Below are 53,791 nucleotides of genomic sequence, written 5' to 3'. Positions count from 1 at the left end.
GCATCGAGTACCTGGCCACCCACCTGCGCGAGGCGCGCGAGGGCCACCGCTACTCCATCACCGCGGCCGGCGGCGACATGGTCGGCGCGTCCCCGCTCCTGTCCGGCCTCTTCCACGACGAGCCGACCATCGAGGCGCTGAACAAGCTGGACCTCGACGTGACGAGCGTCGGCAACCACGAGTTCGACGAGGGGGCCGAGGAACTGGCCCGCCTCCAGAACGGCGGCTGCCACCCCACCGAGGGCTGCTACACGGACGAGGCGTTCGAGGGCGCCGACTTCCCGTACCTGGCGGCGAACGTCCTCGACGAGAAGACGAAGAAGCCCATCCTCGCGCCCTACTGGGTGTGGAAGCACAAGGGCGTCAAGGTCGGCTTCATCGGCGTGACCCTGGAGGGCACCCCGGACATCGTCTCGGCGGAGGGCGTCAAGGGCCTGACCTTCAAGGACGAGGTCGAGACGATCGACAAGTACGCCAAGGTGCTCCAGCGCCAGGGCGTGAAGTCCATCGTCGCCCTGGTCCACGAGGGCGGCTTCCCGGCGTCTTCCTCGTACAACTACGACTGCGACTCCCCGGGCACGGGCGACGGCATCTCCGGCCCGATCGCCGACATCGCCAAGAACGTCACGCCCCAGGTGGACGCGCTGGTCACCGGCCACACCCACGCGGCGTACGTCTGCACGATCCCCGACCCGGCGGGCAAGCCCCGCATGGTCACCTCGGCCTCGTCCTTCGGCCGCCTCTACACGGACACGACGCTGACCTACGACCGTGCGACGGGTGACATCGCCCGTACGGCCGTGGAGTCGGCGAACCACGTCGTCACGCGGGACGTCCCGAAGGCGCCGGACATGACCCGCCTGATCGACAAGTGGAGCACGCTGGCCGCCCCGATCGGCAACCGCGCCATCGGCTACGTCTCCGGCGACATCGACCGCAACGGCACCGAGTCCCCGCTGGGCGACCTGATCGCCGACGCGCAGTTGGCATACGGCAGGTCCCAGGACCCTGAGACGGACCTGGCCCTGATGAACCCGGGCGGCATCCGCGCGCCCCTGACCTACGCTGCCTCGGGCAGCGAGGGCGACGGCGTCGTCACGTACGCCGAAGGCTTCACGGTCCAGCCCTTCGCCAACACGGTGAACCTGAAGGACTACACGGGCGCCCAGCTCATCCAGATCCTCAAGGAACAGGTGAGCGGCCCGAACGAGGCATCCCCGAAGATCCTCCAGATCTCCTCCGGCCTCACCTACACCCTGGACCTGAGCAAGTCGGGCGCGGACCGGGTGCTGACGGACTCCATCCGTCTGAACGGCTCGCCCATCGACCCGTCGGCCACCTACCGCGTCGCCTCCAACAGCTTCCTCGCGGGCGGCGGCGACGGCTTCCCCACCCTCAACGAGGGCACGAACGAACTCGTCGGCGCGGACGACCTGACGGCCCTGGAGCAGTACCTGACGGCCAACTCGTCACCGACGGCCCCGATCGCCCCGCCGGCGGCCGACCGGATCAGGATCGTGCAGTAGGCGCCACCCGTCTCCGAGAGGAGCCCGGTGTGCGCACGCCGTGCGGGCACCGGGCCCCTCTTCGGCGCTCCGAAACGTGAACACAGTGCCGCGAACTGTCCTCAACCCGCTCATGTGAGCTCACGCTCAACAAAAAACCCGTGACTGTCCTCGTGGCGGAGACGCCGCCACCCGCCTCCATCCGCGCCCCCGGCTGACAGACGACGAGCTGGACACGGCCGGCTCGGTCACCGTCGGGACCCAGGGTGCGGGGTACGGAGGCGCGGACACCTGTCACGCCCTGTACTGCGCGCTGCCGCGCCCCCCGTTCACGGGCATGTCCATCCTCCTCACCGACAGGGAGGACGCCTACCCGCCTGGTCTCGTCACCGTCGGCGTCGACTCCCCCGGCAAGCTCGGCTACCACTGCCCCCCGTCGGCCGCGCCGGTCTCCGGCGGCGGTACCGGCGCCCCCGGCAGCCGTACGGTCGCCGTCGTGCCGCCTCCCTCGCCCGGGGTCAGGCTCACGGTGCCACCGGCCTGCTGCACCGTGCGGGCCACGATGGACAGGCCCAGGCCCGAGCCGGGCAGGGCGCGGGCGGACGGGGAGCGCCAGAAGCGGTCGAAGACGTGGGGGAGTTCGTCGGCGGGGATGCCGGGGCCGTGGTCGCGGACGGTGAGGACGCCGTCGGCGAGGCGGACGTCCACGGTGCCGGACTCGGGGCTGAACTTCACCGCGTTGTCCAGGATGTTGACCACCGCGCGTTCCAGCGAGGCCGGTTCCGCGCGCACGTACCAGGGCCGCACGTCGGCCGTGATGGTCAGTTCCGGGCCGCGCAGGCGGGCGCGGCGCAGGGCGGACTCGACTACGTCGTGCCAGGCGAGGATGCGGGTCCTGCCGGTGTGCTGGCCGGTGTCGGGGCGGGAGAGTTCCTGTAGGTCACCGATCAACGCCGCCAGTTCGGTCATCTGGGCCTTCACCGAGGCGAGCAGGGCCTTGCGGTCGGCCTCGGGGATCGGGCGGCCGGTCTCCTCGCTGCGGGTGAGGAGTTCGACGTTGGTGCGCAGGGAGGTGAGGGGGGTGCGCAGTTCGTGGCCGGCGTCGGCGATGAGCTGCTGCTGCAGGTCCCGGGAGCTGGCCAGGGACGAGGTCATGGAATTGAAGGAGCGGGACAGGCGGGCGATCTCGTCGTCGCTGTCGTCCTCGACGGGGATGCGGACCGTGAGGTCCTCGGTGCGGGCCACGTGCTCCACGGCCCGCGTCAGTTCGTCGACGGGGCGCAGGGCGGTCCGGGCCACCCAGAGACCGGCGGCGCCCGCGCCGAGGACTCCCGCGCCCGCGACGAAGACCAGCACCAGCGCGAGGTTGCTGAGGGAGCTGTTCACCTCGTCCAGCGGTCGGGCGGCGGAGACGGCGACGCCCAGCTCGGGGAGCCCGCTGTAGGTGTATACGCGGTACTGCGTGCCGTCCGGGCCCGTGGCGTCGTGCAGGGCGTCCTTGGTGCTGCCCTCGGCCACGGCACGGTCGGTGTCGGTGAGCGGGACCTTCTCCATGCCGATGATCAGGCAGCTCCCGCCCGTGCCGTCCACGAGCTGTACGGACGAACCGAAGGGGTTCTGTTCGTGGGTGACGGGGTCGTGGGCGCACTCGCCGGTGCGCAGATTCACGTACTGGCTCACCTGCTGCTTGCTCATGCGGTTGGCCTTCAGGGCCTCGTCGAGTGAGCTGACCAGCACACTCTTCACCACGAACCAGCAGGCCACCGCCGCCGCCGCCACCGCGAGGGCCACCGCCGCCGCCACCAGCAGCGACAGCCTGGCCCGGATGGGCAGCGCGCGGACACGGCGGGCCAGGCTCCTCACTCCGCGCCGCCCTGCCGCAGGACGTAGCCGACGCCTCGCACGGTGTGGACGAGGCGCGGCTCGCCGGCCGCCTCTGTCTTGCGGCGCAGGTACATGACGTACACGTCGAGGGAGTTGGAGGAGGGCTCGAAGTCGAAGCCCCAGACGGCCTTGAGGATCTGCTCGCGGGTGAGGACCTGGCGCGGGTGGGCCATGAACATCTCCAGGAGTGTGAACTCCGTGCGGGTCAGTTCGACCGGGCGTCCGGCGCGGACGACCTCCCGCGTCGACAGGTCCATGGTCAGGTCGGCGAAGGTGAGGGTGTCGTCGTCCTCGGCGGTGGCCTCGAGGGCCGCCGCGTAGGAGCTGCGGCGCAGCAGCGCGCGGATGCGGGCGAAGAGTTCGTCGAGTTCGAAGGGCTTGACCAGGTAGTCGTCGGCGCCGGCGTCCAGGCCGGTCACCCGGTCGCCGACCGTGTCGCGGGCCGTGAGCATGAGGATGGGCGTCGTGTCACCCGCACCGCGGATGCGGCGGGCGGCGGTCAGGCCGTCCATGCGGGGCATCTGGATGTCGAGGACGACCAGGTCGGGGCGGTAGGCCGTCGCCTTCTCCAGTGCGTCGGCGCCGTCGACGGCGACCTCGGTGTCGTAACCCTCGAAGGCGAGGCTGCGCTGGAGCGCCTCGCGGACCGCCGGCTCGTCGTCGACGATCAGGATGCGCTGGACTTCACGGTCGCGGTCGCCGTCTGCGGGGCTCATGGGCTCGGATTCCTCGGATGCGGTCTCGGGTGCGGCTGACAACCTCTTCAGCCTCGCATGTCCACAGCGGCCTCGGGCAGCCGCGTGGACGCCCGCTCAGCCGGCGGCACCCGCGCGCAGCTTCGCCAGGTCGGCCTTGACGGTGTTGATCGGGATGGCGAAGCCCAGGCCGACGCTGCCCGCACCGGCGGAGGACTCGGCCGACGAGTACATCGCGGAGTTGATGCCGATGATGTTGCCGTTCATGTCGATCAGCGCGCCGCCGGAGTTGCCCGGGTTCAGGGACGCGTCGGTCTGGATCGCCTTGTACGTCGTCGTGGACGAGCCGGTGTCGCCGTTGAACTCCTGGCCGCCGAACTCGAACGGCCAGCCGCCGCCCCGGCGCTGCTGCTGTTGCTGCTGTCCCTCGTCGGTCGAGACGGTCACGTCGCGGTCCAGAGCGGAGACGATGCCGCTGGTGACCGTGCCGGTCAGGCCCTCGGGGGAGCCGATCGCCACGACCTGCTGGCCGACCTGCACGGCGTCGGAGTCGCCGAGGGGCGCTGCCTTCAGGCCGGAGGCGTTCTCCAGCTTGATCAGCGCGAGGTCCTTGCTGCTGTCCGTGCCGACGACCTCGGCCGTGTACTGCTCGCCGTCGTTGGTCGTCACCTTGACGGACGAGGCGCCGGACACCACGTGGTTGTTGGTGATGATCTCGCCGTCGCTGGTGATGATCACACCGGAACCGGTGGAGGAGCCCGCGGCCGAGGTGGCGCTGATCTCGACGATGCTCGGACTGACCGCCTGGGCGACCCCGGAGACCGTGCCCTTCTGGCTGGACGGCACCACGTCGGTGCTGCCGGTGCTCGCGGCGACGGTGTCGCTGCCGGTCAGCTCCTGGATGCCGAACGCGGTGCCCCCGCCGACGGCCGCCGCGACGATCGCCACGGCGGTGAGGAGGGCGACGGGGCCGCGCCGGGTCCCGCGCTTCTTGTGGGGTTGCTCGGGCTGCCCGTCCGGGAAGGCGGCGGCGGGCGGCTGGGCCGGCGGGGGCGGCCACTCCGGGTCGACGGGAGAGGAGGCGTGCTGGGTTCCCTGGTACGGGTTCTCCTGGGCGTGCTCGTACTCGCCGCTGCGGCGGAGGCTCTCGGTCATGTTCATGAGCTTCCCGCCCCCGTATGAGAGCGGCCTGAGGGCTGCCTGAGAAGCCCGGCAGAACCTCGTATGCCCTATGTAAAGAACCCGGCGCGAGTCCAGGACGCCGGGGCGTGGGCGGCTACTCGCAGCCGCAGGACTGCCGGACCACCAGCCGCGACGGGAAGACCTTCAGCCGCTCGCGCCGGGAGCCCGCCACGCGCAGACCGTCGTCCAGGACCAGGTCCACGGCCGCCCGCGCCATCGCCGAGCGGTCGGAGGCGACCGTCGTCAGCGGCGGGTCGGCCAGGTCCGCCTCCTTGATGTCGTCGAATCCGGCCACCGCCAGCTCGCCCGGCACGTCGATGCGCAGCTCGCGGGCCGCGCGCAGCAGGCCGATCGCCTGGTCGTCGGTGGAGCAGAAGATCGCGGGCGGACGCCGCGGGCCGGAGAGCAGTTCCAGGGCCACGCGGTACGCGTCGTAGCGGTTGTACGGGGCTTCGAAGAGCCGGCCCTCGGTGGAGAGCCCGGCCTCCTTCATCGCCCGCCTCCAGCCCTCGACGTGGTCGGAGACCGGGTCGCCGACGGACGGGGTCTCGGCGGTGCCGCCCATGCAGGCGACGTACTCGTACCCGTGCTCCAGCAGGTGGCGCACGGCGAGCTGGGCGCCGCCGAGGTCGTCGGTGACGACGGCGACGTCGTCGATGGCCTCGGGGCGCTCGTGCAGCAGGACGACCCGGGCGTCCCAGGCCTCGATCTCGGCGGCGGCCAGGTCGTTCAGGGCGTGGCTGACCAGGATCAGACCGGAGACGCGCATCCCGAGGAAGGCGCGCAGGTAGTGGACCTCGCGCTCGCCGACGTAGTCGGAGTTGCCGACGAGGACCATCTTGCCGCGCTCGGAGGCGGCCCACTCGACGGCGTGCGCCATCTCCGCGAAGAAGGGCTGGCGCGCGTCCGGGACGATCAGTCCTATGAGGTCCGTCCGCCGCGACGCCATCGCCTGGGCGACCCGGTCCGGCCGGTAGCCCAGTTCCTTGATGGCGGCGAGGACACGCTCGCGCGTGGCCGGGGCGACCGGCCGGGGTCCGTTGTTGATGACATAGCTGACGACGGCGGTGGAAGTTCCCGCCAGCCGTGCCACATCATCCCGAGTCACCTTGGCCACGCGCGGAGTCTACGCGGATGGATCCGCCCCGGGCAGGGCGTATCACACCTTGGTCGACGGCGCCTGGGCCGCGGTGTCCGCCCGCGCCTCCGTCCGGGCCCCGGCCTTCGCCTTGGCGTCCTCCGCGCGCTCGCCCTTCTCGGGCTTCTCCGGCGTGACTAAGCGGTAGCCGACGTTGCGGACGGTCCCGATCAGCGACTCGTGCTCCGGGCCGAGCTTGGCGCGCAGCCGCCGTACGTGCACGTCGACGGTGCGGGTGCCGCCGAAGTAGTCGTAGCCCCAGACCTCCTGGAGCAGCTGGGCGCGGGTGAAGACCCGGCCCGGGTGCTGGGCGAGGTACTTCAGCAGCTCGAACTCCTTGAAGGTCAGGTCCAGGACCCGCCCCTTGAGCTTCGCGGAGTACGTCGCCTCGTCCACCGAGAGGTCGCCGTTGCGGATCTCCATCGGGGAGTCGTCGCCGACGATCTGCTGACGGCCCATGGCGAGGCGCAGCCGGGCCTCGACCTCCGCCGGGCCCGCGGTGTCCAGCAGTACGTCGTCGATGCCCCAGTCGGCGGTGACGGCGGCGAGGCCGCCCTCGGTGACGACCAGGACCAGCGGGCAGCTGAGGCCCGTGGAGCGCAGCAGCTGGCACAGGCTGCGGACCTGGGGGAGGTCGCGGCGCCCGTCGACGAGGATCACGTCGGCGCCGGGGGTGTCGACGAGGGCGGGGCCCTCGGCGGGGGCGACGCGGACGTTGTGCAGCAGCAGGCCGAGGGCGGGGAGCACCTCCGTCGACGGCTGGAGGGCGTTGGTCAGGAGCAGCAGAGAACTCATCGCGTCCCACCTGCCTGGGTCGTCCTGCGGTCGTGCCCGGTTCGCTCGCCCATAACGTCTGGTTCCTCCTGGGTCCCTGCGAGGACGTTTGCGGCACTGCTTCTTACAGGTGGCGGGACCCGTGCCCGTGGGGCCCGCCGCGTCCGGGAGGTGAACGCCCGGCGCCCGCCCGGCATCGCTCCCGAAAGCACAAAAGGACCCGGGGGCTACGTTGCCCGAGTCCTCTGCCCAGCAGAATAGCCGACATGAGCAACCGTCGGTCAGGTCATGTGGCGCGTTCCACCTTTCGTCCGCATTCCGAGACGCCCGGAAAGACGCCTCGGAGGAGCCCGCGCCGCACGCCGGCCCGCACCTTCCTCCGCACGGCCGACGGCGTGCCGATCGACGCCGTGCACGAGCCCGGCGTGACCCACCGCGACGCACCTGACCTGGTGTTCGTCGTCGCCCACGGGTTCACGGGCGACGCCGACCGGCCGCACGTACGACGCATCGCCGAGGCGTTCGCGCACCACGGCGCCGTGGTCACGTTCTCCTTCAGGGGGCACGGCGCGTCCGGTGGACGGTCCACCGTCGGTGACCGCGAGGTGCTGGACCTGGCGGCCGCGGTCACCTGGGCGCGCGGATTCGGACACGCGCGCGTGGTGACCGTCGGCTTCTCCATGGGCGGCTCGGTGGTACTGCGGCACGCCGCGCTGTACGCCGACGACGGCGAGGCCGGCACGGACGCCGTGGTGTCGGTGAGCGCGCCGGCCCGCTGGTACTACCGGGGTACGGCACCCATGCGCCGGCTGCACTGGCTGGTGATGCGCCCCGCCGGGCGCCTGGTGGGCCGCTACGGCATGCGCACCCGTATCCATCACCGGGACTGGGACCCGGTGCCGCTGTCGCCGGTGGAGGCGGTGCCCCGGATCGCGCCGAGGCCGCTGCTCGTCGTGCACGGCGACCGGGACGGCTACTTTCCCCTCGACCACCCCCGGATGCTGGCCGAGGCGGCCGGTGGCCACGGGGAGCTCTGGCTGGAGCCCGGCATGGGCCACGCCGAGCACGCGTCCGGCGAGGGGCTGCTGCACCGGATCGGCGACTGGGCGGTGGCGCGGGCGGGCTAGCCTGACGTAGTTCACCGCCGGTCGACACCGACGCCGACCGGCACCGGCGACGAAGGATCCAGATGGCAAAGGTCACGGTGCGCTACTGGGCCGCCGCGAAGGCCGCGGCGGGGGTGGCCGAGGAGGCGTACGACGCGGCCACGCTCGCAGAGGCGCTCGGCGCGGTGCGCGAGCGGCACCCCGGCGAACTCACGCGCGTGCTGCTGCGCTGCTCGTTCCTCGTCGACGGCGACCCCGTGGGCACGCGCGAGCACGAGACGGTACGACTGGCCGACGGCGGCACGGTCGAGGTGCTCCCGCCGTTCGCGGGAGGGTGAGCATGACCGACCAGCCGGACCGTCCGTACGGACAGAACCAGCCGTACGAGGGATACGACGCCCAGGCGTGGCCGTCCGGGCAGCAGGCGTACCAGGGCCACCACGGTTACGACGACCCGAACGCCGCGCAGTACACGCAGCAGTGGCAGGGGCAGACCTGGGAGACCCAGGTGCAGCCGCCGGTCTCGGCGGAGGAGACGGCGTACCTGCCGCCCCAGCAGCCGCAGGCCCCGCAGGCGTACCAGGAGCCGGCGAGTGCGCAGTACGGGTCGCACGGCGGCTACGCGCCCCAGCAGCAGCCTCAGCATCGTCAGCAGCCCTATCAGCCACAGGGGTACGCCCAGCAGCCGCAGCCGCAGCCGCAGCCGCAGCCGCAGCCGGAGGGGTACGCCCCGCAGCCCCAGGGGTACGCACAGCAGCTGCAGCCGGAGGGGTACGCCCAGCAGCCGCAGCCGCAGCCGCAGCCGCAGCCGCAGCCGGAGGGGTACGCCCCGCAGCCCCAGGTGTACGCACAGCAGCCACAGCCCCACCAGCATCCGACCGCCCCCGACCCGACCCCCACCGACGAGCCCCACTACGGCCCCGCGACCCTCGCCGGGAACACGCGGATAACGGACGCCCAGCGTGCCCGTGCCGAGGGGCGCTCGCCGATCATCGACCCCGGCATGCAGCCGGCCGGACTCACCGCGCTGCTCGGTCTGTTGCTGGCCGGTGCCGCGGCGCTCGGCACGTACGCCCTGCTCGTCCCGCTCGTCGTCCTCCAGGCGGTCACCGCGGCGGGCTGGTTCCGGCTGAACGGCATGTGGCCCGCCCGCCAGGGCATCGCACTGGGCTTCGCCGCCGCGCTCGCCGCCGACGCGGCGATGCTGGTGTCGGACCGCTCACCGGCGGCGATCCTCGGCACGCTCGGGGTGTGGGTGCTGCTCTCCCTGGTGCTGCAACTGCGCTCGCACGCCGACCCCGACGAGCGGATGTACGGCCTGATGGCGACCGTCGCCGCGGCGGCCCTGGCCGTCGTCGCGGGCGGGTACCTGGCCGCCGACGCGGACGCCGTGACGGTCGGCGCGATCGCGGTGGCCGTCGCCGTCGTGGCGCGGGCCCTGCCGCTGCCGACCGCGGCGTCACTGGTCGTGGCGCTGCTCGCGGCGGCCGGGGCGGGGATCGCGGCCGGCGCGATGACGGGCTTCGGGACGTCGGGGGCGCTGCTCGGCGCGGGCGCCGCGGTGTGCGCGCTGATCGGCCACCGGGTCGCGGCCTACGACTACCCCTCCCGCTTCGTCCACTTCACTGCGGGCGTGGCCCTGCCACTGGCGGCCGCGGCGCCGGCCGTCTACCTGCTGGGCCGGGCGCTCGGCTGACCAGGCCGCCGGGGGCGGGTGCCGATCCCACCGCTCCCGGCGCCCGCCCCCTGCCGGCCTGTCCCGCCCGCCCCGCCTGTCACAGGTGATCGACAAAATGCCGGCGCCCCCTGTCCGCCGCGTTACCCTCGCGCTGGACGGCCGCCGGTCGTCGGGGTACCGCCGTCGTTGACCACCCGGGGTGGGAGAACACCGCATGCGTGCACTGCGAATACTGTTGATCGTCGTCGTGATCCTGGGCGGTCTCTTCGTGATCGCGGACCGTGTGGCGGTCAACTTCGCCGAGGGCGAGGCGGCGGACCAGCTGCGCAGCAGCGAGAACCTGGCCTCGACGCCCGACGTCTCCATCAACGGCTTCCCCTTCCTCACCCAGGTCGTCGGCGGCGAGCTGGACGACGTCGAGGTCGGCATCGACGGCTACGAGGCGTCCACCGGCGACGGCGCCGAGAAGATCCGCATCGACCACCTGCGCGCGAACATGAAGGGCGTCGGCTTCTCGAGCGACTTCGGCTCCGCCACCGCGGCCACCGCCACCGGTACCGCGACCATCGCCTACGACGAGCTGATGAAGGCCGCCAAGTCCGAGCCCACGGAGGTCGCGCCGGGCGTCACCGCGAAGGTCATCGGCCTCTCCGACGGCGGCAACGGCAAGATCAAGGTTTCCCTCCAGGCCACGGCGTTCGGTGTCGAACTGCCCCAGCCGGTCGACGTGCTCAGCTCGGTCACGGTCAAGGACAACGACGTCGAGGTCGTCGCGGACGGGCTGCCGGAGATCGGCGGCAGGCAGCTCGCCGAGTCCCGCATCCGGGCCATCACCGACTTCCAGCAGACCATCGACGAGTTGCCCGGTGGCATCGAGCTGGACAAGGTCGAGGCCGCGAAGGACGGCGTCGAGATCACGGTGAAGGGTTCGAACGTCGAGCTCGCCGGGTAGGACGGCGGCGGCCGGCCGCTCGCGGAGGCGTGCGCCCGACGGCGACCGTGTGACGGCCGAGTGGCGACCGCGTGGCCGCCGAGCGGCGGTTGTGGAGTCCGATGGGTGAGACGGTGCCGTCCGCAGCGCAGATGAGAGGTCCACGCATCCGGGGCGTCGGGCCGCTCGGCGATGCGCGCGAGGAGCTCCCGTCCCGCATCCCGGACAATCCCGTCTCATAATCCGACATGCCGGTGACACGCACCGCTGTCCGTCCCTACGATCGGGCCTTATGAAGCGACAGGCGGATCTCACGAAGCGGCGGGCAGTCGACCTGTGCCGCGTCGCCGCCATGCTCTGTCGCGCCGTCTGAGCGGACGGCGGCGCCGCCGTCCGTATCCCCTCGCCCGCCCTGCCCACAGGGCACCCGCGCGCCGCCCCGGCCGAGCGCGCACACCCTTCTCACCGCACGCCCCGCCGCAACTGCCCCGGAGGAGAAAACATGAGCCGCAGCGACGTCCTGGTCGACGCCGACTGGCTGCAGGACCACCTGGACGACCCGACCATCGCGATCGTCGAGGTGGACGAGGACACGTCCGCGTACGACAAGAACCACATCAAGAACGCGATCCGGATCGACTGGACCCAGGACCTCCAGGACCCGATCCGCCGCGACTTCGTCGACCAGGAGGGCTTCGAGAAGCTCCTGTCGAAGAAGGGCATCTCCAACGACCACACCGTGGTCCTCTACGGCGGCAACAACAACTGGTTCGCGTCCTACGCCTACTGGTACTTCAAGCTGTACGGCCACGACAGCGTCAAGCTCCTCGACGGCGGCCGCAAGAAGTGGGAGCTGGACGCCCGCGAGCTGGTCGACGGCACCGAGGTGCCCGAGCGTCCGGCGACCGACTACAAGGCCAAGCCGCAGGACACGTCCATCCGCGCCTTCCGCGACGACGTCGTCAAGGCGATCGGCGCGCAGAACCTGGTCGACGTCCGCTCGCCCGACGAGTTCTCCGGCAAGCTGCTCGCCCCGGCCCACCTCCCGCAGGAGCAGTCGCAGCGCCCGGGCCACGTCCCGTCCGCCCGCAACATCCCGTGGTCGAAGAACGCCAACGACGACGGCACGTTCAAGTCCGACGACGAGCTCAAGGCGCTCTACGAGGACGAGCAGGTCGACCTGGCGAAGGACACCATCGCCTACTGCCGCATCGGTGAGCGCTCGGCCCTGACCTGGTTCGTCCTGCACGAGCTGCTGGGCGTGGAGAACGTCAAGAACTACGACGGCTCCTGGACCGAGTACGGCTCCCTCGTCGGCGTGCCGATCGAGCTCGGCGCCAACAAGTAAGCCCGCCCCCTCTCAACCCCTCAGGAGTACGACATGTGCGGAGCGAAGGCCGGCGGCCCCGACGCCTCGACGATCAAGCCCGGTGAGACCACCATCCAGGGTCAGGTGACCCGCGACGGCGAGCCGGTGACGGGCTACGTCCGTCTGCTGGACGCCACCGGCGAGTTCACGGCGGAGGTCCCGACCTCCGCGACGGGCCAGTTCCGCTTCTACGCGGCCGAGGGCACCTGGACCGTCCGCGCGCTCGTTCCCGGCGGCAGCGCCGACCGCACGGTCGTCGCCCAGCAGGGCGGCCTCGCGGAGGTCGCGATCGCCGTCTGACGGCAGCTTCGGCGGTGAGGGGCCGCACCCCACGGGTTGGACTCCCGGGGTGCGGCCCCTCGGCATGTCCGGGGCGCGTGCGCGGACCTACGCTGGAACCATGTACGCGCGGCGGCGGCACCGCTACTTCGTGATGATGGGCATCTGCATCGCGCTGTTCGTCCTGTCCTGGGGTGTCGTCCGGCTCTGGTCGGTCCCCGCGGCCGTCGCCATGTGCGTGGTCGCCATGGTCATCCCGCCGCTGGCGGCCGTCGTCGCCAATCGCCGCGGACCCGACGACCGCTGGTGGGACGACCCCTCCGGCGACCCGCAGTCCGACGAGTGGTGGGAGGAGCTGGACGGCAAGAAGGGGCGGCACTAGACAGCCACCCGTGGGGCGCGCCCCAGGGGCGGACGCCCCTCGTCCCTCCTGCGCGACATCCTCAGCCCCGGTCCAGCCCCCCCGACGACCCACCGCGGGCTACGGCGCCTCCGAGCGGGGCGTGCGCGGGCTGACGAAGGCCGGCGCCGTGGAACTGGGCGCCGCCCGCATCCCCGGGTGGACCCTGTGCACCCGGGAATGACGTACCCCCGATGACGGCGGCATTCGGCATCGAGCAGGGCGAGGGCGAGTACCCCGACACGCCCATGGGCCGGGTGGGCGAGGTCCACGAGATAGCCGGCGCGGTCGTCTTCCTGCTCTCGGACGCCGCGTTCTGCGCGGGCGCGGAACGCGCGGTGGACGGCGGCTGGACCACCGGCCCGACCGTGTTGGCGTACGTCATGGGGCAGTGAGCGGCTGTCTGCGTGTCTCGTCACCGACGACAGCGTGAGCACTTCGTCCTCTGCTGTCCTCGGGGCGCTCGATTGAGCGGCCCGAGGACACTTTCCGCTGGGGTGCTCACGCTTTCTCGGTGAGGGTCAGTAGACGAGCGCCTGAGTGCCGTCGGCCAGGGCCTCCTGCACGAAGACCTGGGCGCCCGCGATCCGCACGCCCTCGATGACGTCCTTCTCGGTCAGGTCGCGCCGGGCGGCGCACTGGGTGCACAGCGTCACCCGGCCGCCCGCCAGCAGCGAGTCGAGCAGGTCGGGCAGCGGCGCGGCGTGCGGCAGCTCGAACTCGGCCGCGCGTCCCGGCACGGCGAACCAGGCGGACTCCCCGGTCAGCCACAGCGACACGTCGACCCCGCTGGCCACGGCCACCGCCGCCACCGTGAACGCCTGAGAACACCGCTCGGGCGCGTCCGCCCCCGCCGTCACCTTGATCACGAGCTTCTTCGCCATGCCGGAAGCGTAGCCCGCGCGGGCGGCGTCAGTACGCGACGGCGAGTGTCACCAGCAGCGTCGCGACGCAGAGGACGGTGAACAGGCCGCTGACCGTGGCCCCGTCCGGCCGGACGCACCGCCGGGGCCGGGTCGGGCGCCTCGGCACCGCGGGCCTCGGCGGGTGGTCCGGATGGAGCGGCGGCACCGCGAAGTCGGGGGAGAGGGGAGCAGCGGTCCCGTCGCGGCGCGAGCCGCTGCGCCCGCCGGCACTCCTGCCCGCGCTGACGAACACCGACGCCAAGTTCCTGCACGGTGCGGGGCGGATCGTCGCCTGGGTGGAGACCGGCTACTCGGGCGAACTGGTCCAGGAAGCGACGGCGGTCGACCAGCTTCAGCTCCGATGCGATCGGTGCGCGATAGGTCCCTGTCTCCGGGCGAGTCGCGGGAGTTCATCGAGCGGATGCTGGAGGAAGCGCCATGCGAGCCATCGATCTGAGCGCGATCACCTGGCACAAGAGCAGCTACAGCAACCAGGACGGCGGCAACTGCGTCGAGGTCGCCCCCGACATCCCCTCCCTCGTCCCCGTCCGCGACAGCAAGGACCCCTCCCGCGGCGCGCTCCTGTTCACCGCGCCCGGGTGGGCCGCCCTTCGTGGGCGGAGTCCGGCGGGAAGCGGCCGGAAGGGCCGCGTAAGCTGGGGGCGGCCCTGTCGTATGCCCCCCGCTCAAGGAGCACCCCGTGGAGATCTTCTTCGAAGCCCTGCTGGTCCTGGTCTGCGTCGGCGTCCTCGCCTTCGCCGGTCTGACCGTGAAGAAGCTGTACCAGGGCCAGCGCTGATCACCGACGCCAGGAAGTACCCCTCATGATCGAGATCCCGTCCGACCTCCACAAGGACCTCGTGCCCCTCGCCTTCCTGCTCGGCAACTGGTCCGGGGCGGGCGTGCACGACTTCCCCGGCGCCGAGAAGTGCAACTTCGGCCAGGAGGTCTCCTTCACCCACGACGGCCGTGACTTCCTGGAGTACCAGTCCCACACCTGGGTCCTGGACCAGGAGGGCAACAAGGTCCGCCCGCTCGAGTCCGAGCACGGCTTCTGGCGCATCGACCCGAACCGCAAGGTCGAGGTCACGATGGTCCGCGACGACGGCGTCATCGAGATCTGGTACGGCGAGATGGCCGACCAGAAGCCCCAGATCGACCTGGTGACGGACGCGGTGGCCCGCACGGCCGCCTCGCAGCCCTACACCGGCGGCAAGCGCCTCTACGGCTACGTCAAGAGCGACCTGATGTGGGTCGGCGAGAAGCAGACCCCCGAGGTCGAGCTGCGCCCCTACATGTCGGCGCACCTGAAGAAGGTCGTCACCCCGGAGGACGTGGAGCGCTGGGCCAAGGCCCTGCCGGACGACATGCCGGACGACGGGATCGCCTTCTTCAAGTAGTCACCCGTTCGTCTGTTCAACCGCTGAGCCCGCGCCTCGCCGTGGATCTTCCGGATCTCGCGGCCGGCGCTGGATCGCCACGAACACTCCTTAGGCGTGGACGAACGTACGCAGGGGCGCGAGGGACCGCGTCTGCTGCGCGCCGGTCGTCGCCTCAGTGCGGGCACGCGGATGAGGGGCTCGGAGAGGGAGTCAGGGTGGCGAGCGTGAAATCGCACGGGTGACAGGTGAGTACCGACGCACACTCGCTGAGGCGTTGTCGGCGGGAACGTTCACCGTCATGCCGTGAGAATGCCGCCGGGCCTAGACTCAAGGGTGTGGTGAGCACCGACTGGAAGAGCGACCTCAGGCAGCGCGGCTACCGGCTGACCCCGCAGCGGCAGCTGGTGCTCGAAGCCGTGGACACCCTGGAACACGCGACCCCCGACGACATCCTCGGTGAAGTGCGGAAGACGGCGTCGGGGGTCAACATCTCCACCGTGTACCGGACGCTGGAGCTCCTGGAGGAGCTCGGGCTGGTCAGCCACGCCCACCTGGGGCACGGTGCGCCCACCTACCACCTGGCCGACCGGCACCACCACATCCACCTGGTGTGCCGGGACTGCACCAACGTGATCGAGGCCGACCTGTCGGTGGCCGCCGACTTCACCGCCGAGCTGCGGCAGCAGTTCGGCTTCGACACCGACATGAAGCATTTCGCGATCTTCGGCCGGTGCGAGGACTGCTCCCTGAAGGGTTCAACTACCGAGTCGTAGGCTAGGTGTATGAAGAGCCCACTGCTGTCCCTGCCCGGCGCCGTCCCCGCCGAGGGCGTGGACGAAGGCGTCGCCGCTCACTACGGCGACCTGTTCCGCGAGCAGCGTGCCCTCGCCGACGGCACCGGTTTCGTCGACCTCTCCCACCGCGGTGTCGTCACCGTCACCGGCGAGGACCGGCTGAGCTGGCTGCACCTGCTGCTCACCCAGCACGTCAGCGAACTGCCCACCGGACAGGCAACCGAGGCGCTGATCCTCTCCGCCAACGGCCACATCGAGCACGCCCTGTACCTCGTCGACGACGGCACCACCGTCTGGGCCCATGTGGAGCCCGGCACCCAGGAGGCGCTGATCGCCTACCTGGAGTCGATGAAGTTCTTCTACCGGGTCGAGGTCGCCGACCGCACCGCCGACACCGCGGTCGTGCACCTGCCCGCCGGTTCGATCGCCGAGGCCCCCGAGGGCGCGGTCGTCCGCGAGACGCCCCACGGCCGTGACCTCTTCCTGCCGAGGGAAGGGCTGGAGGCCTTCGCGGCGCAGGCCGGCCCGCCGGCCGGGATCCTTGCCCACGAGGCGCTGCGGGTCGAGCAGCACCGGCCGCGGCTCGGCTTCGAGACCGACCACCGCACCATCCCGCACGAGCTGGGCTGGATCGGTACCGCCGTGCACCTGCAGAAGGGCTGCTACCGGGGGCAGGAGACCGTCGCCCGGGTGCAGAACCTGGGCAAGCCGCCGCGCCGGCTGGTCTTCCTGCACCTGGACGGCAGCGAGGTCCACCTGCCGCCGAGCGGCGCGGAGGTCCGCCTCGCGGACGACGGCCCCGACGGCCGGAAGATCGGCTTCGTCACCACGTCCGCGCGCCACCACGAGCTGGGCCCGGTCGCCCTCGCCCTGGTGAAGCGGAACGTGCCGGTGGACGCCCGGCTGGTTGCCGAGGACACGGCGGCGGCCCAGGAGACGGTCGTCGAGCCGTAGGACGCCGGCTCAGACCTCGACGAGGACCGTGAACGGGCCGTCATTCGTCAGCGACACCCGCATCTGTGCCCCGAAGCGGCCCGTCGCCACCGTCGCGCCCAGCGCGCGCAGCCGAGTGACGACCTCGTCGACGAGAGGTTCGGCCACGTCACCGGGCGCGGCGGCGTTCCAAGTGGGGCGGCGGCCCTTGCGAGCGTCGCCGTAAAGGGTGAACTGGCTGATCACCAGGAGCGGTGCGTCGATGTCGCTGCACGACCTCTCGTCCCGCAGCACGCGCAGCGACCAGAGCTTGCGGGCGAGCCGCTCCGCCTTCTCCTTCGTGTCTTCGTGGGTGACGCCGACCAGGACGCACAGGCCCTCGCCGTCGATCGCCCCCACGGTCTCGCCGTCCACGACGACGCTTGCGCCGTCCACCCGCTGTATTACCGCACGCATCCCGTCATGATGCCGTGCGCCCCCCAGGGCCGGGCACGCGGACCCGCACGGAGTTTCTTTTCGCTCCCTAACCCCCCATCTGGGGCCGATCGGGGCCGATCGTGGGCACTCGGTCACATAGCGGCCACTTGTGGTGGCACGATGCTCCCAGACGCCGGTCGAGGGGACGGTAGAGGCACATGAGCACAACGAGTACGGGGCAGTCGCTCGGCGCTGTCGCGTTGACATATCCGGGCGGCCTTGAGGCACCCCGGCCGCCCGTGCAGCGCACGGACAGTCCGGAGTTGCCGGCCGATCCGCCGGGGCAGGAGCTGACCGCGCTGAGCCTGCCCGAACTGCGCACGCTGCGCCGGGACGCCCAGCGAGAGGAGACGGACCTCAGTTACGTACGACGGCTGCTGCAGGGGCGGATCGACATCCTGCGCGCGGAGTTGGCGCGGCGCAGCCCGGCGTCGTCGTCCGTGGTGACCACCGCGGCGACGGGGTCGGTGGTGGAACGGCTGTCGGAGATCCTGGCGGACGCACCGGCCCGCCAGCGTTCGTCAGCCCGCCATGTGACGCTGGCCACCCCGCGCAGCGAGGAGTGCCGGCGGCTGGCCGCGGAGATGCTCGGCGAGGTGGAGCTGTCCGACCTGACGGCCCGCACCGACACCGAGCTGGCCACCGGAATGGGCCGGCTCGTCCGTTACGAGCAGCAGATCTCCCGGCGCAGGCAGCGGCTCCAGCGGACCGCGGACGACTGCAGCGCCGAGATCGCACGCCGGTACCGTGAAGGGGAAGCACAAGTCGACGACCTGCTCGTGTGACGCGAGGGGCGGCTCTCCCGGGCCGCCCTCCAGAGGCCCGGTGACCCCGGACCGTCGCCGCGGTGGGTCACCCGTCCGGAAGGCCACCGTCCGATGTCCGCGCCCCAGCCGCCCCAGTCCGCCCCCACGTCCGCCCTTTCACCCGTCGTGCCGCCCGTCCTCGCCGAGGTCGTCCGGTCGGGCTTCGTCGAAGGGCGGCACCGGGGCGACCTGGTCGTCCTGGCCGCGGACGGAGCCGTGGAGCTGGCGCTGGGGGAGGTGACGGCGCCGGTCTTCCCGCGTTCCGCCAACAAGCCGATGCAGGCGGCCGGCGTCCTGCGGGCCGGCCTGGACCTCGCGGGGGAGCGGCTGGCCCTGGCTGCCGCGAGCCATTCCGGAGAACCGTTTCACCGCGACCTGGTCCGCAAGATGCTGGACGAGCACGGCCTGGACCCGGCCCAGCTCCAGTGCCCCGCCGACCTGCCGCTGGACCCCGAGGAGCGGGACACGTACCTGGCCTCCGGAGCGGCCGCCGACCCCGTCACCATGAACTGCTCCGGCAAGCACACCGCGATGCTGGCGGTCTGCGCACAGCGGGGCTGGCCGCTGGAGACTTACCTCGACCCGGAGCACCCGCTCCAGCGGATCATCCACAGGGTTGTGGAGGACGCGGCGGGCGAGCCGGTCTCCGCCGTCGGCACGGACGGGTGCGGGGCGCCGCTGATGGCGATCAGCCTGGCCGGGCTGGCCCGCGCCTTCCGGACCTTCGCGGGCGCCGAGCCCGGCACGCCGGAGCGCCGGGTCGCCGACGCCATGCGCGCGCACCCCGAGTACGTCGCCGGCACTCGGCGCCCCGACACCTGGCTGATGCGCGAGGTGCCCGGCACCCTCTCCAAGATGGGCGCGGAGGCCGTCCAGGCGGTGGCCCTGCCGGACGGCCGCGCCCTGGCCTTCAAGGTCGAGGACGGCGCGACCCGCGCCCTCGGCCCGGTGCTGGCCCGTGCCCTGACGCTGCTGGGCGTGGAGGGCCCCGTGGTCGACCGCATCGGCCGAGCGCCCCTGCTGGGCGGCGGGCGCGAGGTGGGGGAGATCCGGGCGGCGTTCTGACCGGCCGGTCCCACGGAATTGCCGCGACGCCGCCACCCGCGTCGACCTACCGTGAGCGCATGACCCGCCGCACCGACATCGACGTACGTACCGTCACCGAGGCCGAGTTCCCCGACTGGAACCGGGCCCTGAACACCGGATTCCTCCAGCCGCCCGCGGTCGCTGCGGAGCAGCTGGAGGCCCGGCGCCGCCAGTTCGTGCCCGGCAGGCTCCTCGGAGCCTTCGACGGCGACCGGTGCGTGGCGACCTTCCGGTCCTTCGACCAGGAGATCACCGCCGTCGGCGGCACCCTCCTCCAGGCCGACGCGATCTCCAACGTCACCGTCACCGCGACCCACCGCCGCCGCGGTCTGCTCACCCGGATGATGGCGCGGGACCTGGCCGCCGCGAAGGACCGCGGGGACGTCGTCGCCACCCTGATCGCCGCCGAGTACCCGATCTACGGCCGGTACGGCTTCGGGCCCGCGACCACGATGACCGAGTGGACCGTCGACGTGCCCCGGGCCCGTCTCGACCCGCGCTGGGCCGCCCCGGAGGACGGCGGCCGGATCGACCTCGTGGACGGAGAGGACGTCCGCAAGCTCGGCCCCGAACTGCACGAGCGGCTGCGCCGGGCCCAGCCGGGTGCGGTGAGCCGCACCGACCTGTGGTGGCAGGTTCGGACCGGCGCCGTCAACCTGTCCGCCCTCCCGTGGACCGAGCCCTGCTACGCCCTGTACCGCTCGGCGGACGGCCAGGTGGAGGGCCTGGCCTCGTACCGGGCTGACGACCACTGGGGCGACGCAAAGCAGCCGCTGAACACGGCGACGGTCGACTGGCTGCTGGCCGTCACGCCGGGTGCCGAGCGCGCCCTTTGGCGCTACCTGTGCTCGATCGACTGGGTCCAGACCGTGAAGAGCGGCTGGCGCGCTCCCGACGACCTGCTCCCGCACCTCCTGCCGGACCCGCGCGCGGCCAGGATCACCACGCAGGCGGATTGGCTGTGGGTGCGGATCCTGGACGTCGTACGGGCGCTGGAGTCGCGCGCGTACGAGGGGCGGGGGACGCTGGTGCTGGAGGTCGTGGACCGGGGAGGACCGGCCGGCGGGCGGTGGCGGCTGGAGGCCGGGCCGGACGGGGCGTCCTGCGCGCCGACCACCGAGAGCGCCCACCTCGTGCTCGACGTGGGCGAGTTGGCGACGCTGTGGCTCGGTGACGAGTCGGCCGTGCGGCTGGCCGCGCTCGGGCGGGTCCGGGAAGAACGAGCGGGCGCCGCCCGTGTGGCCGACGCCCTGCTGCGTACGTCCAGGCGGCCTTGGTGCCCGGACATGTTCTGAGTGCTCCCTCCTGCCGGAGACGGTGGGTGTGCGCATCCGTAGCGCGTGCTCTTCGGTTGTGGTTGTTGAGCCGCTGTTCGGTTGTGGTCGTGGGTGGTGCCGGTCGTGCGTGGTGCTGACTGACCGTCCCGGCCCCCGGCTCCCCTCCGGAACGGGGGCCCGGACAGCAGTACGTCGGCTCAGCCGGACTGTGCGAGCAGCATCACGAGGATCACCGCGCCCACACCGCCGATCATGGTGTTCTTCGCCTTGATGCCGATGGACAGCGCGACGAACGCGATGATGCCCATCGGCCCGTACTTCCATTGCACGAGCTGCTCGAACCCGATGGCCAGAGCGGCGACGACGATGGCGATGAGCGGCATGGTGGACCCCCTGTTCACCGTGGTGGCCAACCCTCGTGAGGTCTGACCACGTTGCTCAAGTTGGCTGCCAACTCCACTCTACTTATCTCCGCTTGGGTGCTTCTCATAACCACCTCCCGGTGAACTGCCCAAAGATGGCGAGAAGTTGTAGTGTTTGGTCGTGGAGTCGGAACACGCCCTCGTCGACGGGCCGAAGAGACCGCAGCGGCCTCAGCGGACCCATCGCGAGGTGGCCGACGAGCTGCGCGCCCGGATCAGGTCCGGTCGGCTGCAGCCGGGCCAGCGCATGCCCACGCAAGCCCAGTTGGCCGACGATTTCGGCGTCGAGCGCGGCACCGTCCGGCAGGCGCTGCGCATCCTGCAGTCCGAACGGCTGCTCACGAATGTGTCCAAGGGGAGCCCGGCGACCGTCGCACCGGACCCCGGCACGGTTCTGACCGGGCCCGTCGCCCCGCCCGCGCCCACCACGGCGGCCCTCGCCCCCCGGATCACGGAGGCCTTCGCGTCCCCGCACGTGAAGATCGACGCCCTGTGCCTGACCTCGGTCTCCCTCACGCTCGCCCTCGGCGAACCCCTGCGCCAGATCCACGCGGGGCGACGCAAACCGGCCAAGATCGACGTACGCGTGCTGCTGCCCGGCCGGAACATCGACCTGGCGTTCCCGGTGGCGGTGGGCGGCAGCGGGGGCGGCGACGCGGTGCACGACCGGTGGCTTGCCATGCGCAACGCCCAGGGCCAGGTGCTCCGGCACAACCTGCTGGGCCTGCGGGCCACGCACGGCATCGACGTGCGCGTCTCCTTCCGTGCGCTGCCCTTCACGCCGCCGGTGAAGTTGTACCTGCTCAACGGCACGGAGGCCCTCTTCGCGTACTACACCCTCCGCCGGCGCGAGCAGGAGATCGATCACAAGCCGATGGAGATGTACGACGCGGAGGGCATCCGCTCGACGCTGTTCGCCTTCGGGCAGGCCGGGGGCGTGCGCGACGGGGCGTTCGTGAAGCAGTCGCGGCTGTGGTTCGACGCGCTGTGGGAGACCATCAGCTCGGATCTCGTACTCACCACGTGATCCCCCGCCCGATCACAGAGCGGGGCCCGCGACCAGGAGGGCCAGCACCACCGCTCCGACCGAGCTGACGGACGGACTCTTGGCCTTGATGCCCACGGTGAGCAGGATCAGGCCGACGATGCCGGTGGCGCCGTACTTCCACTGGACGACCTGCTCGAAGGTGATGACGAGGATCGAGAAGACGAAAGCGAGGACGGGCACTGTCTTTCCCCCTTCGGAGGTTCGGGAAGATGAACTTCCGCCAACTGACACAAGTTGGCAACCAACTCCGCTTAAGTTGTCCCCACTTGGCGACTACCTATAAACAGGTTCCAAACAACTCCCTATAGTTAGGTCGAAGTTGTAGCGTTTGGTCGTGACTCAGGAGAACGCGTCCGTGAACGGCAGCAGAAGGCTCTCGTCCCAGGAGATCGCCGACATCCTGCGGGAGCGGATCCGCGCGGGTGACCTGAAGGCGGGCGACCGCCTGCCCACCCAGGCCGAGCTGGCCGACGAGTTCGGGGTGGAGCGCGGCACCGTCCGCCAGGCGCTGCGCGCCCTCCAGGAGGACGGCCTGCTCACCAACGTCAGCAAGGGCAGCCCGCCACGCATCGCCGAGCCCGCCACGCCCCCGGGCGAGCCGCAGCCGACCATGGTGGCGCTCGGGCCCCGGCTGTCGGAGGCCTTCTCGGCACCGCACGTACGGGTCGACGTCGTCTGCCACACCTCGGAAACGCTGATGCTCGCCCTAAGCGAGCCGCTCCGCCTCATCCACGAGGGCCGCATCCGCCCCGAATCCATCGACTTCCGCGTCCTGATGCCGTCGCGTGACATCGAACTGGCCTTCCCCGTCCTGGTGGACGAGGAGGAGGACGACCCGGTCCACCAGCGCTGGCTCCAGATGCGCAACGCCCAGGCCCGCGTCCTCCAGCACAACCTGCACGCCGTGCGTTCCACCCACCGCATCGACGTGCACATCGCCTTCCGCGCCATCCCCTTCACCTCGCCGATGAAGCTGTACCTGCTCAACGGCGAGGAGGCACTGCTCGGTTACTACATGCTGACCCGGCGCGAGGAGGAGTACGAGAGCCGGACACTGGAGATGTACGACGCCCTGGGCTCCCAGTCGCTGCTCTTCTCCTTCCTGAAGCGGGCGGGTCACCGGGACGCGGTGTTCGTGGAGGAATCACAGAAGTGGTTCGACGCCCTCTGGGAAACCATCACCTCGGACATGACACTCTCCTAGTGACTTCCGACACGGATGAGACGGAACCGGTGACCGAGCAGACCGCCGGCCTCAGGGACCTGATCACGAACGCCCGGCACGTCCTGTGGGACTTCGACGGCCCCATCTGCAGGCTTTTCGCCGGCTACTCGGCCGACCGGGTCGCCGGCGAACTGGTGGACTGGCTCGAACGGCTGGGCCTCAAGGAACTGCTGACCGAGGAGGAGCGTGTCCACCCCGATCCGCACGTCCTGCTGGCTGCCGTCGACCGCAGGCGCCACCACAGCGACCTGGCCGTCGAGTTCGAGGAGCGGCTGACCCGCGAGGAGCTGCGCGCGGTGCCGTCCGCACGGCCGACCGCGTACTCGGACCCGCTGATCCGCACCTGGGCGGCGCTGGGTGCGGGACTGGCCGTCACCACCAACAACTCACCCCGCGTGGTGGGCGAGTACCTCGCGACGCGCGGCCTGCTCGGCTGCTTCTCACCTCACATCTACGGCCGTACCCGGAACCTCGGCCTGCTCAAGCCCGACCCGTACTGCCTCGACCGCGCCCTCAGCGCGATGGGCGCCGCGCCCGGACTGGCCCTGATGGTCGGCGACACCCCCTCCGACCTGACGGCCGCCCGGCGGGCCGGCGTGCCGTTCCTGGGCTACGCGCGCAACGAGGGTAAGGCGAAGCTCCTGAGGCAGGCGGGCGCGGAAACGGTGGTGCACTCGCTGGAACCGGTGCTGAGGCTGGTGTGGGAGAGCGGTGGGGGGCGGGCTCAGTCCTGAGTCAACAGCAGGACGAAGAGCACGGCCGCGGGCGCCGCGAGCGGCAGGCCGCCGGTGCGTACTCCCAGCGCGACCAGGCCCCGGAGGGCGGCGCAGGCGGCCCCTCCGACTCGTGCCGGGGGCTGCTCGCCGAGCCCGGGTGACGGCGGGGCGCTGCCGGACGGCGGGCCCGGTTCGCCCGGTCGGGTCACCCGGGTAGCTCCTGTGCCTTTCGCATACTGGAGTACATCCAACGGGCAATCGGCCGTGGCTGTACTGTGTGCGCACTTTCCTCGTCACCGCACGAAGATCTGGCGCGTCGCAAGTCCCTCCTGGAGCACTCCGTGAGTCGTCCGTCCCCGCTCGGCGAACCGGCTCTGGAGCGGGCGGCGGACGAGGCGTTCGACCGGTTCCTGGCGCACGCGACGGCGCTGGGCCGGTTCGGCCGGGGGCACCACAACCTGAACTACATGGTGCGCCCCCTCACCGCGGAGGACTCGCGGTTGGTGGCCGCCGAGAACGGCGCGCCGGTCACCGTCCGCAAGCGCATCCCGTCCGCTCTGCCGGTGGTCATCCGGACGTGGCAGGACGAGGCCGATCTGCTGAACCGGATCCGGGGCGTGCTGCACAACGTCCCGCGCTGCCTGGCCAAGCACGGTGACGTCGTGGTCCTCAGCTACGTCGAGGGCGTGCCCCTGTCGACCGTCTGCCCCGACGACACGCCCGTCGACCACGACCTGATCGTCGCGCTGGCGGGGCTGCTCGCCGACATGACGCAGGTGCGCAGGCATCACCTGCCCCCGCTGTCCGCCTCCTGGCCCCGCTCCAGCCGGGACAGCGGCGCGTTCCTCAGAGCACTGGCGTTCGCGGCCGACGACCAGATCAGACAGCGCAACCGGGCCGAGTACGGCGGCCTGTTCGCCATGCTGGGCATCCCGGAGGACGCCTTGGTCCGGTTCGCGCAACGGGTGCCCACGCTCATCAGCCGCCCGTTCAGCCTGCTCCACACGGACCTTCACCGGGACAACCTGATCGTCCCGTACGGCGGGAACCCCCCACTGATCTGTGTCGACTGGGAACTGGCCGGCTACGGTGACCCGCTCCACGACCTCGCCACGCACCTGGTGCGCATGCGCTACCCCGACCATCAGTGGCCGCAGGTCGTCGAGGCCTGGCGCAAGGTGATGGGGGAGCGGCACGGCAAGGCCGTCAACGGCCTGGACCGGGACCTGAAGCACTACGTGGCCTTCGAGCGGGCCCAGTCCGTCTACCCGGACGTCATGCGGGCCGCCAAGTCGCTCGGTGACTCCTTCGAACAGCGGGACCTGGACGCCGCGACCAGGGCGGTGCGGAAGGCGCTGATCGCGGCGGAAGAACCATTGCGGTTGAAGAACGTGCCGGACGAGTCGGCCATCGAGCGGATCCTCTTCCGGTGGAACGAGTCGCACGGGGTCCGGCCCAGCCGGGGGCGGACCCTCTCCGGGATCGTGTGGCAGCGTGACCGGCGGTTCCGTATCCGTGGCGACTTCCCCGCGTGGGCGGTCAGCCGCGCCTTGTTCGAGGAGGGGGCCGCCTCGGCGGACCGGCTCTTCCAGGGGACGGCTCATCTGAACACGGCCGTGGAGGTCCCCGGCATCGACTTCCCCGTCATGGTCCGCCGGAAGGTGGGCCACGCCGACGCCCGGGAACGCCGGTTCCTCAGTGAGCACGCGGTGCTCACGGCGATCGAGCGCTCCGGCGTACACGTCCGGGCGCCGCGTGCGCTCGCCCTGGGCACCAGCGGGCTGCGCGAACAGTTCACCATCCACTCCTACGAGGGGCCGGTGGACGGGTTCCGCCCACCGGAGCATCCCGCACACGGACTGCGCCCGTACGAGGCCGACGATCTCGTTAACCAGTTGTGCGAGCTGACCCTGGTCGGATGCGGGGGCCTGGATCCGCTGAACGGGGCCGACTTCTACCCCTGGCTGCGGGGCGAGCTGGTCCGGTTGGTGAGCGAACTGCCCAAGGTCACGATGGAACTCGCCCGTGAACTCGGGCTTCCGGACAGCGTCCGGCTGGCCGAGATCTTCACTCGGCACTCCCTGACCCCGCGCCGCCCCGTCCTGCTGCACGGCGACCTGAACCCGTGGAACCTGGTGCGCCGGCCGGACGGGGGCCTGACGCTGATCGACTGGGAGATGGCCATGGTGGGCGACCCCCTGTACGACCTCGTCCGCCACATGCACCTCACACCGACACGGCCGGAGATCCGCGACCGCATGTTCCGCCGGTGGGAACGCTCGCTCCCGCCCGACTGCACCAAGGACTGGCAGCGGGACTGGCGTGTGTACCGGTGGATCGAGACCGTCCGTTCCGCCTATGTCGACCTCGACCGCCTGGTGACCGGCGCCGGCCTCGACGCGCCCAACGTCAAGCGTGCCGTCCAGACCTACGCGATGACCCTGGCCGAGGCCACGGCGGCCCTGGGTCTGCCGGACAAGTCCATGGCCAATCCGTATCTTGCCCGCGCGCTGCCCCAGGGGAACCAAGGTGGGCCACGGAGGGCTCGGCTGGTGGCGGACGTCTGAGCGGCCACCGGCGGCAACAGTTCGGGGGGACTGCGCATGCCGGGTGGACCGGGCGGACCGGGCACCGACGGAATGGCGTCACGCCTCCAGCGGCCGCAGGCGCGCTACGAACCGGCGGTGACCCGCACCCTGCTGCTGGACCTGTTCGTCACCGGCGTGAGCGCCCACGGTCCTGCGCGGGTCGGACCCGGAGTACGACGACCCCATGGACTACCGCACGCCCCTCACGGTCCGGGCGCAGGAAGGCGGTGACGACGCGAAGGCGGTCATCGCCGCCTGGAACAAGCACTTCGACAGCCTCTGGGACCCGGCGTCGCCGCCCCCCCGGCGTCGCCGCCCCCTGGCGTACGCTGCCCGTCACCTGACTCGCCGCCCGGCGCCCCGGCGTAGGGTCGGTCGCATGGTGGAGACCGGTCTGCGGGAGCGCAAGAGGCAGCGAACGATCCAGGTGCTGTCGGACACCGCCGTCCGGCTGTTCGTGGAGAAGGGCTTCGACGCGGTGTCCGTCGCGGAGGTCGCCGCCGCGGCCGAGGTGTCCAAGCCGACGCTCTTCCGGTACTTCCCGGCCAAGGAGGACCTGGTCCTGCACCGCATCGCCGACCACGAGGGCGAGGCGGCCCGGGTGGCGGGGGAGGGACCCACGCCGCTGGCGGCGTTGCGGCGGCACTTTCTGGCGGGGCTGGAGCGGTGCGACCCGGTGACCGGGCTCAACGACGATCCCGACGTACTGGCCTTCCACACGCTGCTCTACGGGACGCCCGCGCTCGTGGCCCGGCTGCACACACACCTGGAGCGGTCGGAGGCCGCGCTCGCCGAGGCCCTCGGCGGTGATCTGGACGCCAGGCTGGCGGCCGGACAGATCACCGCCGTGCAGCGGGTGCTCGCGCTGGAGAACTGGCGGCGTATCGCGGCCGGGGAGCGGGTGGCGGATGTACGGGAGGACGCGGTGGCGGGGGCCGAGCGGGCGTTCGGGGTGCTGACGGCGGGGTTGCCGTGGCTCGCGTGACGGGCGGCTTCGTCGAGAAGCGGTAATAAATTTAACTCAGTAAAGAAAAGTGGGTACGCTCGATGGAATGAGCTCACCCGACCCCGCCCTCCGGCACGCCCTCGCCCGCGAACGCGCCCACCACGACCACTGCCGCACCGCCCTGTCCGCGATGGTCGACGGCGCCCGGGAACACGTCGTCACCGGCGAGGACGTATCCGCCTCCGGTGCCGACGCCGAAGTGCTCGGGTACCGGCTGCGCAGCAGGGCCAGGGAACTGCGTGAACTGCCCGACGGGCCGCTGTTCTTCGGACGCCTGGACTTCGCCGGGCCGGAGACGGGGAGTGCCACCGCAGGGAGCGATCACGCGGGGCAGACGTATCACGTCGGCCGGCTGCGGATCACCGAGGACCCCGCCGCACCGCCCCTCGTCGTCGACTGGCGAGCTCCCGTCTCCCGCGCCTTCTACCAGGCCACCGCCGCGGACCCGCGCGGCGTCGCCGTCCGCCGGCGCTTCGGCTGGGCGCCCGGCAGCCGCGGGGACTCCGCTGACCTCACGGGACTGGAGGACGAGCACCTCGGCCGGGGCGAGTCCCGCGCGAGCGACATCGTCGCCCGGGAGATCGAACGGCCCCGCGTCGGGCCCATGCGGGACATCGCCGCCACCATCCAGCCCGAGCAGGACGACCTCGTCCGCGCCGACCTCACCGCCACGGTGTGCGTGCAGGGCGCCCCGGGGACGGGGAAGACCGCCGTCGGCCTCCACCGGGCCGCCTACCTGCTCTACACCCACCCGCAGCGCATCGCCCGCGGCGGCCTGCTGATCCTCGGCCCCAACCCCACCTTCCTCGCTTACATCGCCGAGGTGCTGCCCGCCCTGGGCGAGACCGGCGTACGGCAGTCCACCCTCTCCCGGGAGATCGCCCGGCACCCGGTCACCGCCGCCGACGACGCGCGGGCCGCGGCCGTGAAGCACGACGCCCGGACGGCGGAGGTGCTGCGCCGCGCCCTGTACGCGCGCGTGACCCCCGACGCCGCCGACTCCCTCTCCGTACCGGACGGCTCGTACCGCTGGCGGGTCCCCGCCGACGAACTGGCCCGGATCGTGGCGGACGTACGGGAGGAGGAACCGCCGTACGCCGTGGGCCGGGAGCGGGTGCGGGCCCGGATCGTGCGGTACGTCCAGGAGCGGGCCGAGCGGCGGAGCGGGCCGCGGACGGCCGCCTGGACACGCCGGATCGAACGCGCCCGGCCCGTCACCGCGTACCTCGACGCGGCCTGGCCCCGGGTGCGCCCCGAGGAGGTCGTCGCCGGACTCCTCGGCGACCCGGACGCGCTGGCACGGGCCGCCGACGGGCTGCTGGACGGCGACGAGCAGCGGGCGGTGCTGTGGCCGGCGACCGGTGCACGGCGGTCGTGGCGGTCGGCCCGCTGGTCCGCCGCCGACCTGGTCCTCCTCGACGAGGTCGCCGGGCTGCTCGAACACCCCGAGGGCTACGGGCACATCGTCGTCGACGAGGCCCAGGACCTCTCCCCGATGGAGTGCCGGGCCATCGCCCGCCGGGCCGCCTTCGGCTCGCTCACCGTCCTCGGCGACCTGGCCCAGGGCACCACGCCGTGGGCCGCGCGGTCGTGGCGGACGAGCCTAGCCCACCTGGGCCGCCCGGACGCGCCCGTCGTGCCGCTGACCACCGGCTTCCGGGTGCCGCAGGCGGTCGTCGGCCTCGCCAACCGGCTGCTGGCGCGGCTCGGCGTGGACGTACCGGAGGCCCGCTCGCTGCGTGCGGACGGAGAACTGAGGATCCGTCCCGCCGCCCCCGGCGGTGTCGTGGACGCGGTCGTCGACACCGTGCGGGCCGCCCTCGCGCGGGACGGCTCCGTCGGTGTCGTCGCCGCCGACGCGGACGTACCCGGGCTGCGGGCCGCCCTCGACGCGGCCGGAATCCCCGCCGGGGGCCCCGAGGAACTGGGCGCCCGCGTGACCGTGGCGCCGGCGAGCGTCGTCAAGGGGCTCGAGTACGACCACGTCGTCGCCGTCGAACCCGCGGCGATCGCGGAGGCCGAGGGTGCCGGCGGGCGGGGGCTGCACCGGCTGTACGTGGTGTTCACCCGCGCGGTGTCCCGGCTGGACGTGGTGCACGGGCGGCCTCTGCCGTTCTGACGCCCGCCGCCAGGGTCAGCGTCCGGTGATCACGTCGGCGACCCGGGTGTACCCGTCCGCGCCGTGCCCGCGCGCGATGACCCGCCGGGCCTGCCCCTCGATGACCCGCATCAAACTCGCGTCGATGCCGTGCGCCTCGGAGGCGTGGACGACGTGGGCCATCGTCGAGGCGGCCGAGGTGATCGGGTTCAGCTCGCCCGAGCAGGTGCCGGCGTCGGTGTCGGCGGCGAACTCGGTGAACAGCGGAGGCAGGATCGCGGCGATGCCCTGTGCGAACGGCGCGAGTTCCGCGCCGGTGACGCCTTCCGCGCGGGCCACGGTGAGGGCGTGGACGTAACCCGCCATCGCGGTCCAGAAGATGTCGAGCAGCGCGATGTCATAGGCCGCGGCCCGCCCGGTGTCCTCGCCGAGGTGGGTGTGCGTGCCGCCGAGCGCCGCCAGCACCGGCCGGTGCTCCCGGTACAGCTCCTCGGGGCCGCTGTGCAGGAACACGGCATCGTCCGTGCCGATGGTCGGGGTCGGGGTCATGATCGCGCCGTCCAGGTAACGGATGCCGTGGCGGTCGGCCCACTCGGCCGTGTCCCGGGCCCGTGCGGGGGTGTCGGCGCTCAGGTTCACGACCGTGCGGCCCTTGAGGGCGGCGGTGACGGCGTCCCGGCGCAGTACGGCGTCGGAGGCGTCGTAGTTCACCACGCAGACGACGGTCAGCGGAGCGGCGGCGACGGCCTCCTCGGCGGAGGACGCCGGAACCGCGCCCCGCGCGACCAGGTCGGTGTCCCGGCCGGGCGTGCGGTTCCAGACGGTGGTGCGCAGCCCGGCGTCCAGGAAGGCGGCGGTCAGCGCCCGGCCCATCGGGCCCAACCCGAGGACGGTGACGCCGGCGGGCTGGTCGGTGTGTGCGGACATGCTTCAACTCCCGTAACGTGAATGGCGTTTGCTCATGAATGGGGGACGACATGGCACACCGGCGCCACGATCCGAACGTCTGCGGAGTGACCGCCGCGATCGCCGTGATCGAGGGCAAGTGGAAGACCACGCTGCTGTGGCTGCTGGAGTCCGGCCCGCACCGGCCGGCCGAACTGCGCCGGAAGGTGCCGGGCCTCACCGAGAAGGTGCTGACCCAGGCGCTGCGCGAGATGGAGGCGGACGGACTCGTGGACCGGCGGGTGTACGACGAGCTGCCGCTGCGGACCGAGTACTCCCTGACTCCGTTCGGCCGCGACCTCGCCGAGGCCCTCTCCCCCCTCTCCGACTGGGGCCACCGCCGCCTGGACCGGCTGGCCGGACCCGAGGCCGCCACCCGCACGGCCTCCTGACGTCCGCCTGCACCCTCAGTTTCGGACGGGCGCGGCGCCCTGCCCAGTACGCACAAAAAAGTGGGTACGGCGCCCGGGCCCGTCCGTCGCTCGGCCGCGAAGGTCCTGGCGGCCGGCGGGAAGGGGTGCTCACGTGTTCGGCCGGTCCGCCGTCGTGGCCGTCCGGCCGGGGACTTGGGACCGGCGTCGGATCCGCCGCGCGGCGAGCGGCCGGCGGACTTCCGCGATCGCGGCGGGCCGTCGGGCGCCGGGTCATGCGGCGGGCGAGGTGGTCGAAGCGGCCTCGCTCCGAGGTACGTGCGGGGGGATCACACTCCCGTGGTGGAGCCGGGGCGGACGATCATCAGGATGACGACGATCGCCCAGATGACGTTGAAGATGCCGGTGAGCATGGTCAGCCTGGTCGCCGCGGGGCGTGGATCGTCCTGGGCGGGTGAGTCCTGGGCCGACGCGAGCAGGCGTTGCTGGCCGGGCAGGACGGCCGTGGCGAGGAGGATCGCGGCGACCACGGTCAGCACGAGCGACGCGATCAGCCAGGCGTCGGTGAGGACGCCGAGCGCGGCGGCGGTGGCGAGCCCGAAGGCCGGCACGGCGATACCGGCGAGAGCGTAGCCGCGGCAGATCCTGTGCAGGAGGGCGGCGATCGAGGCGGCTCGGGCGTCCGGGTCCCGGCCGCCGGCCGCCCGCAGTGCGTAGCGGGGGAACATCGAGGCGGCCACGGTGATCGACCCGACCGTCAGGATCGCCACGAGGACATGTATGGACAGCAGCACCTTGGCCACTTGGGCGCCTCCAAGTCGGAGTACGAATGTGTTGGCTGCCAATACATACACTGCCTACGGCATTTTTGGGTAGGCTGCCTACTCATGAGGGCAGACGCGGTGCGAGGGCACCTGGACGGACTGTTGCTGGCCGTGCTCGAACCGGGCCCGCTGCACGGTTACGCGATCATCGCGGCGGTCCAGCAGCGCAGCGGGGGCGCACTGGAACTGCGCACGGGCACGATCTACCCGGCCCTGAACCGGCTGGAGCGGCTCGGGCTGCTCAGCAGCAGCTGGCAGTCCTCCGGCGAACGGCGACGGCGGTGCTACGAACTCACCGACGCGGGTCGGCAGACCCTGGCCGGTGAGCGGACCGCGTGGAACGAGTTCACCGCGGCGATCGGCTCGGTCCTGAACCCCGCCGCACCGCCCGGGCTTCCCACGTGAGCGCCGTGAGTCGGCCGGCCGACCCCGTCGAGGACTATGTCGCCGCCCTGACGGCGGCCCTGCACGGTCCGGCCCGGGCCAAGACCCGGATGATCGAGGAGATACGCGACGGCCTCGCGGACACGGTGGCGGCGTACGCCGACGACGGAGTGCCCTACCGGCGCGCCGCTCACCAGGCGGTACGTGAGTTCGGGACCCCCGACGAGCTCGTGGAGAGCTGCCAACGGGAACTGACCATCGCCCAGGCCCGGCACACCGCCCGGGCCGTCGCTCTCACCGCCCCCCTCCTGGTCGCCTGCTGGTACCTGGCCCGGACCGCCCACCGCGGCGACGTTTGGCAACTGCCGCACACGGCCCAGCTGCTGGCCGTCCACCTGGCCGCCATCGCGACCGTCGCCGCACTGCTCGCCGCGGTGACGCTGGCCGTCACCGGCTCCCTGGCCCGCCGGCTGCCCACGCCCCGTCGGCTCCCCCTGGCGGTCGCCTGGGCCGGTACCACCGCGAGCGTGGCCATGGCGGTCGCGACGCTCGCGCTCGCCACCGCCTCCCTCCTGGCCGTGAACTGGCCGCTGCTCGCGTTCGCCGGCGTACTCGCGGCCTCGTCCCACGCCGCGGTGGCGGCCTCGGCCCGCGCCTGCCGCCGGTGCGCGCGCATCCCGGCGGTGCGTCCCACCGTCCCCGGGCCGTGCGCCTGATGTGATGCCCTCCGCACGCCGCAGAGGAACCACGAGCTGTCCCGTCGTCGCGCGCCGAGCCCACGGAAGCAGTGCGTTTCGCGTCGCTCGTGCGGGCTCCAGGGGGCGAGGACGGTCCTGCCGATGGCGGCGCGCTCCTCGAAGGCCCGGTGCGCTGCGGCGACCTGCGACAACGGCAGGACGGCGCCGATGATCGGCTCGGGTTCGCCGACGGCGGCCGCACCGAACGCCTCGTCGCGCAGCCCGCACCGCGGGCCCGGTGCCAGAGCCGCGGAGTCGCAGCCTGTCACGCAGACGCCGCGGTGATACACGGCGAGCGGGTCGACTGACCGCGCTGGGGCGCACCGTGCTCGATTTCATCGCCGCGGGCCGACGCTGGGCGGAAGACCACATGCTCACCCTGCTCGCCGCCCGCGACGCGTACGGGAACCGCACCACCGGGAGCGGGTGACCGACCTCGCCCGCAGTGACGCCACGGCTCTCCTCTGTCGATCACGTACGTGTGCGGGACCGCCGGTTGACAGGACTCGTTGGAAGGCGACCTCTGCCGCGTGGAGTCACTTGCGGCCGGTTCCGGCAGTCGAGGCACACTATTGCAAGCGCATGCTTGCAATAGTTAGCGGGCTGGTGCATGGTGGGGGCATGGCCTCGCTCAACGTCGGCAATCTCGGTGAGTACCTGCGCGAGCAGCGGCGCAACGCGCAGCTGTCGCTGCGACAGCTCGCCGAGGCCGCGGGCGTGTCCAATCCTTACCTGAGCCAGATCGAGCGCGGGCTGCGCAAGCCGAGCGCGGAGGTGCTCCAGCAGGTCGCCAAGGCGCTGCGGATCTCCGCCGAGACGCTCTACGTGCGGGCCGGGATCCTGGACGCGGAGCGTGACCGGGACGACGTGGAGACGCGTGCGGTGCTCCTCGCCGACCCCTCGCTCAACGAGCGGCAGAAGCAGGTGCTGCTCCAGATCTACGAGTCCTTCCGCAAGGAGAACGGGTTCGGGGCAGACGCAGACGCAGACGCAGACGCAGACGCAGACGCAGACGCTGCCGATGACGGCGAGGTGCGGGTCCAGGACACGGCGGCGGGCGACGCCGCCGGAGGCGCGGACTCCATACCGGGCCCCCGACCCCGTACGACCGGCGGCAGCGACGCCGGCCCGCGGCGGACGGCCGGATAACGGCAGAGAGCAGCCGGCCGGGCGCGGGACCACCACAAAACCCTCAGCCGAACGCAATTCCGGAGGACCAGACACCATGGCCATCACCGACGACCTGCGCAAGACCTTCAGCGACCCCACCCCGCTCTACTTCGCCGCGGGCACCGCCGACCTGGCCTTCCAGCAGGCCAAGAAGGTGCCGGTGCTGGTGGACCAGCTGCGCGCCGAGGCCCCGGCGCGGATCGAGGCCGTGCGCAACACCGACCCGAAGGCCGTCCAGGAGAAGGCGACGGCCCGCGTCAAGGAGACCCAGGGCACCCTCCAGGCCAAGGCCAACGAGCTCTTCGGCTCCCTCGACGCCGACTTCAAGAAGCTCGGCGAGACCGCCCAGGACCTCGCACTGCGCTCGGTCGGCGTCGCCGCCGAGTACGCCGTCAAGGCCCGGGAGACCTACGAGAAGGTCGCCGAGCGCGGCGAGCAGGCCGTGCGCACCTGGCGCGGCCAGGCCGCCGAGGGCATCGAGGACATCGCCGAGGAGGTGGAGGAACTCGCCGTGGCCGTCGAGCCGGCCAAGCCCGCCACGGCCGAGCCCGCCACGGCCGAGCCGGTCGAGGTCACCGAGGACAGTTCTGCCGCGGCGAGGAAGACCCCGGCTCCGCGCAAGGCCCCGGCCAAGAAGAGCCCCGCCGCCAAGAGGGCGACGCCGCCCGCCAAGTAGGTGGCACCCGCTCCAGTAGGTGGCATCCGCCCGCCCGGTGGATGGCACCGGAGCGCCGGGCGGGCGCGCCGGAGCCGGGCCGCGGGCACCGGGCCGGGCACCTCTGGGGTGTCCGGCCCGTTCTGCGGGTACGGTGACCGCGTAAGGACGATCCGACTCGGGTGGTGGACGTTGTGCTGATGCAGGGGTTCGCAGGCTTCATGTGGCTGCTGAGCATCGCCCTGATCCTTTTCAGCGGCTTCGCGTTGATCGACGCCGCCACGCGCCGTGAGGACGCCTACCGCGCGGCCGACAAGAAGACCAAGCCGTTCTGGCTGATCATCCTCGGGCTCGCCTTCGTGGTGAACCTGGTCTTCAACATCCTGTCGTTCCTGCCGATCATCGGGCTCATCGCGACGATCGTGTACATGGTCGACGTACGGCCCGCGCTGCGCGGCCTGCCGGGCGGCGGCCGCAGCAGCCGCCGCGGTTCCAGCAGCGACGGCCCCTACGGTCCCTACAACGGCGGCCGCTGACTCCCGAGGCGGGCTGCCGCCCCGGGGCCGGGCGGCTCAGGGCGTCCGGTCCAGCAGGACCACGGCCACGTCGTCGGCCAGTTCGCCGCCGTTCAGCTCACGGACCTCGTTGACGGTCGCCCGCAACAACTGCTCGCCCTGCAACCCCTCGGCGAGCTGCCGGCGGACCATCTCCACCATGCCGTCCTGGCCGAGCCGCTCCCGGCCCCCGCCGACGTGTCCCTCGATCAGGCCGTCGGTGTAGAGCATCAGGCTCCACTCGGCGCCCAGCTCCACCTGCATGCGCGGCCAGCGGGCGCCCGGCAGCAGGCCGAGCGCCGGGCCGTTGTTGTCGTAGGGCAGCAGCCTCGCCGGCGTGCCCGGGCCGGCGATCAGCGGCGCCGGATGCCCGGCCAGGCACAGGCCGGCGCGGCGGCCGTCCGGGGCTATGTCCACGGCGCACAGGGTCGCGAAGATCTCGTCGTGCGCCCGCTCGTGCTCCAGCACCTGCTGGAGCGTGCCCAGCAGCTGGTCGCCGCAGAGCCCCGCCAGGGTCAGCGCGCGCCACGCGATCCGCAGCTCCACGCCGAGCGCCGCCTCGTCCGGACCGTGCCCGCACACGTCGCCGATCATGGCGTGCACGGTGCCGTCCGGGGTGCGGACGACGTCGTAGAAGTCGCCGCCGAGCAGGGCGCGGGAGCGGCCCGGCCGGTAGCGGGCGGCGAAGCGCAGAGGCGAGCCCTCCAGGAGCGGGGTCGGCAGCAGACCGCGCTCCAGGCGGCGGTTCTCCTGCGCCCGCAGCCGGCCCTCGGCCAGGCGCCGCTCCGCCGAGTCGGACCGCTTGCGCTCGACGGCGTAGCGGATCGCGCGGCTCAGCAGCCGTCCGTCGAGTTCGTCGCGGAACAGGTAGTCCTGGGCGCCGACGGCCACGGCCTCCGCGCCGCGCTCGGCGTCGCTGGAGGAGGTGAGCGCGAGCACCGCGTGCCGGGGCGCGAGCTCCAGCACCTCCCGCAGCACCGCCAGCTCGTCGTGTCCGTCCGCGGCCCCGTCGCCGCCGTCGTCGGCGCCCGCGCGGGCCTGGCCGGGGGACGGCAGGGCGAGGTCCAGCAGGATGCAGTGGACATCGTCGGTCAGCAGCCGGCCGGCCTCGGTGAGGTTGCGGGCCGTGCGGACGCGGATCGGCTTGCCGGACTGGTCGAGCAGGTCGGGCACGATCGGGGAGCCGCCCGGGTCGTCCTCGATCAGCAGCACCGTCAGGTTCGTGGGGACAGCGCTCTCACGCTGGTCCGTGCTCCGGCCCGGGGTCCGGTCCGTGGTCCGGTTCGGGGTGTTCTCGCGGGTCTCCGTGGTCTTCTCGCGCTTCTGCGTGGGGTTCTCCGGCCGGCCGGAGGGATTCTCGGCCGGGGGCGTCCCGGGCGGGGCCTGTTCCTTGGAAGGGCCGCGGTCCTGGGACGCGGCGGGCGCCTGACCACACTCCACGGCCGGGATCGCCCTTGGCCGCGGTACGGGTACGGGCATCGTCTTGGTTTCCTTCCCTCCCCCCGAGGGCATGGCGGGGCGAGGGACCTCGACCCACCGACGGGGACCATAGCGGGTGACGCCGCCGCTGCGGAATGGTCCAGGACACGCCGGGCGGCCGTCGGCCACTGCCATATGCCGCGTCATGTACCGCAGTTGGACACGTCGACCGGGGACCCGGGATGACGAACGTCACGCGGGGCGGGGCCCCGGGCGTGGACTGGGTCACGTGGCCCGGTTCACGTTCTCGGCGCACCCGGTCACTCCTGGGCGGATGCTCCCGTGTCGGGGCGTACCACCCCGAGTATGGGCATCGAGCCCGCCCCCGCGATCGTGATCGAGCGACCCGGGCGCGGGGCGTGCACGACGGAACCGTCGCCGACGTACATGCCGACGTGGCTGGCGTCGTCGAAGTAGATGATCAGGTCGCCAGGGCGCATGTCCTCGATGTCCACGCGCGTCAGCTGCTTCCACTGCTGCTGGGAGGTGCGCGGTATCGCCGTGCCGGCCGCCACCCAGGCCTGTGAGGTCAGGCCGGAGCAGTCGTATGCCTGCGGCCCCTCGGCGCCCCACTGGTACGGCTTTCCGACCTGGGCGGTGGCGTACTCGACCGCCTTGCGGCCCTGCTCGGTCGCCCCGCTGTCGAGGTCCTGCAGGATGCCGGAGCCGAGCCAGGCGGTCTGGGCCTTTTCCTGGGCCTCCCGCTCCAGCCGGGCCAGGCGCTCCTTCTCCTCCTGCTCCAGCTCGGACTCCAGCTTCTCGGCCGCCTTGATCTGCTTCTCGACCTTCTTCCGGGCGGTGGCCTTGGCCTTGCGGTTCGCCTCCAGCTTCTCGAACTGGGCCGAGGCGTCCGCGGCGTAGGCCTTCAGGTCAGCCTGGGTGCGCGTCATCTCGCCGAGCAGGCCTTTGGTGGCGCGCTGGCCCTGGACGACGCGGCCGGTGCCGTCGAGGAAGTTCTCGGGGTCGTCGCTCAGCATCAGCTTGGCCTCGTCGGGCAGGCCGCCGGTGCGGTACTGGGAGCGGGCCGCCGCGCCCGCACGGTCCTTGAGGCCGTCCAGCTTCTCCTGGCCCTTGACGATCTTCTTGGCCAGTTCGGCGATCTCGGCGGACTGCTTGTCCGCCTTCTCCTCGGCGGCGTTGTACTCGTCCGTGGCCGAGGCCGCCGCGCGGTAGAGCTCGTCGAGCTTCTTGCGTACGGCTTCCAAATCCTTGCCCGGGGTGGCGGCGGGAGCGGTGGACGAGGCGCCGGGTGTGCCGGGCGCCGGTGAGGGCCCGGGGGCCGCGAACGCCGTACCCGGCGCCGCCAGCACGGTGACCGCGCAGACCACGGTCGCGGCAGCGGTCGTCCAGCCATGCTTCCCCGCGCGCATACCTCGCCCCCAGAACTGATTAACCGTCAGTAACATACGTCGCCTGGGGGATCGTGCCATGCCGGCGCGGAAAGCGACAGAGGTCGTGCTTCCCTCCTGCACCCCTTTCTGCCGCGCCGTACGACGATTCCCCGCTGTGTGACGAAAGCCGCACGGAGATCGTTCCCGCCCCGCCCCGCCGCACCTTGCGGACGCCGTCCTGCTCAACCGCGCGGCGCCAGCGCCTCCCACCGCACCGTCACCTCGCCCTGGCGCCAGCGCGCCGGTCCGTCCGTCACCGGCCAGTGCGCGGTCAGCTCCCGCACCGCCCGCATCCAGCGCTGGCGGGCGCCGTAGGAGGCGTAGGGCGCGGCGGCGGCCCAGGCGCGGTCGAAGTCGCGCAGGAAGGCGTGCACGGGCTCGCCCGGGACGTTTCGGTGGATCAGCGCCTTCGGCAGCCGTTCCGCCAGGTCGGAGGGCCGGTCCAGGGAGCCCAGCCGGGTGGCGAGGGTGACCGTGCGCGGCCCCTCGGGCCCGAGCGCCACCCACACGTGCCGGCGCCCGATCTCGTCACAGGTCCCCTCGACCAGCAGCCCGCCGCGCGAGTGCTCCGACGCGGGCGCGAGCCGCGCGCACAGCCGCTGCCATACCGCGGCCACCTGGTCCTCGTCGTACTGCCGCAGCACGTTCGCCGCGCGGATGAGCAGCGGACGGCGGGACTCGGCTCCGAGGGGGACCTCGAAGCCGCCGTGCCGGAAGTCGAGGCCCTCGCGGGCGTACGGTTCGGCCGCCGCCACCCGCGCCGGGTCGATCTCGACGCCCACCACGCGCGCGTGCGGCGCGACCGTGCGCAGGCGGTGCAGCAGCTCGACGGCCGTCCAGGGGGCCGCGCCGTAACCGAGGTCCACGGCGACGGGGTCGGCGGTGCGGCGCAGCTCGGCACCGTGGGTGGTGGCGATCCAGCGGTCCATTCGGCGCAGCCGGTTCGGATTCGTCGTCCCGCGCGTGACCGTGCCCACGGGGGCCGTGCGGGCGGTGGCGCGGGAGGGCATGCGTACGAGGGTATGCGGCCGGGGCCGCCGACTCGGACGCGTCCGCCCTCAGCGAGCTCAACCGCCCCTCGAACGGTTGAGCGATAGGCGGTAATGATTCGGCAAAGGTTGGGAATCCGGAAATGGACCCTCCCTGTCCGGTGTTCCCACTCCTCGGAGGGTGGCGCTCGTCCTCCGTCCGGCATGCCCGCAGCGAGGAGGAACGGCTCGTGAGCCAGTACGTCAGCAGGCTCGGACGTCGCTCACCGGCGGCCTCACCGCGGCTGCGGCTGCACCGCAGGCCCCGACGCGTCGCCATGCTCTCCGTGCACACCTCACCGCTCCACCAGCCCGGCACCGGCGACGCCGGCGGCATGAACGTCTACATCGTCGAACTCGCGCAGCGCCTGGCCGCGATCAACATCGAGGTCGAGATCTTCACGCGCGCGACGGCCGGGGGACTCCCGCCGTCCGTCCAGCTCGCCCCCGGCGTCCTCGTCCGCCACGTCGACGCCGGTCCCTACGAGGGCCTGGCGAAGGAAGACCTGCCCGCCCAGCTGTGCGCCTTCACGCACGGCGTGATGCAGGCCTGGGCCGGCCACCGCCCCGGCCACTACGACCTGGTTCACTCCCACTACTGGCTCTCCGGCCACGTCGGCTGGCTCGCCGCCCAGCGCTGGGGCGCCCCCCTCGTGCACGCCATGCACACCATGGCCAAGGTCAAGAACGCCAACCTGGCCGACGGCGACACCCCCGAGCCCGCCGCCCGCGTCATCGGCGAGACCCAGATCGTCGCCGCCTCCGACCGGCTGATCGCCAACACCGCCGAGGAGGCCGACGAACTCGTCCGGCACTACGCCGCCGACCCGGCCAAGGTCGCCGTCGTCCACCCCGGCGTGAACCTCGACCGCTTCCGCCCCTTCCCCAAGGGCGCCGAGCCCGGCCCCGGCGAGAGCGCGAACGCCCGCGCCGCCGCCCGCGCCCGCCTCGGCCTGCCCCAGGACGCGCTGATCCCCCTCTTCGCCGGCCGCATACAGCCGCTGAAGGCCCCCGACATCCTGCTCCGCGCGGTCGCCGTCCTCCTCGACGAACGCCCCGAGCTGCGCTCCCGCATCCTCGTCCCCGTCGTCGGCGGCCCCAGCGGCAGCGGCCTCGCCAAGCCGGAGGGCCTGCAGAAACTCGCCGCGCGGCTCGGCATCGCCGACGTCGTTCGCTTCCGCCCGCCCGTCGGGCAGGAACAGCTCGCCGACTGGTTCCGGGCCGCGTCCGTCCTCGTCATGCCCTCCTACAGCGAGTCCTTCGGCCTGGTCGCCATAGAGGCCCAGGCGGCCGGCACCCCGGTCCTCGCCGCCGCGGTCGGCGGTCTCCCGGTCGCCGTGCGCGACGGACACACCGGCCGCCTCGTCGAGGGCCACGATCCCGCCGCTTACGCGCGCGTGCTGCGCGATTTCGCCGACAACCCGGAGCTGGTGCCCCGGATGGGCGACGCCGCCGCCCGGCACGCCCAGTCCTTCGGCTGGGACAGCGCCGCCGCCGCGACCGCCGACGTCTACACGGCCGCGATCCACGACCACCGCCGTCGCGTACGCTCCCACCATGGCTGAGGCAGCGCAGAGGGCAGCACAGGTCGTCGAGGACGCCCTGAAGGACGCCGAGCTGGAGTGGGAGAGCCCCGAGCCCGGCAACTACGTCGTGAAGCTCCCCGGCATTCGCAAGCTCTCCACCACGGTCTCCCTCCTCGTCGGCCGGCACTCCCTCTCCCTCAACGCGTTCGTCGTCCGCCACCCCGACGAGAACGAACCGGCCGTCCACCGCTGGCTCCTGGAGCGCAACCTCAAGCTGTACGGCGTGAGTTACGCCGTCGACCGCCTCGGCGACGTCTACGTCACCGCGAAGCTCCCGCTGGCCGCCGTCACGCCCGACGAGATCGACCGCCTCCTCGGCCAGGTCCTGGAGGCCGCCGACGGCGCCTTCAACACCCTGCTGGAGCTGGGCTTCGCGACGGCCATCCGCAAGGAGTACGAGTGGCGGACCGCGCGCGGGGAGTCGACGCGGAACCTGGAGGCGTTCCAGCGCCTGATCGAGCGCTCCCAGGACTGACGTCCGGTCAGCGCGGGGCGGGACTCGTGCGGTAGCGCCCCGGAGTGACGCCCACCAACCGCTTGAAGTGCCGGGTCAGATGGGCCTGGTCGTAGAAGCCGGTGGCCCCGGCCACCTCCGCGGGGGTGTGCCCCGCCAGCAGCAGCCGCCGGGCCCGGTCGACGCGCCGGGACGTCAGGTACTGGTGCGGCGCGATGCCGTAGGCGGCGCTGAACGCCCGTACCAGGTGGGCCGGGTGGGCGGGCACGAGCCCGGTGGCCTCGTCGAGGGTGACGCCCTGGACGACCCGCTCGTCCAGCAACTCCCGCAGCCGGCGCGCCAGCACGAGATCCCGGCGCGCCCGGTCCCGGGGCTCCCGCGGTCGCAGATGGGCGTGCAGCCGCTCCCCGATCAACGTCAGCCGGCTCTCCGCCTCCAACTCCTCCCCGGGCAGCGCGAGCGCCGCGTGCAACTGACCGACCCGCCGCCGCAGCACCGGGTCCCGCAGGTCGGGGGCGTCGACGGCCGGTCCGATCAGCTCGTCGCCGAGCCGGGAGGCGTCCAGGTACAAAACGCGCTTGCGGAAGCCGTCCGGGGTCGCGGGGGAGCCGTTGTGCGGCACGTGCGGCGGCAGCAGCGACACCGTGTCGTGCGGGGTGCCGTGCTCGTGCCGGTCCAGGTCGTACCGTACGGCCCCGTCGTCGACGATGAGCAACGTCCACGCGTCATGGACGTGCATCGGATAGGCGTACTCGGTGTAGTGGGCGTGGAAGACCTCGACGACGCCCGGGACGCGGGGTCGCCAGGCGGAGACGGTGCGCGTCCGCTGGTCGGCGGCCATGCAAAGAACGTACAAGACCCGTCCGCGCACGGACCGGCAGTCTCACCGTATGAACACGACGCACGCCACGGCCCCCGCGGCCCCCGACGCCCCCGTCCGCTTCGACACAAAGATCGCCGTCCTGCTGCGCGAGGACCTGGAGACCTGGCAGCGGCTCAACGTCACCGCCTTCCTGGTCAGCGGCCTGGGCACGCAGTGCCCCGAGGTGATCGGCGAGCCGTACGAGGACGCGGACGCGGTCGGCTACCTGCCGATGTTCCGACAGCCGGTGCTGGTCTTCGAGGGCACCAAGGAGACGCTGACCAGCGCCCACGCGCGCGTGCTCTCCCGCGCCCTGCCCCGCGCGGTGTTCACGTCCGACCTCTTCACCACGGGCAACGACCGGGACAACCGGGCGGCGGTCCGGGCCGTGTCCACCGCGGAACTGGACCTGGTGGGCCTCGCGGTGCACGGCCCGAGGAACGCCGTGGACAAGGTGCTGAAGGGCGCGCGGATGCACCCCTGAGCGGGGCGGTGCCCGTCGGCGGCGGTCAGGCTTTGGTGACCTCGGGCGCGGCGGGCGCGGGCGCGGGCGCGGACGTGGACGTGTCGGGGACCGTCTTCGTGACCGCGGCGTCTTCCCGGGGCATCCCCCGCATGAGCGCCCAGTACCCGGCCGCCGCCACCGTCCCGACGACGGCGCACACGCCCCACAGCCACTCGGCGCCCCAGCGGTCGATGACCAACCCGGACATCAGCGGCGCGACCAGGGAGGCGACCGCCCAGGACATGGTGTACATCCCCTGGTATCGCCCGCGCCCCTGCACGGGGGAGAGGCGGACGACGATCCCCGTCTGGGTGGGCGCGTTGACGATCTCGGCCAGCGTCCACACGCACACGGTGAGGGCGAACACGGCGACCGACCCCGCGAAGGCGGTGAGCCCGAAGCCGTACCCGGCCAACAGCGCCGAGCCGACCAGCAGCAGCCGCGGATCGCGGTGCTCGATGAACCGCGTGACGGGAATCTGCAGTACGACGATCAGCACACCGTTGACGGCGATCGCCATACCGAAGTCGGCCGGCGTGAAACCCGCCTCACCCATGGCCACCGGCAGCCCGACGTAGGCCTGCTGGAAGATCAGGGCGATGAGGAAGGACAGCCCGACCACACCCATGTACCGCCCGTCGCGCAGCACGGTCCCGAGCGAGACGGGCGCCGCGTCCCCGGCGCCGGACGCCCCGCCGGCGTCCTCCTCCGGCCGCGACTCGGGCAGCTTCACGAAGACGAGCACGGCGCACGCGAGCGTCATCCCGGCCTCGATCAGGAACCCGGCGAGGTAGCTGACCTCGGCGATGAAACCGGCCGCCATGGAGGAGACCGCGAAACCCAGGTTGATGGCCCAGTAGTTGAGCGAGAAGGCCCGGATACGGTCCTCGGGCCGCACGATGTCCGCCATCATCGCCTGCACCGCCGGCCGGGAGGCGTTGCTCGCCATGCCGACCAGGAAGGCGACGGCCGCGATCGCGACCGGGTCCCGCACGAAGCCGAGCAGTGCGACGGACAGCGCGGTGGAGACCTGCGCGACGAGCAGCGTGGGCCGCCGTCCGAGCCGGTCGGCCATCACCCCGCCGCCCAGCGACGACAGCACTCCGCCCAGCCCGTGCAGGGCGGCGACCAGACCGGCGTAGGAGGCGGAGTAGCCGCGGTCGATGGTCAGGTACAGCGCCATGAAGGTGGCGACGAAGGCGCCGAGCCGGTTGACCAGGGTGCTGGCCCACAGCCACCAGAACTCGCGGGGGAGCCCGGACACGGACTCCCGCACGGCACGCCTGACACCGGTGACGGACATGGGACCCCCGAGAAGACTGTGAGCGCGGGACGCTGTACCTGGCTGTAAGTGGCCGAAGCCGTGAGCACAACTTACGAACGCGAGGGCCCGCGGGCCATTCGATTAACACTTCCCGTCAACCGTCCGCGCTTCGGGAGCCCCGCGCGGCCGGTGCGAGGGTTCGATTAGGCTCGGAAGCATGGCCGACGCACCGTACAAGCTGATCCTCCTCCGCCACGGCGAGAGCGAGTGGAACGAGAAGAACCTGTTCACCGGCTGGGTGGACGTCAACCTCACCCCCAAGGGCGAGAAGGAGGCGACGCGCGGCGGCGAGCTGCTCAAGGACGCCGGCCTGCTGCCCGACGTGGTCCACACGTCCGTCCAGAAGCGCGCGATCCGCACGGCCCAGCTCGCGCTGGAGGCCGCCGACCGCCACTGGATCCCCGTCCACCGTCACTGGCGCCTGAACGAGCGCCACTACGGCGCCCTCCAGGGCAAGGACAAGGCCCAGACGCTCGCCGAGTTCGGCGAGGAGCAGTTCATGCTGTGGCGCCGCTCCTACGACACCCCGCCGCCGCCGCTGGACCGCGACGCCGAGTACTCCCAGTTCTCCGACGCCCGCTACGCGATGCTCCCGCCGGAGCTGCGCCCGCAGACGGAGTGCCTGAAGGACGTCGTCGGCCGCATGCTGCCGTACTGGTTCGACAGCATCGTCCCCGACCTCCTCACCGGCCGCACGGTCCTGGTCGCCGCCCACGGCAACAGCCTGCGCGCCCTCGTGAAGCACCTCGACGGCATCTCCGACGCCGACATCGCGGGCCTGAACATCCCGACGGGCATCCCGCTGTCGTACGAACTCGACGCCGAGTTCAAGCCTCTGAACCCGGGCGGGACCTACCTGGACCCGGACGCGGCCGCGGCGGCGATCGAGGCGGTCAAGAACCAGGGCAAGAAGAAGTAAGCCCGCACGAAAAAGCCCCCTGCCTGCGGGTTTTCCGCGAGCAGGGGGCTTGTCGCTGCCTCTGGGCCGTCTCTGGGCCGTCAGGTGCGGGACGGCTCCGGCCGGGCCGTGTCGAAGACGGCGGCGACCGCCTTGCGGGTGCGCTCCTGGCTGGACGGCATCAGGTGCGCGTACACCCGGAGTGTCAGGCCCGGGTCAGAGTGGCCGAGGTACTCGGCAAGGGCCTTGATGTTCTCCCCCGCGTCCAGGAGAACCGAGGCGTAGAAGTGACGGAGGGCGTGCATACCGTTCTCTCGGGACTCGGCGTACGGCCGTCCCCGCTCGGGCACAGGGATGACGCCCGCTGCAGCCAGCGCCGGTTTCCACGCCTCCTCGTTGAGCGACGTACGCCAGACGTGCCCGCCGCGCGGCCCGGTGAAGATGAGCCGATTGGTCACCGGAGGACCGTCGGCAACCTTCCACGGCAAGGTGATCTCGACCGGCGGGAACCGCTTCATGTGGGCCCGGAGCGCATCGGCCACCGGACCGGGAAGCGGCACGTCCCGCAGCTTGCCGCCCTTCGGCGGCGCGAACACGGCCTTGCTGCGGCTCAGCTTCAGTTGCTGGACCACGTGGAGCGTGTCCGAGTCGAAGTCGATGGCGTCGACGGCCACGCCCAGGATCTCGCCCTGGCGGAGTCCGCAGCCGCCGCCCAAGTCGACCATCGCTTGATAGCGCTCGGGCATGGCGGCCCGGACGGCGAAGACCCGCTCGGGTGTCCAGGGCACGATGCGCTTGTTGTCGACGGTCGGCGGCCGGACGGACCGGGCGGCACACGGGTTCCGGGGAAGGTGCCCGTCGTCCACCGCCGCACTGAGCGCCGCCCGCACGTTGGAGTAGATCGTCCGGGCGTACGACCCGCGGACGCCGTTCTCCTGTAACTGCCGCACCCAGTCCCGGATGTGCGCCGGTTGGAAGGAGCCGAGCGGACGCGAGCCGAGGTAAGGGAAGGCGTGCAGCCGTAGTTGTGACTCCATCGAGGCCTGGGTGTTCGGGTCGGCGCCCTGTGTGGCGACCCAGCGCTCGGCGTATTGCTGGAAGGTGATCCGGGCGGCGCGCGGGTCGATGTACTGCCCGCGCGCCATGTCCGCCTTGATGTGCGCCAGCCACTGATCAGCGAGCCGCTTCTGACGGTCGGGGAAGCTCTTGGCCTTCTCCGTGCCGTCCGGGCCGACGTAGCGAGCGCGGTAGCGGAGACCGGATCCGTAGCGCTCGGTCTTGACCTTGCGCACCTTCCCATCCGGGCCGGTCTCGGTTCTGTACCAACGGTCTTGGACGTGCCCGGCCATCAGGCGGCAGCCCCTTCCCGCAGGGACTCGACCCAGGCTTGGACGTCCGCAGGGTCGTAGCGCAGGTGTCGGCCGACCCGGAAGCCACGGGGACCGGTGCGCTTGCGGCGCCACTGGTAGACCGTCTCGACGCTGGGCAGGTCGAACATCGCTACCAGGTCGTCAGGAGTCAGGTACCGCGACGGCAGACCACGCGGCTCGGAGACCGCTTCCGCGACAACGAGGCGACGGCTACCCATGAGTGGGTTCTCCTTCCGTTCCGGGGGCGGGTTCGAGGGTTTCGGCGAGCCAGGCTTCGGCGTCGGTGAGGCCGGTTCCGGCGTAGACCCAGTGCGCGAGGACGAGGGTCGTGTCCGGGTCGGTCTCGGCCGCTTCCAAGGCCTGGGCGCGGCGCCATTCGGCGCGGGCGTCGCGGAGGGCGCCGAGGGTGGTGGAGTAGCGGCGGGACTTGGTGGAGAAGTGGCCGCGGAAGCCGAGCATGTGGGCCCAGGCCCGCAGGCGGAGGTGTTCGAGGTCTTTACGCGCGCCGAGGGTCCAGGCGGTGCGGATAAGCCGACGGGCGTGGTCGCTGATGTCGAGCTGGGCGAGTTCCGCGAGGAACCTCAGCGGCCGGTCCAGAGCTCCCGTCGCCGTCTCGGCGCCCTTGGTGGCGTACTTGGCGATGTACGCGGCGACGGCCCGCTCGGTCAGCTCCTGACCGCCGTCGAAGTCGGCCGAGCGGATGGTGCGGACGTCGAGCTGGCGGCCGAAGGCGAAGGTGTGGGCGCGGCCATCGACGACCGGACCGTCCACACGGGCGGCGGTGGCGGCGGCCCGGATGGCGTCGGTCAACAGCTCGGCGGTGGCCCAGGCGGGAGGCGGGGTGTCGCCACCCTCGGGGCCGTCGAGGCGGATGACGGCGTGGAAGTGGACGGCCCCGCGCTTCTGGTACTCGGCGACCTTGGCGAAAGACACCCGGGCGTACTCGCGGAAGGCCCGTTGCGTGAGGCCGGCGCGCTTGGCGACTTCCCGGCGCAGGTAGATCGAGAAGCGCCGCCACAACGGACCGGCGTGCGCGTTCCAGAGGACGGCCGCTTCGTAGTCGTAGGTGTCCGGGTCGAGCGGGGTGCCGAGGGCGGGGTCGTCCTGGTCGTGGAGCGCGCCGCAGCGGCAGCGGCGGACCGACCCGGCCGGGCCGGTGGGGCGGTTGTGGACCGGGCCGAAGCCGGGTGGGGTGAAGGTGGCGAAGACGCGCGGGTGGGCGGCGACACGTTCAGGGACGCCCTTGCCGCCGCGCAGGCCGGAGGTGATCAGGTGAAAGGTGTCGCGGCGGTACACCTCGGCGCAGGCCGCGCACCGGGTGATGCGGCGGTTGTTGCAGCGGACCAGGAGGTGACCGGCCGGGAGGCTGGAGGAGACGAGGTGGTGGAGGACGTTGCCGATCTCGCCGGTGCGGGTGTCGACGGTGTACTCGGTGCGGTGGCCGTCGAGGCGGATCGGGTGCGTGCAGCCTCCGAGGCCGGCGAGCTGGCGCAGGAGTGCGGGCATGGTGCCGAGGGCGGCCAGTTCGCCGAGTTCGCGGAGCGGAGGCGGAGTGGCGCGGGTGATGATGGCTTTCTCCTTCTGGTTCGGCTGGAGGGGGACGGCCCCCGGGGCGGCGGATGCTTGGCGGTATCGAGGCCGCCCCGGGGGTCCGGTGCGTCAGCGGCGGTGCTGGTCGCGCAGCAGCGAGCGCAGGACCACGGCGGCGACGGCCACGGAGACGGCCGTGACGGCGACGGCGGCCAGGAGCGCGGTCAGCACGACGCCGCCGACGAGGGCGGCCGCGACCGCTCCGGTGCTGACGGAGATCTGAGGAGCCGGCCGCCGAGCGGGCATCTGGTCGGCCACGGTGTGGGGGTGCGCGGGCGGCGGCGTCGGGCTGTCGGGGTACTTGGGCAGGAACACGGCGGAGCTCTCCTTATCTACTCGTCTAGTTATGTGAGCCATTGACGATGTCCACGCCGGAGCGCGTGCCGGACTCGATGGCGGGGGCCAGGAAGGTGTCCGAGAGCCAGAAGCCGAAGAGGGCGATCAGGACGACGATCCACGTGCGGACGCCGAGGAACTTGACCGCTCCCCAGGCGAAGAAGCCGAGGAGGACGACGAGCGGCAGGCTGACGGTCACGGTGTGCGGGTCCTTTCATCGGACGGGGCAGCGGTGGGTACGGGCGGCCAGTTCGGCGGCGGCGCGGCTGTCGTAGTCGGCGGAGAAGCCGCAGCGCGGGGCCGTGCAGACGGCGGTGTGCTTCTCCCGGCCGCGGCCGTCGTAGGACGTGCCGACCTGGACGGGGCCGATGCGGGTGACGGAGCGGAAGCGACGGTTAGCGCTCACGTGGGTCTCCTTTCAGAGCTGGGCGGCGATGGCGTCGGCCATGGGGGGCGGGACGCCGAGGCGGGCGCGCAGGGTCGGGGTGTCGATGGCCGTTCCGGTGCGGGCGTGGTGCTCGGCGGCGACTTTGCGGGCGTGCTCGACCAGGGCGGCCGGGACGGCGACCGGCGGGGCCGGGGCCGGAGTCGGTACCGGCTCGACTGCCGGAGGCACCGGGGGTTCCGGTGCGGGATCGGGCGCGTCCTCCTGGTCCTCGATGTCCTCGGGCACCTCCTGGCCCACGGCGTCACTGGTCTCGTCGTGCGTGGTCGGTGACGAGTGGACGAGGAGGGTTCCGCCGAGGAAGGCCACCGCGGGCCAGCCCGCGACGAGGATGCGGAGCCAGGCCGGCACGTGGTCCAGGTCGAGCAGTCCGGCGGTGGCGACGTTGGCGCCCAGGGACGCGGCGAGGGCGATCAGGAACCAGCACCACCCGGCCGCTTTCGCGTCGCCGGACCGCAGTCGGCGCCAGGCGGCGACGAGCAGCAGGTCGACCGAGACGGGATAGGCCCACGCCTTCCACCCGTCCTGTCCGGCCGCCGAGGCGACGTCGTGCAGGTGGGCGAAGGACAGCGCGGCGGCGATGACCGCTTGGACGAGTACCGCGTCGACGCGGGCCAGGTGGGCGCGCATGCTGCGGCTCCTTCCGGGTTCGGGCATGGGAGGGGTAGGGACATAGCGTGAGACGGTCACGCCGACCGGGGATGAGCGCGGGCGCGGGTCAGTCGGTCACCGGGCGGGGCCGCACCACCGGGCCCGGCATCTCAACGGGCGGCCGTACGGGGACGCCGGGCCGGAAGGGCTTGAGCGCGGGCAGGTCGGGGACAAGGTGGGCCGACTCGCGGCAGGTCTCGGCGGCTTCGCCGAGGGAGAGGTACGGCGTGCGGATGCGGGACCAGCCGCCGGAGGTGTCACCGGCCACGGCGAGGCCGGGCCGTTCGGGGGCGATGGCGCAGGCTGCGGAGACCGCCTCGGGGGCGATGTCGCCGAGTGCCATCTTGGCGGAGGCTTCATCGTTGACGCGGTGGCAGACACGGCCGGTCAACTGGGCCCGCAGCATGGTCGCGCCCTTGCCCAGCTCAGCGCCGAAGCGCTGACCGCAGACCTCCAGGTAGATGCCAGCGGCCCGGCCGAGCTGGGCGAGCCGGATGAGCTGGGTGACCATCTCGTCCCGGCGTTCCTCGTCCTTCTTCGTGGCGACCAGGAACAGTTCGGCCACCTCGTCGACGAACAGCACGACGGGCACCGGGCGTTCGTGCTCGGGCAGACCCCAGATGTCGGAGGTGATCTCCTCGTCCGGCGTGTTCGGCGCGATGCCCTGCCGGGTCTTAATCAGGTCGTACCGGTCCTCCATCTCCTTGATCAGCACGGGCAGCAGCTCGGCGGCCTGCTCCGGGTCGGTGGCGAGCGCCGACAGGCGCGGGGCGAAGGGCGCCAGTTCCACGCCCCGCTTGCAGTCGATGCCGACGAGGGCGACGGGCTGACGGGCGAGGCCGGCGACGAGGTGCCGCAGGTACATGGACTTGCCGGACAGCGTGGCGCCGAGGGTGAGTTGGTGCGGAACGGTGCGGTAGTCGCGTACGAACGGAGTGGCGTCCTCGCGCAGCGCGACCGGCACCCGGAGCAGGTCCGGGCGAAGTTTGCGCGGCATACGCACCTGCCGCAGCACGTCGAAGCCGACGAGCCGCAGTTCGACCAGGCCCGGCTTGATCGTGGTCACGTAGACGGCGTGGACGCCCCAGGCGTGCCGCAGCCGTTCGGCGGAGGTGGCCACGTCGGCGGGTTCCTGCCCCGGGGCGAGCCGCAGGCGGACCCGCAGCCCCGTCGTGGTCGGCCGGATGATCCCCCGGCGCGGCGGTACGGGCCGGACCTCACGGCGAGTGGTGGCCTTGACCGCCAAGACCCGCAGCCGGGAGGGGGCCACGGTCAGCCCGCACGCTTCCATGACGGAGCCGTAGGAGCTGAGCAGCCGGACCGTGGACACCGGTAAGCCGAGCGTGGACCAGTAGACGCCGGGGTGTCGCGCCCGGGCGTAGGCGGCCCCACCGCCGAGCGCGGCGACGGGACCACCCACCTCCAGAAGCGTTGCCAGATCGGTCATCAGGCCGTGGCCCCCATGGCGGCCGGGAAGGCGGCCGGAGTGACGGCGGCGGCCCGGAAAGCGATGCCGTGGCGCTGCTGGCCGTTGAACACGCTCTCCCACGGCCGGGCGACCAGGCCCGGCAGCGAGACCGGGGCACCGAGGGCGAGCCCTTCCGACACCCCGCTCTCCGGAACGGTCACCTTGATCAGGGACGACTCCCCCTCTTCGATGTACACGACGCCGATCGTCATCAGCGCCTCACCGCTGACGGCGTCCTTCGCGATCTCGCCCGACTGCCGGTCGCGGACCTTGGGCTCGGGCGCCTCGGTCAGCAGGATCGTCGCGGCTGAGGTCTCCACACGGATGGTGCGCAAGGCTTCTTCCCATCTACTCGTCTAGACAAGATGCATCCTTCAAACCCGGCGACGCCGGGAACAGGATCACCTTGCCACACAACTTGCCCACTCGTCTATACGAGTATGCGTGTCGGTGTGTACGAGTCCGGAGAGGTGGCCTCGCGCACCGCCGATCAGGTCGCCGGAAGCTGGTAGGAGAGGACGTACGCGTCGGCCGCCATCACCGTGTCGCAGACCTCCACGGCCCGCCCCGCCGTGTCGAAGGCGGTACGAATCAGATGGATCACCGGCACACCGGAGGCCAGTTGCAGCGTCTTCACCTCGGACGGCGAAGGCATCCGGGCCCGGATCTCCTCCTCGAAGTGGTCGAGCTGGTGGCCCATTTCCTCGAGGCGGGCGTAGATGCCACCGGGGCCCGGGTTGGGCTCGGCAATCTGCGTACCGCGGGCGATGTCGAGCGGGAGATAAGACGTGGCGAACTCGACCGGCCGGCCGTCGAGCAGGTACCGGCGACGCCGAGCGAGCACGCGCCGCACGGACCCAAGCCGGGTGGAGATGTCCTGGCTGGCCTTCTCCTCCTTCACCTCCAGGCTGTCCACGGTCGGGTGACTGCCGGCGGCGTCGGCCTCCACGATGAACGCGGACTTCCCTTGCTCGCGGTGGCGCCGGGCGAACCGGTCGGAGGCGAGGCGGCGCACCGGAGGCCGGGGCCGGACGAAGACGCCCCGGCCGTGCTCGGCGTGCACCAGGCCCTCGCCCTGGAGGATGGAGAAGGAGTTCCGAACCGTCATCCGGGAAACCCCATAGTGCTCGACTAGCTCAGCCTCGGAGGGCAGCTTCTCCCCCTCCTTGAATCGCCCACGGTCGATGGCCTCGCGCAGCTGGTCGGCAATCTGCCGGAAGACCGCACGATCACTGGTCGGGTCGAGGCCGCCGAGGATGCTAGGTAGAGACGCCATGCGTACTCCTTTAGGTATCTAGACGAGTGGGCGAGTCTTGTTGCTACGGTGGAGAGCCTAGTCAGCCGAGAGGGCCGAGGAACGTGAGCACAGAACGCCCGCACTCCGTGAGCGTCGCCGGGGTCATCGTCGATGACCAAGGCCGGGCCCTCCTGATCAAGCGCCGCGACAACGGTCACTGGGAACCCCCGGGCGGAGTCCTCGAACGCGAGGAAACCATCCCCGAAGCCCTCCAGCGTGAAGTCCTCGAAGAGACCGGCATCAAAATCGAGCTGCCCGCGATCCTGACCGGCGTCTACAAGAACATGACGGGCCTGATCGTCTCCCTCGTCTTCCGCTGCCAGGCGGCCGACGGTACTCCCACCACGGGGGACGAGACCCACGCACTGCGCTGGGCCACCCGCGAAGAAGTCATCGAACTCGCCGACGAGGCGTACGCGATCCGTGTGCTTGACGCACTCGACGCGGCGTCCCCGCCGGCCGTCCGCGCCCACGACGGCGTGAAACTCGTCTAGCCCGAACCCGCTGCACATGGCGGCCTACCAGCACGAAGGAACTTGTATGCACGAGTATACGAGTAGCGCCCGGGTCTGGGGGCTCAGTTGCCCAGGATTCCCGGAAGAGGTCAGCAGGGCCCGCCGCTGGACCCGCGACATCCTGCGAGGTTCGCCGTTGGCCGAGGACGCCGAGCTGATCGTCAGCGAGCTGAGCGCGAACGCGATCCTCCACACGGCCAGCGGCCAGACATCCGGCAGCTTCCATCTGGCCCTGGCGGTCTCCCCGCAGGTGATCGCCCTGTCCGTCACGGACGACGGAGGCACCGGCACGGCGCCGAAGGTCGAGCACCAGGACCAGGAGGCGGAGCACGGCCGGGGCCTGGGCATGGTCAGCGCACTCGCTCACCGGGTCGTCGTCCACGGCAGCCACGGCGGCCACACGGTCACCGCGGAACTCTTCACCGATGCCAGCCCGGCAGGAGGGTACCCGTGCTGACGTCCGCTCCTCCCGCAGCGCTGAGCACAGGCAGCCGGCCCCTCCCCTACCGATGCCGAGCCGCGGCCTACCCGTTGAACGAGGTCTGTTCCATCCCCTTGGGATCACACGACGCCACGAGCCCACGCCTGGCACTGCGCTGGTTACGCGAGCGCACGCAGCACATCACCGACCAGCTCGACGCCGTATACGCACAACCGGGCCTGCACTGGCTGACGGACGAGGCCGAACACGAACGAGCCCTCGCCTACCTGACTGGTGGCACGGGGTACCAACTCACCCTCTACGACGAGAGCACCCGCTACGTGCTGCTGGCCTACCCGGCGGGAGCGACCCCATGAACGGGCCCACCCGCGGCTACTGGTGCGAATGCTGGACCGAGGAACTCACCGGCACGGGAGGGCCGGCGCGCCTGGCATCGTTCGACGCATACTCGGCACCCCAGGCAGACCGCTGGGTAGCCATCGCTCTCCGCACCATCTCACCGGCGCTCGACTCCGACGCATCGGACGAAGCGTGGACGTGGCTGTACGAAGAGCGCGCCGAAACCCGCAGAGCCTTGATGCGCTCAGAGCCCTGCACGGTGACCATCACCCATGCCGACGTCCGCATCACCTGGACGATCCGACCAGTGATCTTCCAGCCCCTCGCACACCGGCAGGACGCCGAACCCCCAGCATGCGCACGAAGCTTCAAGCCCCACCGCGCAGACTGAGTTACAACTTTCTCTACTAGGGTCCGTCTTCAAACGGATCTTGCCCAGAGTAGGAATGAGGCGAGATTGACCGCTG

Annotated in this window: 62 protein-coding genes and 2 pseudogenes (1 of these 64 cut by a window edge); 36 read left to right on the top strand and 28 right to left on the bottom strand. The window is 71.9% G+C overall.

All coding sequences use genetic code 11. From position 1 onward, the window contains the following. A protein-coding gene (locus IE142_RS30450) for a bifunctional metallophosphatase/5'-nucleotidase (protein WP_191888724.1) crosses the window boundary here: on the top strand, window positions 1-1,526 show its 3' portion. 295 nt of this gene lie to the left of the window's left edge; the window shows 1,526 of its 1,821 coding nt (coding positions 296-1,821); the start codon falls outside the window, past its left edge; it ends in the stop codon at window positions 1,524-1,526. 399 nt (window positions 1,527-1,925) lie between these two features. Here IE142_RS30450 and IE142_RS30445 read toward each other — a convergent pair whose 3' ends face one another. The 5 genes from IE142_RS30445 to IE142_RS30425 form a co-directional block, all read right to left on the bottom strand. Next, complete coding sequence (locus IE142_RS30445) at window positions 1,926-3,368, bottom strand: sensor histidine kinase (RefSeq protein ID WP_191888723.1); 1,443 nt, start codon at window positions 3,366-3,368, stop codon at window positions 1,926-1,928. Next, window positions 3,365-4,105, bottom strand: a complete 741-nt coding sequence (locus IE142_RS30440) for a response regulator transcription factor (protein ID WP_191888722.1) — start codon at window positions 4,103-4,105, stop codon at window positions 3,365-3,367. Before IE142_RS30440 ends, IE142_RS30445 begins: the two co-directional genes overlap by 4 nt. A 96-nt stretch (window positions 4,106-4,201) precedes the next feature. Next, a complete protein-coding gene (locus tag IE142_RS30435) occupies window positions 4,202-5,245 on the bottom strand; it encodes a S1C family serine protease (RefSeq protein WP_191888721.1) in 1,044 nt (347 codons plus the stop codon). Between the two features lie 115 nt (window positions 5,246-5,360). Next, window positions 5,361-6,383 (bottom strand): LacI family DNA-binding transcriptional regulator, encoded by a 1,023-nt coding sequence (locus IE142_RS30430; protein ID WP_191888720.1) that lies wholly within the window; start codon window positions 6,381-6,383, stop codon window positions 5,361-5,363. A gap of 42 nt (window positions 6,384-6,425) precedes the next feature. Beyond that, window positions 6,426-7,199 (bottom strand): winged helix-turn-helix transcriptional regulator, encoded by a 774-nt coding sequence (locus IE142_RS30425; RefSeq protein ID WP_191888719.1) that lies wholly within the window; start codon window positions 7,197-7,199, stop codon window positions 6,426-6,428. Window positions 7,200-7,444: 245 nt separating this feature from the next. On the opposite strand from IE142_RS30425, the gene IE142_RS30420 reads away from it, so the two are divergent. From IE142_RS30420 to IE142_RS37570, 8 genes and pseudogenes are all read left to right on the top strand, one after another. Next, window positions 7,445-8,305 (top strand): alpha/beta hydrolase, encoded by an 861-nt coding sequence (locus IE142_RS30420; protein WP_191888718.1) that lies wholly within the window; start codon window positions 7,445-7,447, stop codon window positions 8,303-8,305. Between the two features lie 62 nt (window positions 8,306-8,367). After that, on the top strand, window positions 8,368-8,622 hold the full coding sequence (locus IE142_RS30415; RefSeq protein WP_100048741.1) for a MoaD/ThiS family protein: 255 nt from the start codon (window positions 8,368-8,370) through the stop codon (window positions 8,620-8,622). A 2-nt stretch (window positions 8,623-8,624) separates the two neighbouring features. Next, complete coding sequence (locus tag IE142_RS30410) at window positions 8,625-9,980, top strand: hypothetical protein (RefSeq protein ID WP_191888717.1); 1,356 nt, start codon at window positions 8,625-8,627, stop codon at window positions 9,978-9,980. A gap of 196 nt (window positions 9,981-10,176) precedes the next feature. Continuing rightward, window positions 10,177-10,914, top strand: a complete 738-nt coding sequence (locus IE142_RS30405; protein ID WP_191888716.1) for an LmeA family phospholipid-binding protein — start codon at window positions 10,177-10,179, stop codon at window positions 10,912-10,914. 481 nt (window positions 10,915-11,395) lie between these two features. Continuing rightward, on the top strand, window positions 11,396-12,241 hold the full coding sequence (locus tag IE142_RS30400; protein WP_191888715.1) for a sulfurtransferase: 846 nt from the start codon (window positions 11,396-11,398) through the stop codon (window positions 12,239-12,241). Window positions 12,242-12,274: 33 nt separating this feature from the next. After that, window positions 12,275-12,562, top strand: a complete 288-nt coding sequence (locus IE142_RS30395; protein ID WP_100048746.1) for a DUF1416 domain-containing protein — start codon at window positions 12,275-12,277, stop codon at window positions 12,560-12,562. A gap of 100 nt (window positions 12,563-12,662) precedes the next feature. Next, a complete protein-coding gene (locus tag IE142_RS30390; RefSeq protein WP_191888714.1) occupies window positions 12,663-12,923 on the top strand; it encodes a DUF3099 domain-containing protein in 261 nt (86 codons plus the stop codon). A 91-nt stretch (window positions 12,924-13,014) separates the two neighbouring features. Further along, window positions 13,015-13,336 (top strand): annotated as a pseudogene (locus tag IE142_RS37570) (SDR family oxidoreductase); the annotation flags it as partial. 126 nt (window positions 13,337-13,462) lie between these two features. Here IE142_RS37570 and IE142_RS30380 read toward each other — a convergent pair. Further along, complete coding sequence (locus IE142_RS30380) at window positions 13,463-13,825, bottom strand: DsrE family protein (protein ID WP_191888713.1); 363 nt, start codon at window positions 13,823-13,825, stop codon at window positions 13,463-13,465. Between the two features lie 28 nt (window positions 13,826-13,853). Further along, on the bottom strand, window positions 13,854-14,108 hold the full coding sequence (locus IE142_RS30375; RefSeq protein WP_229831005.1) for a hypothetical protein: 255 nt from the start codon (window positions 14,106-14,108) through the stop codon (window positions 13,854-13,856). 176 nt (window positions 14,109-14,284) lie between these two features. Here IE142_RS30375 and IE142_RS37065 point away from each other — a divergent pair. From IE142_RS37065 to ygfZ, 4 genes and pseudogenes are all read left to right on the top strand, one after another. Next, a pseudogene (locus IE142_RS37065) lies at window positions 14,285-14,398 on the top strand (DUF397 domain-containing protein); the annotation flags it as partial. Window positions 14,399-14,670: 272 nt separating this feature from the next. After that, a complete protein-coding gene (locus IE142_RS30365; protein WP_100048751.1) occupies window positions 14,671-15,246 on the top strand; it encodes a heme-binding beta-barrel domain-containing protein in 576 nt (191 codons plus the stop codon). A gap of 317 nt (window positions 15,247-15,563) precedes the next feature. Then, a complete protein-coding gene (locus IE142_RS30360; RefSeq protein WP_191888711.1) occupies window positions 15,564-16,001 on the top strand; it encodes a Fur family transcriptional regulator in 438 nt (145 codons plus the stop codon). A 9-nt stretch (window positions 16,002-16,010) separates the two neighbouring features. After that, window positions 16,011-16,976: a CAF17-like 4Fe-4S cluster assembly/insertion protein YgfZ gene (gene ygfZ / locus IE142_RS30355; RefSeq protein WP_191888710.1), complete on the top strand. Its 966-nt coding sequence runs from the start codon at window positions 16,011-16,013 to the stop codon at window positions 16,974-16,976. A gap of 9 nt (window positions 16,977-16,985) precedes the next feature. Here ygfZ and dtd read toward each other — a convergent pair whose 3' ends face one another. After that, window positions 16,986-17,411: a D-aminoacyl-tRNA deacylase gene (dtd, locus tag IE142_RS30350; protein ID WP_191888709.1), complete on the bottom strand. Its 426-nt coding sequence runs from the start codon at window positions 17,409-17,411 to the stop codon at window positions 16,986-16,988. A gap of 179 nt (window positions 17,412-17,590) precedes the next feature. Here dtd and IE142_RS30345 point away from each other — a divergent pair, with 179 nt between their 5' ends. The 3 genes from IE142_RS30345 (at window position 17,591) to IE142_RS30335 (ending at window position 20,619) form a co-directional block, all read left to right on the top strand. Further along, window positions 17,591-18,217, top strand: coding sequence for an RsiG family protein (locus IE142_RS30345; RefSeq protein ID WP_191888708.1), 627 nt, complete (start codon window positions 17,591-17,593; stop codon window positions 18,215-18,217). A 93-nt stretch (window positions 18,218-18,310) separates the two neighbouring features. Then, window positions 18,311-19,303, top strand: coding sequence for an asparaginase (locus tag IE142_RS30340; protein WP_191888707.1), 993 nt, complete (start codon window positions 18,311-18,313; stop codon window positions 19,301-19,303). Window positions 19,304-19,362: 59 nt separating this feature from the next. Continuing rightward, entirely contained in the window at window positions 19,363-20,619 is a 1,257-nt protein-coding gene (locus IE142_RS30335) for a GNAT family N-acetyltransferase (protein ID WP_191888706.1), read from the top strand. A 179-nt stretch (window positions 20,620-20,798) separates the two neighbouring features. Here the strand turns inward: IE142_RS30335 and IE142_RS30330 are convergent, their stop codons facing one another. Continuing rightward, entirely contained in the window at window positions 20,799-20,984 is a 186-nt protein-coding gene (locus tag IE142_RS30330) for a hypothetical protein (RefSeq protein WP_003974784.1), read from the bottom strand. 154 nt (window positions 20,985-21,138) lie between these two features. Here IE142_RS30330 and IE142_RS30325 point away from each other — a divergent pair, with 154 nt between their 5' ends. Continuing rightward, window positions 21,139-22,050 (top strand): FadR/GntR family transcriptional regulator, encoded by a 912-nt coding sequence (locus tag IE142_RS30325; protein WP_191888705.1) that lies wholly within the window; start codon window positions 21,139-21,141, stop codon window positions 22,048-22,050. Window positions 22,051-22,062: 12 nt separating this feature from the next. On the opposite strand, the gene IE142_RS30320 is transcribed toward IE142_RS30325, so the two are convergent. After that, complete coding sequence (locus tag IE142_RS30320) at window positions 22,063-22,251, bottom strand: hypothetical protein (RefSeq protein ID WP_191888704.1); 189 nt, start codon at window positions 22,249-22,251, stop codon at window positions 22,063-22,065. Window positions 22,252-22,399: 148 nt separating this feature from the next. Between IE142_RS30320 and IE142_RS30315 the strand changes: the two genes are divergently transcribed. Next, window positions 22,400-23,275 (top strand): winged helix-turn-helix domain-containing protein, encoded by an 876-nt coding sequence (locus IE142_RS30315; protein ID WP_078949312.1) that lies wholly within the window; start codon window positions 22,400-22,402, stop codon window positions 23,273-23,275. After that, window positions 23,275-24,030: an HAD family hydrolase gene (locus IE142_RS30310; RefSeq protein ID WP_229831003.1), complete on the top strand. Its 756-nt coding sequence runs from the start codon at window positions 23,275-23,277 to the stop codon at window positions 24,028-24,030. The genes IE142_RS30315 and IE142_RS30310 overlap by 1 nt, the downstream gene beginning before the upstream one ends. Here IE142_RS30310 and IE142_RS30305 read toward each other — a convergent pair. After that, on the bottom strand, window positions 24,021-24,221 hold the full coding sequence (locus tag IE142_RS30305) for a hypothetical protein (RefSeq protein WP_191888702.1): 201 nt from the start codon (window positions 24,219-24,221) through the stop codon (window positions 24,021-24,023). The two genes, IE142_RS30310 and IE142_RS30305, sit on opposite strands and share 10 nt — an antisense overlap. Before the next feature lie 258 nt (window positions 24,222-24,479). Between IE142_RS30305 and IE142_RS30300 the strand changes: the two genes are divergently transcribed. From IE142_RS30300 to IE142_RS30290, 3 genes are all read left to right on the top strand, one after another. Further along, window positions 24,480-26,579, top strand: a complete 2,100-nt coding sequence (locus IE142_RS30300; protein WP_229831012.1) for a phosphotransferase — start codon at window positions 24,480-24,482, stop codon at window positions 26,577-26,579. Window positions 26,580-26,979: 400 nt separating this feature from the next. After that, entirely contained in the window at window positions 26,980-27,585 is a 606-nt protein-coding gene (locus tag IE142_RS30295; RefSeq protein WP_191888744.1) for a TetR/AcrR family transcriptional regulator, read from the top strand. Between the two features lie 67 nt (window positions 27,586-27,652). After that, window positions 27,653-29,725 (top strand): HelD family protein, encoded by a 2,073-nt coding sequence (locus IE142_RS30290; RefSeq protein WP_191888701.1) that lies wholly within the window; start codon window positions 27,653-27,655, stop codon window positions 29,723-29,725. Window positions 29,726-29,740: 15 nt separating this feature from the next. On the opposite strand, the gene IE142_RS30285 is transcribed toward IE142_RS30290, so the two are convergent. Continuing rightward, the gene (locus IE142_RS30285) at window positions 29,741-30,631 is read right to left on the bottom strand and encodes an NAD(P)-dependent oxidoreductase (protein ID WP_191888700.1); all 891 of its coding nucleotides are present in this window, start codon (window positions 30,629-30,631) and stop codon (window positions 29,741-29,743) included. A 50-nt stretch (window positions 30,632-30,681) separates the two neighbouring features. Here IE142_RS30285 and IE142_RS30280 point away from each other — a divergent pair, with 50 nt between their 5' ends. After that, complete coding sequence (locus IE142_RS30280; RefSeq protein WP_191888699.1) at window positions 30,682-31,041, top strand: winged helix-turn-helix transcriptional regulator; 360 nt, start codon at window positions 30,682-30,684, stop codon at window positions 31,039-31,041. A 308-nt stretch (window positions 31,042-31,349) separates the two neighbouring features. On the opposite strand, the gene IE142_RS30275 is transcribed toward IE142_RS30280, so the two are convergent. After that, window positions 31,350-31,823, bottom strand: a complete 474-nt coding sequence (locus IE142_RS30275) for a DUF2269 family protein (RefSeq protein ID WP_191888698.1) — start codon at window positions 31,821-31,823, stop codon at window positions 31,350-31,352. Between the two features lie 84 nt (window positions 31,824-31,907). On the opposite strand from IE142_RS30275, the gene IE142_RS30270 reads away from it, so the two are divergent. The 5 genes from IE142_RS30270 (at window position 31,908) to IE142_RS30250 (ending at window position 35,326) form a co-directional block, all read left to right on the top strand. Next, a complete protein-coding gene (locus IE142_RS30270) occupies window positions 31,908-32,249 on the top strand; it encodes a PadR family transcriptional regulator (RefSeq protein WP_191888697.1) in 342 nt (113 codons plus the stop codon). After that, on the top strand, window positions 32,246-32,944 hold the full coding sequence (locus IE142_RS30265) for a permease prefix domain 1-containing protein (protein WP_191888696.1): 699 nt from the start codon (window positions 32,246-32,248) through the stop codon (window positions 32,942-32,944). The genes IE142_RS30270 and IE142_RS30265 overlap by 4 nt, the downstream gene beginning before the upstream one ends. A 642-nt stretch (window positions 32,945-33,586) precedes the next feature. Then, on the top strand, window positions 33,587-34,114 hold the full coding sequence (locus IE142_RS30260) for a helix-turn-helix domain-containing protein (RefSeq protein WP_191888695.1): 528 nt from the start codon (window positions 33,587-33,589) through the stop codon (window positions 34,112-34,114). 76 nt (window positions 34,115-34,190) lie between these two features. Then, complete coding sequence (locus IE142_RS30255; RefSeq protein WP_191888694.1) at window positions 34,191-34,811, top strand: hypothetical protein; 621 nt, start codon at window positions 34,191-34,193, stop codon at window positions 34,809-34,811. A 179-nt stretch (window positions 34,812-34,990) separates the two neighbouring features. After that, window positions 34,991-35,326, top strand: a complete 336-nt coding sequence (locus IE142_RS30250; protein ID WP_191888693.1) for a DUF2516 family protein — start codon at window positions 34,991-34,993, stop codon at window positions 35,324-35,326. Window positions 35,327-35,362: 36 nt separating this feature from the next. Here the strand turns inward: IE142_RS30250 and IE142_RS30245 are convergent, their stop codons facing one another. The 3 genes from IE142_RS30245 to IE142_RS30235 all read right to left on the bottom strand — a co-directional run bounded on the left by IE142_RS30245 (window position 35,363) and on the right by IE142_RS30235 (window position 39,224). After that, window positions 35,363-36,823 (bottom strand): PP2C family protein-serine/threonine phosphatase, encoded by a 1,461-nt coding sequence (locus tag IE142_RS30245; RefSeq protein WP_191888692.1) that lies wholly within the window; start codon window positions 36,821-36,823, stop codon window positions 35,363-35,365. Window positions 36,824-37,083: 260 nt separating this feature from the next. Beyond that, window positions 37,084-38,193, bottom strand: coding sequence for a C40 family peptidase (locus IE142_RS30240; RefSeq protein ID WP_191888691.1), 1,110 nt, complete (start codon window positions 38,191-38,193; stop codon window positions 37,084-37,086). A 203-nt stretch (window positions 38,194-38,396) separates the two neighbouring features. Beyond that, on the bottom strand, window positions 38,397-39,224 hold the full coding sequence (locus tag IE142_RS30235) for a class I SAM-dependent methyltransferase (protein WP_191888690.1): 828 nt from the start codon (window positions 39,222-39,224) through the stop codon (window positions 38,397-38,399). A gap of 209 nt (window positions 39,225-39,433) precedes the next feature. Here IE142_RS30235 and mshA point away from each other — a divergent pair, with 209 nt between their 5' ends. Further along, the gene (gene mshA, locus IE142_RS30230; protein ID WP_191888689.1) at window positions 39,434-40,807 is read left to right on the top strand and encodes a D-inositol-3-phosphate glycosyltransferase; all 1,374 of its coding nucleotides are present in this window, start codon (window positions 39,434-39,436) and stop codon (window positions 40,805-40,807) included. After that, entirely contained in the window at window positions 40,800-41,303 is a 504-nt protein-coding gene (locus IE142_RS30225; protein WP_191888688.1) for a type III secretion system chaperone family protein, read from the top strand. Before mshA ends, IE142_RS30225 begins: the two co-directional genes overlap by 8 nt. 7 nt (window positions 41,304-41,310) lie before the next feature. On the opposite strand, the gene IE142_RS30220 is transcribed toward IE142_RS30225, so the two are convergent. Further along, window positions 41,311-42,123, bottom strand: a complete 813-nt coding sequence (locus IE142_RS30220) for an AraC family transcriptional regulator (RefSeq protein WP_191888687.1) — start codon at window positions 42,121-42,123, stop codon at window positions 41,311-41,313. A 49-nt stretch (window positions 42,124-42,172) separates the two neighbouring features. Here IE142_RS30220 and IE142_RS30215 point away from each other — a divergent pair, with 49 nt between their 5' ends. After that, on the top strand, window positions 42,173-42,628 hold the full coding sequence (locus tag IE142_RS30215; protein ID WP_191888686.1) for a DUF2000 domain-containing protein: 456 nt from the start codon (window positions 42,173-42,175) through the stop codon (window positions 42,626-42,628). Between the two features lie 25 nt (window positions 42,629-42,653). Here the strand turns inward: IE142_RS30215 and IE142_RS30210 are convergent, their stop codons facing one another. Beyond that, window positions 42,654-43,952 (bottom strand): MDR family MFS transporter, encoded by a 1,299-nt coding sequence (locus IE142_RS30210; RefSeq protein ID WP_229831001.1) that lies wholly within the window; start codon window positions 43,950-43,952, stop codon window positions 42,654-42,656. A gap of 178 nt (window positions 43,953-44,130) precedes the next feature. Here IE142_RS30210 and IE142_RS30205 point away from each other — a divergent pair, with 178 nt between their 5' ends. Continuing rightward, window positions 44,131-44,892 (top strand): phosphoglyceromutase, encoded by a 762-nt coding sequence (locus IE142_RS30205; RefSeq protein ID WP_043381926.1) that lies wholly within the window; start codon window positions 44,131-44,133, stop codon window positions 44,890-44,892. An 80-nt stretch (window positions 44,893-44,972) separates the two neighbouring features. On the opposite strand, the gene IE142_RS30200 is transcribed toward IE142_RS30205, so the two are convergent. From IE142_RS30200 to IE142_RS30155, 10 genes are all read right to left on the bottom strand, one after another. Beyond that, window positions 44,973-46,220: a tyrosine-type recombinase/integrase gene (locus tag IE142_RS30200; protein ID WP_191888685.1), complete on the bottom strand. Its 1,248-nt coding sequence runs from the start codon at window positions 46,218-46,220 to the stop codon at window positions 44,973-44,975. Further along, entirely contained in the window at window positions 46,220-46,459 is a 240-nt protein-coding gene (locus IE142_RS30195; RefSeq protein WP_191888684.1) for a helix-turn-helix transcriptional regulator, read from the bottom strand. Before IE142_RS30195 ends, IE142_RS30200 begins: the two co-directional genes overlap by 1 nt. Further along, window positions 46,452-47,747, bottom strand: a complete 1,296-nt coding sequence (locus IE142_RS30190) for a replication initiator (RefSeq protein WP_191888683.1) — start codon at window positions 47,745-47,747, stop codon at window positions 46,452-46,454. Before IE142_RS30190 ends, IE142_RS30195 begins: the two co-directional genes overlap by 8 nt. A gap of 153 nt (window positions 47,748-47,900) precedes the next feature. Continuing rightward, window positions 47,901-48,146, bottom strand: coding sequence for a SpdD protein (locus tag IE142_RS30185; RefSeq protein WP_191888682.1), 246 nt, complete (start codon window positions 48,144-48,146; stop codon window positions 47,901-47,903). Window positions 48,147-48,171: 25 nt separating this feature from the next. Continuing rightward, a complete protein-coding gene (locus tag IE142_RS30180) occupies window positions 48,172-48,366 on the bottom strand; it encodes a hypothetical protein (RefSeq protein ID WP_081236037.1) in 195 nt (64 codons plus the stop codon). 15 nt (window positions 48,367-48,381) lie between these two features. Beyond that, window positions 48,382-48,573: a mobile element transfer protein gene (locus tag IE142_RS30175; protein ID WP_191888681.1), complete on the bottom strand. Its 192-nt coding sequence runs from the start codon at window positions 48,571-48,573 to the stop codon at window positions 48,382-48,384. Between the two features lie 12 nt (window positions 48,574-48,585). After that, window positions 48,586-49,242: a DUF2637 domain-containing protein gene (locus tag IE142_RS30170; protein ID WP_191888680.1), complete on the bottom strand. Its 657-nt coding sequence runs from the start codon at window positions 49,240-49,242 to the stop codon at window positions 48,586-48,588. A gap of 88 nt (window positions 49,243-49,330) precedes the next feature. Next, window positions 49,331-50,710: an FtsK/SpoIIIE domain-containing protein gene (locus IE142_RS30165; protein ID WP_191888679.1), complete on the bottom strand. Its 1,380-nt coding sequence runs from the start codon at window positions 50,708-50,710 to the stop codon at window positions 49,331-49,333. Beyond that, window positions 50,710-51,066, bottom strand: a complete 357-nt coding sequence (locus IE142_RS30160) for an SCO3933 family regulatory protein (RefSeq protein ID WP_191857901.1) — start codon at window positions 51,064-51,066, stop codon at window positions 50,710-50,712. The genes IE142_RS30165 and IE142_RS30160 overlap by 1 nt, the downstream gene beginning before the upstream one ends. Window positions 51,067-51,221: 155 nt before the next feature. Further along, complete coding sequence (locus IE142_RS30155) at window positions 51,222-52,007, bottom strand: GntR family transcriptional regulator (protein WP_191888678.1); 786 nt, start codon at window positions 52,005-52,007, stop codon at window positions 51,222-51,224. A 107-nt stretch (window positions 52,008-52,114) separates the two neighbouring features. On the opposite strand from IE142_RS30155, the gene IE142_RS30150 reads away from it, so the two are divergent. From IE142_RS30150 to IE142_RS30135, 4 genes are all read left to right on the top strand, one after another. After that, window positions 52,115-52,522 carry an NUDIX hydrolase gene (locus IE142_RS30150; RefSeq protein WP_191888743.1) on the top strand — a complete coding sequence of 136 codons (408 nt, stop codon included), beginning with the start codon at window positions 52,115-52,117 and terminating at the stop codon, window positions 52,520-52,522. Window positions 52,523-52,568: 46 nt separating this feature from the next. Then, window positions 52,569-53,000, top strand: coding sequence for an ATP-binding protein (locus IE142_RS30145; RefSeq protein ID WP_191888677.1), 432 nt, complete (start codon window positions 52,569-52,571; stop codon window positions 52,998-53,000). 98 nt (window positions 53,001-53,098) lie between these two features. Continuing rightward, window positions 53,099-53,341 carry a hypothetical protein gene (locus IE142_RS30140; protein WP_306432619.1) on the top strand — a complete coding sequence of 81 codons (243 nt, stop codon included), beginning with the start codon at window positions 53,099-53,101 and terminating at the stop codon, window positions 53,339-53,341. Continuing rightward, a complete protein-coding gene (locus IE142_RS30135) occupies window positions 53,338-53,715 on the top strand; it encodes a hypothetical protein (RefSeq protein ID WP_191888675.1) in 378 nt (125 codons plus the stop codon). Before IE142_RS30140 ends, IE142_RS30135 begins: the two co-directional genes overlap by 4 nt. Window positions 53,716-53,791: the final 76 nt, after the last annotated feature.

Origin of the sequence: Streptomyces mutabilis (genome assembly GCF_014649815.1) — a bacterium.
Classification (GTDB): Bacteria; Actinomycetota; Actinomycetes; order Streptomycetales; family Streptomycetaceae; genus Streptomyces; species Streptomyces mutabilis.
This window is presented reverse-complemented; position numbering and strand designations above follow the sequence as displayed.

What these genes read in the sequence shown, in the direction of transcription:
- IE142_RS30250 (WP_191888693.1), top strand. Translation starts at nt 34,991, where the DNA reads ATGCAGGGGTTCGCAGGCTTCATGTGGCTGCTGAGCATCGCCCTGATC.
- IE142_RS30200 (WP_191888685.1), bottom strand. Translation starts at nt 46,220, where the DNA reads ATGGCCGGGCACGTCCAAGACCGTTGGTACAGAACCGAGACCGGCCCG.
- IE142_RS30330 (WP_003974784.1), bottom strand. Translation starts at nt 20,984, where the DNA reads ATGCCGCTCATCGCCATCGTCGTCGCCGCTCTGGCCATCGGGTTCGAG.
- IE142_RS30210 (WP_229831001.1), bottom strand. Translation starts at nt 43,952, where the DNA reads ATGTCCGTCACCGGTGTCAGGCGTGCCGTGCGGGAGTCCGTGTCCGGG.
- IE142_RS30245 (WP_191888692.1), bottom strand. Translation starts at nt 36,823, where the DNA reads ATGCCCGTACCCGTACCGCGGCCAAGGGCGATCCCGGCCGTGGAGTGT.
- IE142_RS30420 (WP_191888718.1), top strand. Translation starts at nt 7,445, where the DNA reads ATGAGCAACCGTCGGTCAGGTCATGTGGCGCGTTCCACCTTTCGTCCG.
- IE142_RS30190 (WP_191888683.1), bottom strand. Translation starts at nt 47,747, where the DNA reads ATGCCCGCACTCCTGCGCCAGCTCGCCGGCCTCGGAGGCTGCACGCAC.
- IE142_RS30270 (WP_191888697.1), top strand. Translation starts at nt 31,908, where the DNA reads ATGAGGGCAGACGCGGTGCGAGGGCACCTGGACGGACTGTTGCTGGCC.
- IE142_RS30155 (WP_191888678.1), bottom strand. Translation starts at nt 52,007, where the DNA reads ATGGCGTCTCTACCTAGCATCCTCGGCGGCCTCGACCCGACCAGTGAT.
- IE142_RS30400 (WP_191888715.1), top strand. Translation starts at nt 11,396, where the DNA reads ATGAGCCGCAGCGACGTCCTGGTCGACGCCGACTGGCTGCAGGACCAC.
- IE142_RS30380 (WP_191888713.1), bottom strand. Translation starts at nt 13,825, where the DNA reads ATGGCGAAGAAGCTCGTGATCAAGGTGACGGCGGGGGCGGACGCGCCC.
- IE142_RS30405 (WP_191888716.1), top strand. Translation starts at nt 10,177, where the DNA reads ATGCGTGCACTGCGAATACTGTTGATCGTCGTCGTGATCCTGGGCGGT.
- IE142_RS30300 (WP_229831012.1), top strand. Translation starts at nt 24,480, where the DNA reads ATGGTGCGCCCCCTCACCGCGGAGGACTCGCGGTTGGTGGCCGCCGAG.
- IE142_RS30345 (WP_191888708.1), top strand. Translation starts at nt 17,591, where the DNA reads ATGAGCACAACGAGTACGGGGCAGTCGCTCGGCGCTGTCGCGTTGACA.
- IE142_RS30410 (WP_191888717.1), top strand. Translation starts at nt 8,625, where the DNA reads ATGACCGACCAGCCGGACCGTCCGTACGGACAGAACCAGCCGTACGAG.
- IE142_RS30280 (WP_191888699.1), top strand. Translation starts at nt 30,682, where the DNA reads ATGGCACACCGGCGCCACGATCCGAACGTCTGCGGAGTGACCGCCGCG.
- IE142_RS30240 (WP_191888691.1), bottom strand. Translation starts at nt 38,193, where the DNA reads ATGCGCGCGGGGAAGCATGGCTGGACGACCGCTGCCGCGACCGTGGTC.
- IE142_RS30205 (WP_043381926.1), top strand. Translation starts at nt 44,131, where the DNA reads ATGGCCGACGCACCGTACAAGCTGATCCTCCTCCGCCACGGCGAGAGC.
- IE142_RS30415 (WP_100048741.1), top strand. Translation starts at nt 8,368, where the DNA reads ATGGCAAAGGTCACGGTGCGCTACTGGGCCGCCGCGAAGGCCGCGGCG.
- IE142_RS30220 (WP_191888687.1), bottom strand. Translation starts at nt 42,123, where the DNA reads ATGGCCGCCGACCAGCGGACGCGCACCGTCTCCGCCTGGCGACCCCGC.
- IE142_RS30170 (WP_191888680.1), bottom strand. Translation starts at nt 49,242, where the DNA reads ATGCGCGCCCACCTGGCCCGCGTCGACGCGGTACTCGTCCAAGCGGTC.
- IE142_RS30145 (WP_191888677.1), top strand. Translation starts at nt 52,569, where the DNA reads ATGCACGAGTATACGAGTAGCGCCCGGGTCTGGGGGCTCAGTTGCCCA.
- IE142_RS30255 (WP_191888694.1), top strand. Translation starts at nt 34,191, where the DNA reads ATGGCCATCACCGACGACCTGCGCAAGACCTTCAGCGACCCCACCCCG.
- IE142_RS30285 (WP_191888700.1), bottom strand. Translation starts at nt 30,631, where the DNA reads ATGTCCGCACACACCGACCAGCCCGCCGGCGTCACCGTCCTCGGGTTG.
- IE142_RS30365 (WP_100048751.1), top strand. Translation starts at nt 14,671, where the DNA reads ATGATCGAGATCCCGTCCGACCTCCACAAGGACCTCGTGCCCCTCGCC.
- IE142_RS30195 (WP_191888684.1), bottom strand. Translation starts at nt 46,459, where the DNA reads ATGGGTAGCCGTCGCCTCGTTGTCGCGGAAGCGGTCTCCGAGCCGCGT.
- IE142_RS30340 (WP_191888707.1), top strand. Translation starts at nt 18,311, where the DNA reads ATGTCCGCGCCCCAGCCGCCCCAGTCCGCCCCCACGTCCGCCCTTTCA.
- IE142_RS30440 (WP_191888722.1), bottom strand. Translation starts at nt 4,105, where the DNA reads ATGAGCCCCGCAGACGGCGACCGCGACCGTGAAGTCCAGCGCATCCTG.
- ygfZ (WP_191888710.1), top strand. Translation starts at nt 16,011, where the DNA reads ATGAAGAGCCCACTGCTGTCCCTGCCCGGCGCCGTCCCCGCCGAGGGC.
- IE142_RS30335 (WP_191888706.1), top strand. Translation starts at nt 19,363, where the DNA reads ATGACCCGCCGCACCGACATCGACGTACGTACCGTCACCGAGGCCGAG.
- IE142_RS30215 (WP_191888686.1), top strand. Translation starts at nt 42,173, where the DNA reads ATGAACACGACGCACGCCACGGCCCCCGCGGCCCCCGACGCCCCCGTC.
- IE142_RS30435 (WP_191888721.1), bottom strand. Translation starts at nt 5,245, where the DNA reads ATGAACATGACCGAGAGCCTCCGCCGCAGCGGCGAGTACGAGCACGCC.
- dtd (WP_191888709.1), bottom strand. Translation starts at nt 17,411, where the DNA reads ATGCGTGCGGTAATACAGCGGGTGGACGGCGCAAGCGTCGTCGTGGAC.
- IE142_RS30290 (WP_191888701.1), top strand. Translation starts at nt 27,653, where the DNA reads ATGAGCTCACCCGACCCCGCCCTCCGGCACGCCCTCGCCCGCGAACGC.
- IE142_RS30235 (WP_191888690.1), bottom strand. Translation starts at nt 39,224, where the DNA reads ATGCCCTCCCGCGCCACCGCCCGCACGGCCCCCGTGGGCACGGTCACG.
- IE142_RS30260 (WP_191888695.1), top strand. Translation starts at nt 33,587, where the DNA reads ATGGCCTCGCTCAACGTCGGCAATCTCGGTGAGTACCTGCGCGAGCAG.
- IE142_RS30165 (WP_191888679.1), bottom strand. Translation starts at nt 50,710, where the DNA reads ATGACCGATCTGGCAACGCTTCTGGAGGTGGGTGGTCCCGTCGCCGCG.
- IE142_RS30135 (WP_191888675.1), top strand. Translation starts at nt 53,338, where the DNA reads ATGAACGGGCCCACCCGCGGCTACTGGTGCGAATGCTGGACCGAGGAA.
- IE142_RS30390 (WP_191888714.1), top strand. Translation starts at nt 12,663, where the DNA reads ATGTACGCGCGGCGGCGGCACCGCTACTTCGTGATGATGGGCATCTGC.
- IE142_RS30295 (WP_191888744.1), top strand. Translation starts at nt 26,980, where the DNA reads ATGGTGGAGACCGGTCTGCGGGAGCGCAAGAGGCAGCGAACGATCCAG.
- IE142_RS30225 (WP_191888688.1), top strand. Translation starts at nt 40,800, where the DNA reads ATGGCTGAGGCAGCGCAGAGGGCAGCACAGGTCGTCGAGGACGCCCTG.
- IE142_RS30395 (WP_100048746.1), top strand. Translation starts at nt 12,275, where the DNA reads ATGTGCGGAGCGAAGGCCGGCGGCCCCGACGCCTCGACGATCAAGCCC.
- IE142_RS30425 (WP_191888719.1), bottom strand. Translation starts at nt 7,199, where the DNA reads ATGAGTTCTCTGCTGCTCCTGACCAACGCCCTCCAGCCGTCGACGGAG.